The organism is Variovorax sp. ZS18.2.2, from assembly GCF_024701975.1.
Classification (GTDB): Bacteria; Pseudomonadota; Gammaproteobacteria; order Burkholderiales; family Burkholderiaceae_C; genus Variovorax.
In genome coordinates this window covers 1,463,453-1,519,052 of record NZ_JANLNM010000001.1, presented here as the reverse complement: position 1 = coordinate 1,519,052, position 55,600 = coordinate 1,463,453, and the positions used below count along the sequence as shown (strand labels likewise).

Annotated in this window: 55 protein-coding genes (2 of these 55 cut by a window edge); 23 read left to right on the top strand and 32 right to left on the bottom strand. The window is 66.9% G+C overall.

Features of this window, described 5'->3' with window-relative positions:
• The 5 genes from NU688_RS07155 to NU688_RS07135 all read left to right on the top strand — a co-directional run.
• Positions 1-248 carry the 3' end of a hypothetical protein gene (locus NU688_RS07155; protein WP_257859837.1) on the top strand. 268 nt of this gene lie to the left of the window's left edge, so the window shows 248 of its 516 coding nt (coding positions 269-516); its start codon lies off the left edge, out of view; its stop codon occupies positions 246-248.
• Positions 249-308: 60 nt separating this feature from the next.
• Complete coding sequence (locus NU688_RS07150) at positions 309-671, top strand: GIY-YIG nuclease family protein (protein WP_257859836.1); 363 nt, start codon at positions 309-311, stop codon at positions 669-671.
• Positions 668-1,111, top strand: a complete 444-nt coding sequence (locus NU688_RS07145) for an AsnC family transcriptional regulator (RefSeq protein ID WP_257859835.1) — start codon at positions 668-670, stop codon at positions 1,109-1,111. Before NU688_RS07150 ends, NU688_RS07145 begins: the two co-directional genes overlap by 4 nt.
• A gap of 65 nt (positions 1,112-1,176) precedes the next feature.
• On the top strand, positions 1,177-1,752 hold the full coding sequence (locus NU688_RS07140) for a DUF2239 family protein (RefSeq protein ID WP_257859834.1): 576 nt from the start codon (positions 1,177-1,179) through the stop codon (positions 1,750-1,752).
• Positions 1,753-1,802: 50 nt separating this feature from the next.
• Complete coding sequence (locus NU688_RS07135; RefSeq protein WP_257859833.1) at positions 1,803-3,203, top strand: MATE family efflux transporter; 1,401 nt, start codon at positions 1,803-1,805, stop codon at positions 3,201-3,203.
• A 19-nt stretch (positions 3,204-3,222) separates the two neighbouring features.
• Here the strand turns inward: NU688_RS07135 and NU688_RS07130 are convergent, their stop codons facing one another.
• The 9 genes from NU688_RS07130 to NU688_RS07090 form a co-directional block, all read right to left on the bottom strand.
• Positions 3,223-3,702 (bottom strand): VOC family protein, encoded by a 480-nt coding sequence (locus NU688_RS07130; RefSeq protein ID WP_257859832.1) that lies wholly within the window; start codon positions 3,700-3,702, stop codon positions 3,223-3,225.
• 127 nt (positions 3,703-3,829) lie between these two features.
• A complete protein-coding gene (locus NU688_RS07125; protein ID WP_257859831.1) occupies positions 3,830-6,247 on the bottom strand; it encodes a TonB-dependent siderophore receptor in 2,418 nt (805 codons plus the stop codon).
• A gap of 115 nt (positions 6,248-6,362) precedes the next feature.
• Positions 6,363-7,427, bottom strand: coding sequence for a FecR domain-containing protein (locus tag NU688_RS07120; protein WP_257859830.1), 1,065 nt, complete (start codon positions 7,425-7,427; stop codon positions 6,363-6,365).
• 124 nt (positions 7,428-7,551) lie between these two features.
• The gene (locus NU688_RS07115) at positions 7,552-8,064 is read right to left on the bottom strand and encodes a sigma-70 family RNA polymerase sigma factor (protein WP_257859829.1); all 513 of its coding nucleotides are present in this window, start codon (positions 8,062-8,064) and stop codon (positions 7,552-7,554) included.
• 284 nt (positions 8,065-8,348) lie between these two features.
• Positions 8,349-9,170: an amidohydrolase gene (locus tag NU688_RS07110; RefSeq protein WP_257859828.1), complete on the bottom strand. Its 822-nt coding sequence runs from the start codon at positions 9,168-9,170 to the stop codon at positions 8,349-8,351.
• Positions 9,171-9,209: 39 nt separating this feature from the next.
• Positions 9,210-10,202, bottom strand: a complete 993-nt coding sequence (locus NU688_RS07105; protein ID WP_257859827.1) for an NAD(P)-dependent oxidoreductase — start codon at positions 10,200-10,202, stop codon at positions 9,210-9,212.
• Positions 10,203-10,227: 25 nt separating this feature from the next.
• On the bottom strand, positions 10,228-11,268 hold the full coding sequence (locus tag NU688_RS07100) for a LacI family DNA-binding transcriptional regulator (RefSeq protein ID WP_257859826.1): 1,041 nt from the start codon (positions 11,266-11,268) through the stop codon (positions 10,228-10,230).
• Between the two features lie 25 nt (positions 11,269-11,293).
• Positions 11,294-13,168, bottom strand: a complete 1,875-nt coding sequence (locus tag NU688_RS07095; RefSeq protein WP_374684635.1) for a TRAP transporter large permease subunit — start codon at positions 13,166-13,168, stop codon at positions 11,294-11,296.
• A 42-nt stretch (positions 13,169-13,210) separates the two neighbouring features.
• Positions 13,211-14,245, bottom strand: a complete 1,035-nt coding sequence (locus tag NU688_RS07090) for a TRAP transporter substrate-binding protein (protein ID WP_257859825.1) — start codon at positions 14,243-14,245, stop codon at positions 13,211-13,213.
• 184 nt (positions 14,246-14,429) lie between these two features.
• Between NU688_RS07090 and NU688_RS07085 the strand changes: the two genes are divergently transcribed.
• A complete protein-coding gene (locus tag NU688_RS07085) occupies positions 14,430-14,942 on the top strand; it encodes an HD domain-containing protein (RefSeq protein WP_257859824.1) in 513 nt (170 codons plus the stop codon).
• 40 nt (positions 14,943-14,982) lie between these two features.
• Here NU688_RS07085 and NU688_RS07080 read toward each other — a convergent pair whose 3' ends face one another.
• The 13 genes from NU688_RS07080 to NU688_RS07020 form a co-directional block, all read right to left on the bottom strand.
• Positions 14,983-16,416 carry a PAN domain-containing protein gene (locus tag NU688_RS07080; protein ID WP_257859823.1) on the bottom strand — a complete coding sequence of 478 codons (1,434 nt, stop codon included), beginning with the start codon at positions 16,414-16,416 and terminating at the stop codon, positions 14,983-14,985.
• A gap of 204 nt (positions 16,417-16,620) precedes the next feature.
• The gene (locus tag NU688_RS07075; protein WP_257859822.1) at positions 16,621-17,598 is read right to left on the bottom strand and encodes a TraB/GumN family protein; all 978 of its coding nucleotides are present in this window, start codon (positions 17,596-17,598) and stop codon (positions 16,621-16,623) included.
• Between the two features lie 46 nt (positions 17,599-17,644).
• The gene (locus NU688_RS07070) at positions 17,645-19,117 is read right to left on the bottom strand and encodes an NAD(P)/FAD-dependent oxidoreductase (protein ID WP_257859821.1); all 1,473 of its coding nucleotides are present in this window, start codon (positions 19,115-19,117) and stop codon (positions 17,645-17,647) included.
• 11 nt (positions 19,118-19,128) lie between these two features.
• A complete protein-coding gene (locus NU688_RS07065; RefSeq protein WP_257859820.1) occupies positions 19,129-20,733 on the bottom strand; it encodes an MFS transporter in 1,605 nt (534 codons plus the stop codon).
• Between the two features lie 155 nt (positions 20,734-20,888).
• Positions 20,889-21,530, bottom strand: a complete 642-nt coding sequence (locus NU688_RS07060; protein WP_257859819.1) for a membrane integrity-associated transporter subunit PqiC — start codon at positions 21,528-21,530, stop codon at positions 20,889-20,891.
• Positions 21,527-23,194: an intermembrane transport protein PqiB gene (locus NU688_RS07055; protein ID WP_257859818.1), complete on the bottom strand. Its 1,668-nt coding sequence runs from the start codon at positions 23,192-23,194 to the stop codon at positions 21,527-21,529. The genes NU688_RS07060 and NU688_RS07055 overlap by 4 nt, the downstream gene beginning before the upstream one ends.
• Complete coding sequence (locus NU688_RS07050) at positions 23,191-23,919, bottom strand: paraquat-inducible protein A (RefSeq protein WP_257859817.1); 729 nt, start codon at positions 23,917-23,919, stop codon at positions 23,191-23,193. The genes NU688_RS07055 and NU688_RS07050 overlap by 4 nt, the downstream gene beginning before the upstream one ends.
• A complete protein-coding gene (locus tag NU688_RS07045; RefSeq protein WP_257859816.1) occupies positions 23,916-24,554 on the bottom strand; it encodes a paraquat-inducible protein A in 639 nt (212 codons plus the stop codon). The genes NU688_RS07050 and NU688_RS07045 overlap by 4 nt, the downstream gene beginning before the upstream one ends.
• 20 nt (positions 24,555-24,574) lie before the next feature.
• A complete protein-coding gene (locus NU688_RS07040; protein WP_374684634.1) occupies positions 24,575-25,930 on the bottom strand; it encodes an MFS transporter in 1,356 nt (451 codons plus the stop codon).
• Positions 25,931-26,022: 92 nt separating this feature from the next.
• Positions 26,023-27,237 (bottom strand): multidrug effflux MFS transporter, encoded by a 1,215-nt coding sequence (locus NU688_RS07035; protein WP_257859814.1) that lies wholly within the window; start codon positions 27,235-27,237, stop codon positions 26,023-26,025.
• Between the two features lie 71 nt (positions 27,238-27,308).
• Positions 27,309-28,640: an LLM class flavin-dependent oxidoreductase gene (locus NU688_RS07030; RefSeq protein WP_257859812.1), complete on the bottom strand. Its 1,332-nt coding sequence runs from the start codon at positions 28,638-28,640 to the stop codon at positions 27,309-27,311.
• Entirely contained in the window at positions 28,637-29,494 is an 858-nt protein-coding gene (locus NU688_RS07025; protein WP_257859811.1) for a CmcJ/NvfI family oxidoreductase, read from the bottom strand. Before NU688_RS07025 ends, NU688_RS07030 begins: the two co-directional genes overlap by 4 nt.
• A 13-nt stretch (positions 29,495-29,507) precedes the next feature.
• A complete protein-coding gene (locus NU688_RS07020) occupies positions 29,508-30,305 on the bottom strand; it encodes an SDR family NAD(P)-dependent oxidoreductase (RefSeq protein ID WP_257859809.1) in 798 nt (265 codons plus the stop codon).
• A gap of 199 nt (positions 30,306-30,504) precedes the next feature.
• Between NU688_RS07020 and NU688_RS07015 the strand changes: the two genes are divergently transcribed.
• The 6 genes from NU688_RS07015 (at position 30,505) to NU688_RS06990 (ending at position 36,296) form a co-directional block, all read left to right on the top strand.
• On the top strand, positions 30,505-32,382 hold the full coding sequence (locus NU688_RS07015; RefSeq protein ID WP_257859808.1) for a M48 family metallopeptidase: 1,878 nt from the start codon (positions 30,505-30,507) through the stop codon (positions 32,380-32,382).
• 68 nt (positions 32,383-32,450) lie between these two features.
• Entirely contained in the window at positions 32,451-33,746 is a 1,296-nt protein-coding gene (locus tag NU688_RS07010) for an MFS transporter (protein WP_257859807.1), read from the top strand.
• Positions 33,747-33,960: 214 nt separating this feature from the next.
• Positions 33,961-34,122 carry a hypothetical protein gene (locus NU688_RS07005; RefSeq protein WP_257859806.1) on the top strand — a complete coding sequence of 54 codons (162 nt, stop codon included), beginning with the start codon at positions 33,961-33,963 and terminating at the stop codon, positions 34,120-34,122.
• Positions 34,123-34,285: 163 nt separating this feature from the next.
• Complete coding sequence (locus NU688_RS07000) at positions 34,286-34,489, top strand: hypothetical protein (RefSeq protein ID WP_257859805.1); 204 nt, start codon at positions 34,286-34,288, stop codon at positions 34,487-34,489.
• A gap of 418 nt (positions 34,490-34,907) precedes the next feature.
• The gene (locus NU688_RS06995; protein WP_257859804.1) at positions 34,908-35,681 is read left to right on the top strand and encodes a hypothetical protein; all 774 of its coding nucleotides are present in this window, start codon (positions 34,908-34,910) and stop codon (positions 35,679-35,681) included.
• 252 nt (positions 35,682-35,933) lie between these two features.
• Positions 35,934-36,296, top strand: coding sequence for a hypothetical protein (locus NU688_RS06990; protein WP_257859803.1), 363 nt, complete (start codon positions 35,934-35,936; stop codon positions 36,294-36,296).
• Positions 36,297-36,318: 22 nt separating this feature from the next.
• Here the strand turns inward: NU688_RS06990 and NU688_RS06985 are convergent, their stop codons facing one another.
• The 7 genes from NU688_RS06985 to NU688_RS06955 form a co-directional block, all read right to left on the bottom strand.
• Entirely contained in the window at positions 36,319-36,897 is a 579-nt protein-coding gene (locus tag NU688_RS06985; RefSeq protein ID WP_257860533.1) for a DUF2894 domain-containing protein, read from the bottom strand.
• A 16-nt stretch (positions 36,898-36,913) separates the two neighbouring features.
• Positions 36,914-37,561 (bottom strand): OmpA family protein, encoded by a 648-nt coding sequence (locus NU688_RS06980; protein ID WP_206179211.1) that lies wholly within the window; start codon positions 37,559-37,561, stop codon positions 36,914-36,916.
• A complete protein-coding gene (locus tag NU688_RS06975) occupies positions 37,561-39,651 on the bottom strand; it encodes a DUF802 domain-containing protein (RefSeq protein WP_257859802.1) in 2,091 nt (696 codons plus the stop codon). The genes NU688_RS06980 and NU688_RS06975 overlap by 1 nt, the downstream gene beginning before the upstream one ends.
• A 10-nt stretch (positions 39,652-39,661) precedes the next feature.
• Positions 39,662-40,345: a DUF3348 domain-containing protein gene (locus NU688_RS06970; protein ID WP_257859801.1), complete on the bottom strand. Its 684-nt coding sequence runs from the start codon at positions 40,343-40,345 to the stop codon at positions 39,662-39,664.
• A gap of 136 nt (positions 40,346-40,481) precedes the next feature.
• Positions 40,482-40,946: a GNAT family N-acetyltransferase gene (locus tag NU688_RS06965; RefSeq protein WP_257859800.1), complete on the bottom strand. Its 465-nt coding sequence runs from the start codon at positions 40,944-40,946 to the stop codon at positions 40,482-40,484.
• A 6-nt stretch (positions 40,947-40,952) separates the two neighbouring features.
• Positions 40,953-41,573, bottom strand: coding sequence for a pyridoxamine 5'-phosphate oxidase family protein (locus NU688_RS06960; protein ID WP_257859799.1), 621 nt, complete (start codon positions 41,571-41,573; stop codon positions 40,953-40,955).
• The gene (locus tag NU688_RS06955; RefSeq protein WP_257859798.1) at positions 41,570-42,754 is read right to left on the bottom strand and encodes an MFS transporter; all 1,185 of its coding nucleotides are present in this window, start codon (positions 42,752-42,754) and stop codon (positions 41,570-41,572) included. The genes NU688_RS06960 and NU688_RS06955 overlap by 4 nt, the downstream gene beginning before the upstream one ends.
• A 78-nt stretch (positions 42,755-42,832) precedes the next feature.
• Here NU688_RS06955 and NU688_RS06950 point away from each other — a divergent pair, with 78 nt between their 5' ends.
• Positions 42,833-43,735 carry a LysR substrate-binding domain-containing protein gene (locus tag NU688_RS06950; protein ID WP_257859797.1) on the top strand — a complete coding sequence of 301 codons (903 nt, stop codon included), beginning with the start codon at positions 42,833-42,835 and terminating at the stop codon, positions 43,733-43,735.
• A gap of 79 nt (positions 43,736-43,814) precedes the next feature.
• Here the strand turns inward: NU688_RS06950 and NU688_RS06945 are convergent, their stop codons facing one another.
• Positions 43,815-44,267 carry an Lrp/AsnC family transcriptional regulator gene (locus NU688_RS06945; RefSeq protein WP_257859796.1) on the bottom strand — a complete coding sequence of 151 codons (453 nt, stop codon included), beginning with the start codon at positions 44,265-44,267 and terminating at the stop codon, positions 43,815-43,817.
• A 122-nt stretch (positions 44,268-44,389) separates the two neighbouring features.
• On the opposite strand from NU688_RS06945, the gene NU688_RS06940 reads away from it, so the two are divergent.
• Positions 44,390-44,917: an alpha/beta hydrolase gene (locus tag NU688_RS06940; protein ID WP_257859795.1), complete on the top strand. Its 528-nt coding sequence runs from the start codon at positions 44,390-44,392 to the stop codon at positions 44,915-44,917.
• Between the two features lie 18 nt (positions 44,918-44,935).
• Here NU688_RS06940 and NU688_RS06935 read toward each other — a convergent pair whose 3' ends face one another.
• The gene (locus NU688_RS06935) at positions 44,936-45,793 is read right to left on the bottom strand and encodes an NmrA family NAD(P)-binding protein (protein ID WP_257859794.1); all 858 of its coding nucleotides are present in this window, start codon (positions 45,791-45,793) and stop codon (positions 44,936-44,938) included.
• Positions 45,794-45,914: 121 nt separating this feature from the next.
• On the opposite strand from NU688_RS06935, the gene NU688_RS06930 reads away from it, so the two are divergent.
• Together NU688_RS06930 and NU688_RS06925 are read left to right on the top strand one after the other, a co-directional pair.
• Positions 45,915-46,841: a LysR family transcriptional regulator gene (locus tag NU688_RS06930; protein WP_257859793.1), complete on the top strand. Its 927-nt coding sequence runs from the start codon at positions 45,915-45,917 to the stop codon at positions 46,839-46,841.
• Positions 46,842-46,923: 82 nt separating this feature from the next.
• Positions 46,924-48,144 carry an MFS transporter gene (locus NU688_RS06925; protein WP_257859792.1) on the top strand — a complete coding sequence of 407 codons (1,221 nt, stop codon included), beginning with the start codon at positions 46,924-46,926 and terminating at the stop codon, positions 48,142-48,144.
• A 12-nt stretch (positions 48,145-48,156) separates the two neighbouring features.
• Here the strand turns inward: NU688_RS06925 and NU688_RS06920 are convergent, their stop codons facing one another.
• Positions 48,157-49,086 carry a LysR family transcriptional regulator gene (locus tag NU688_RS06920; RefSeq protein WP_257859791.1) on the bottom strand — a complete coding sequence of 310 codons (930 nt, stop codon included), beginning with the start codon at positions 49,084-49,086 and terminating at the stop codon, positions 48,157-48,159.
• 241 nt (positions 49,087-49,327) lie between these two features.
• Between NU688_RS06920 and NU688_RS06915 the strand changes: the two genes are divergently transcribed.
• The 7 genes in view from NU688_RS06915 to NU688_RS06885 are tightly spaced (at most 49 nt apart) and all read left to right on the top strand, a layout consistent with a single transcriptional unit that may run on beyond the window.
• On the top strand, positions 49,328-50,110 hold the full coding sequence (locus NU688_RS06915; protein ID WP_257859790.1) for a 5-oxoprolinase subunit PxpA: 783 nt from the start codon (positions 49,328-49,330) through the stop codon (positions 50,108-50,110).
• Between the two features lie 40 nt (positions 50,111-50,150).
• The gene (locus NU688_RS06910) at positions 50,151-50,399 is read left to right on the top strand and encodes an acetyl-CoA carboxylase (RefSeq protein WP_257859789.1); all 249 of its coding nucleotides are present in this window, start codon (positions 50,151-50,153) and stop codon (positions 50,397-50,399) included.
• Positions 50,400-50,410: 11 nt separating this feature from the next.
• Positions 50,411-51,823 carry an acetyl-CoA carboxylase biotin carboxylase subunit gene (locus NU688_RS06905; RefSeq protein ID WP_257859788.1) on the top strand — a complete coding sequence of 471 codons (1,413 nt, stop codon included), beginning with the start codon at positions 50,411-50,413 and terminating at the stop codon, positions 51,821-51,823.
• Entirely contained in the window at positions 51,820-52,731 is a 912-nt protein-coding gene (locus NU688_RS06900) for an allophanate hydrolase subunit 1 (RefSeq protein ID WP_257859787.1), read from the top strand. The genes NU688_RS06905 and NU688_RS06900 overlap by 4 nt, the downstream gene beginning before the upstream one ends.
• Entirely contained in the window at positions 52,721-53,698 is a 978-nt protein-coding gene (locus NU688_RS06895) for a biotin-dependent carboxyltransferase family protein (RefSeq protein ID WP_257859786.1), read from the top strand. The genes NU688_RS06900 and NU688_RS06895 overlap by 11 nt, the downstream gene beginning before the upstream one ends.
• 49 nt (positions 53,699-53,747) lie before the next feature.
• Positions 53,748-54,830, top strand: coding sequence for a TMAO reductase system periplasmic protein TorT (gene torT / locus NU688_RS06890; protein ID WP_257859785.1), 1,083 nt, complete (start codon positions 53,748-53,750; stop codon positions 54,828-54,830).
• Between the two features lie 7 nt (positions 54,831-54,837).
• Positions 54,838-55,600 carry the 5' portion of a sugar ABC transporter ATP-binding protein gene (locus NU688_RS06885; protein WP_257859784.1) on the top strand. It continues 743 nt past the right edge of the window, so only the first 763 of its 1,506 coding nucleotides appear in the window; its start codon is at positions 54,838-54,840; the stop codon falls past the right edge of the window.

The window sequence follows — 55,600 nt, the reverse complement described above, 5'->3', positions numbered from 1 at the left end:
GTCATGCCGCCACCGGCGTCACCGTGCTGGTGCTGGCCAAGCTGGCGGGCACGGCCGTCGTGGCGCGGATCTTCCAGCTGGTCGAAGGCCCGCTGATGCGCATTCCCTGGTTCGCCCGTTGGTATCCGCGCTGGAAAGCCTGGAAGGACCAGGTGCTGAACCTCGTTCGCCAGAGCCGCCCGTGGCGCGTGGTGCGGGTGTTCAACCGCGGCATCCACCGGGGATGGCGGCGTTTGCGGGAAAGCTGATTCGGCAGTTTTACCCGGGTTATATTGCGTTTTCAATTTCACCCGGGTAATATCTGCGACATGAACATGCCTCAAGAGACGCGGCGCGCCCTCGTCAGGAAATACAAGGAAACGGTGCTCCCCGCGGGCGTCTTCGTCATCCGCAACACGCTGAACGGCCGCGTCTACGTGGCCGGCAGCCTCGACGTCGAAGGCGCGATGAACCGGGCCCGCTTCGAGCTCGGCCTGCGCTCGCACCGCAACAAGGCGCTGTTGCGCGACTGGATCGCCCACGGTGCCGAGCACTTCAGCTTCGAGGTGATCGACCGCGTCAAGGAACGCGACGACCCGGCCTTCGACCGCGCCGCCGAGCTCGAGAAGCTGCTCGAACTCTGGCGCGAAGAACTCCAGTGCGTTGGCGACAAGGGCTACAACACGCCATGAGCAGCATCGACGCACTGGATTTCTGCCTCACCGTCAGCCGCGCCCATGCCAGCCTGAACCTCAAGCTCCGGGAACACCTGGGCGCATTCCACGGGCTGGACTACGAAGACTTCACGCTGCTCCATCTGCTGCTGCGCGCCGAGGGCGGCCGCATGGCGATGCCCGAGCTTTCATGCGCCCTGGGGTTGCCGATGTCGGCGCTGCTTCGCAAAATGGTCCTGCTCGAAAAAACAGGACTGGCCGAACGCACGGCCGGCGCCGACGAAGACAACCGCCGCCTTGCAGCCATCCGCCCCGGCGGTCGAAAACTGATGCAAGCTGCGGTCACGACCGTCGAAGCGATCTGCGCCGATGCGGTGAAATCGCTGGACCCCGAAAGCCTGCCGCAGATCCATGCCGCGCTCCTTGCGCTTTGCCCTGAAGACACACCGAACGCCTGAACCGTTCAGCAGGTAGATTACGCACCTCGTTCGAACGGACCGGAAGAAAGAGCAACCCATTCGACATGCCACCCGATACGCAACCCACCCACCTGATCGTTTTTGCCGGCTTCAAGCGCATCGCAGAGGGAAACACTGCCGAAGTGCTCGCGCAACTGCGCGAACGCAAGGACGACACGCCCTATCTCATCTTCGACGCGCAGACCGGCGAGTCGCTCGACTTCGACGTGCACAACCAGGCCGGTGTCGTGCCGCACGCAGCCAGCGCCGAAGCCCATGACGACACGCCGCGCGGCGTCGGCCGTCCGAAGCTGGGCGTGGTCGCGCGCGAAGTCACGCTGCTGCCGCGCCATTGGGACTGGCTCAACCGCCAGCCCGGTGGTGCCTCGGTCGCACTGCGGCGCCTGGTGCAGGAAGCAAGCCGCGTCAACGCCGACCGCGACGCCGTGCGCGCCTCGCGCGAAGCCACCTACCGCTTCATGACCGCGATCGCCGGCGCCCAGCCCGGCTTCGAGGAAGCCACGCGCGCGCTGTTCGCCGGCGAGCGCAACCGCTTCGAAGGCCTCATCGACGCCTGGCCCGCGGACCTGCGCACCCATCTCCAAAAACTGTCAGCCGCCGGCTGGAGCACCCCTGCATGAGCGCCACCCCAGCGACTTCGACGACTTCATCAACGACACCCGCGAATCCAATGCCCCCCGCAACCGGCCCGAGCGGCCTCAAGGGCGTGCCCGTGGCGCCGGTCGGCGCGGCGCGGCCGCTGTGGAAGGTGTTTCTCTTCTTCCTCGCGCCGATGTTGCTCAGCAACATCCTGCAGTCGCTCTCGGGCACGCTCAACAACGTCTATGTGGGGCAGATGCTCGGCGTGGGCGCGCTGGCGGCGGTGTCGAGTTTCTTTCCGGTGATGTTCTTCTTCATCGCCTTCATCATCGGCCTGGGCGCCGGCGCCTCGGTGCTGATCGGCCAGGCCTGGGGCGCGCGCGATGCGGCCAAGGCCAAGGCCGTGGCCGGCACCACGCTCACCGTCGGCGTGCTGATGGGTCTGGTGATCGCGGTGTTCGGCGGCGCCTTCACCACGCCGATGCTGGCCGCGCTGGGCACGCCGCACGACGTGCTGGCCGACTCGACGCGCTACGCCCGCATCATGCTGATCGCGATGCCGGGCGTGTTCGTGTTCCTGCTCGCGACCGCGATGCTGCGCGGCGTGGGCGACACCGTCACGCCGCTGCTCACGCTGGTGATCTCCACCTTGATCGGCCTGGTGGTCACGCCCGCGCTCATCCGCGGCTGGGGCGGCCTGCCGCAGATGGGCGTGGCGAGCGGCGCGTGGGCTTCGGTGCTGTCCTTCGTGGTGGCGACCACCTGGTTGGGCTTCAGGCTGCGCCAGAAAAAGAGCCCGCTCGCGCCCGATGCCGAGTTCTTCCGCTACTTGCGTATCCAGCCGCAACTGCTCAAGGCCGTGCTGCGCATCGGCGTGCCCACGGGCGTGCAGATGATCGTGGTGGCGCTGGCCGAAGTGGTGCTGCTGTCGATGGTCAACAGCTACGGCTCCAACGCCACGGCCGCCTATGGCGCGGTGAACCAGGTGGTGGCGTATGTGCAGTTCCCGGCCATCTCGATCGCCATTGCCGCGTCGATCCTCGGTGCGCAGGCCATCGGCGCGGGCCGGGCCGACCGGCTCGGCGCGATCACGAAGACGGCGCTCTTGATGAACCTCGTGCTGACCGGCGGCCTCGTGCTGCTGGGCTACCTGTTCTCGCGGCCGCTCATGGGCTTTTTCATCACGAGCCCACCGGTGATCGAGATCGCGCAGACGCTGCTGCACATCATGCTGTGGAGCCTGGTGATCTTCGGCATGGCCGCTGCCACATCGGGCGTCATGCGCGCGAGCGGCTCGGTGCTGGTGCCGACGCTGATCTCCATCGTCTGCATCCTGGGCGTCGAGGTGCCGGTGGCCTGGGTCATGAGCCACCGCATCGGGCTCGATGGCATCTGGATCGCCTACCCCGTGACCTTCGGAGCGATGTTGCTGCTGCAGACCGCGTACTACCAGCTGGTGTGGCGCAAGAAGGCCATCCACAAGCTGGTCTGATGCCGCGCGTCAGCGAGGGTCAGCGGCCCTCGTAGGCCTTCTGCACGGTGGCGATGTCGAGCTTGACCATCTCCATCATGGCCCGCATCGCGCGGCCGGCCTTCTCGGGGTCCTTGTCCTGGAACATGCGGATCATGACCATGGGTGCGATCTGCCACGAGACGCCGTAGCGGTCGGTGAGCCAGCCGCATTGCACGGGCTTGCCGCCGCCTTCGAGCAGCTTGTCCCAGTAGTGGTCGACCTCGGCCTGCGTCTCGCAGGGCACGAACAGCGAAAGCGCCGGGGTGAACTTGTAGTCGGGGCCGCCGTTGAGCACCATGAACTCCTGGCCGTCGAGCTCGAAGGTCGCGGTCAGCAGGCTGCCGTCCTTGGGGCCCGGGCCGTTGGCGGGCCAGTTCAGCCGGTCGGTCACGCGGGAGTTCGGGAAGACGCCGGTGTAGAAATCGAGCACCTCTTCGCCGTTGCCGTCAAACCAGAGGCAGGGAACGATCTTTTGCATGAGTCTCCTTTGCTTGAACGATGAACCTGAGAGTTCAGTATCAAAGCGGGAGCGGGCCGTTGTCAAGCCGCGCGGCTGCCATCAGCAGATGATCAGGAGATGGCCGGCCGCCGCGCGGCATGCAGTCCTACCAGCGGTAGGTCGCCGTGGCCGTCGCCGTGCGCGGATAGCCGTAGTAGCAGTTGCTGTAGCCGCAGTTGGCGATGTAGGTCTTGTTGGTGAGGTTGCGCAGGTTCAGCGCCAGGCTCCAGCGGTCGATGTCGTAGCCGAGCATGGCGTCGAGCACCGTGGATGCGGGCACCTTGCTCGGCCACGCGGCCTCGCCGTCGCCGTAGTTCGAGCCGGTGTAGCGCGCGCCCAGCCCGACCTTCACGCCGCTGGCGAAGCGGTAGTCCGCCCACACCGACAGCCGGTGGCGCGGCACGGCCGTGGCCTGCTTGCCGATCTCGCTCGGGTTGCTGCTGACCGTGACGATGGCCCGCGGCGTGTAGCTGTAGGAGGCTGTGAGGTTCATGCGCGAGGCGATCTCGGCCGTGGCCTCGAACTCCAGGCCCCGCACCGAGATCTCGCCCGTCTGCTTGGGCATGAACTCGCTGTCGTAGCTGATGTAGTTCTTGCGCCGCAGGTCGAAGATGGCCGCGCTGTACATCGCCTTGCTGCCCGTGGGCTGGTAGCGCACGCCGGCCTCGAACTGCTTGCCGCTTTCCGGCTTGAACGGATCGCCCGACACCGGGTCGATGGTGGCAGTCGGCGCGAACGACTCCGAGTAGCTCAGGTACGGCGCCCAGCCGCTCGGATGCAGGTAGACCAGGCCGGCCCGGCTGGTGAACTTGTGATCGCGGATGCGCTGGGTCGAGCCGTCCAGACGGCTGAAGACGGTGCTGTCGGCGGTGTCGTAGCGCCCGCCCAAGGTCAGCGTCCAGCGGTCGCCCCACTTGATCTGGTCCTGCAGGTAGACGCCGGTCTGCGTCAGCCGGGTGATGCCGTCGAAATACGGCGCGGGCTGCTCGATCGGTCCGCCGTACACCGGCGCGTAGATGTTCAGCGGCGCGGCGCTGCCCCCGCTGAAGGTGATCTGATCGATGCGCGTGCGCTGGTAGTCCAGCCCCACCAGCACCTTGTGCTGCGTCTCGCCCAGGCGGAAGTCGGCCTGCACCTGGTTGTCCAGCGCCACGGCGCCGATGTTCTCGCGGCTGCCGAACACGCTGCGCGCCATCTGCTGGAAGTTGACCGGGTCGTTCGGCACATCGGGGTTCAGCGCGGTGAAGCCCCGGAGCTGCGTGCCCGTGTAGTCGAGCTTCTGGTGCGCGTAGCGCGCGTTCTGCCGCACCGTCCAGGTGTCGTTGATGCGGTGCTCGAACTGGTAGCCGACCATCTCCTGGTCCTGATTGAAACGGTCGAAACCGGGCTCGCCGGCGAACAGTTTCGAAGGAATGTAGGTGCCGATCGCGGTCGCATCGAGCGAGCCGACCTGCGGCCGCGCGCGCGTGTAGACGCCGCCGCGCGTGCGGGTGAACTGGGACAGCAGCGTGAGCGTGGTGTCGCTCGACGGCTTCCAGGTGAGCGACGGTGCGATGTAGGTGCGGTCGTCGGCCTCCTTAGCGGCCGGCAGTTGCGCATCGCGCAGCAGCCCGGTGATGCGATAGAGCACCTTGCCGTCGGCATCCAGCGCGCCCGAGAAATCGCCTGCGACCTGCTTGCGGTTGTGGTCGCCCACCTGCAGCTGCAGTTCGCGCACGGGCTCCGCCGTCGGGCGCTTGCTGACCACGTTCACCACGCCGCCGGGGCCGCTCATGCCGTAGAGCACCGACGATGGGCCGCGCAGCAGCTCGATGCGCTCGGCACCGTAGTTCTCGGTGCGCCATACGCCCCAGGTGCTGTTGTTGCGCAGCGGCAGGCCGTCGAGGTAGAAGCCCGGCGAATAGGCGTCGAAGCCGCGCAGCGAGATCCAGTCATAGCGCGAGTCGGCGCCGTAGGTGGTGGTCGACACGCCCGGCGTGTAGCCCAGCGCGTCCTTGAGGTTGGTGGCGCCGATGGCCTCGATGCGGTCGGCGGTGATCACCGAGATCGACTGCGGCGTCTCGATGATCGGCGTGTCGGTCTTGGTGCCGGTGGCGCTGCGCCTGGCCACGTAGCCCTGCACGCGGCCCGTGGCGCTTTCTTCGCCGTCGGCCACCACCGTAACCGCCGGGAGCGTCGAGCTACCCGATGCGGCGGGCGCGGTCTTGACCACGGCCGCATTGCCTTCCATGGTGGCGGCCAGCCCGCTGCCGGCGAGCAGGCGGTCGAGCGCCGCGCGCGGCGTCAGGCTGCCGGAGATCGCAGGCGCCGTCTTGCCGGCCACGAGGCTTTGCTGCACGACCAGCTGGATGCGGGTCTGCCGCGCCCAGTCGTTCAGGGCCTCGGCCAGCGGCTGGGCTGCAATGCTGATCTGCTGCGGTGCGCCTTGGCCCCCTTGGGTCTGCGCGCGCAGCGGCGCACTCGCCAGGGCGAGTGCAACGGCCAGCGCCAGCGGTGCCGGCGTCATCTTCATCAAGCGGTTCATCAACATCTTCCAGGTAGTGAATACAAATGGTTCCTATCTGGCTGACGCACGAACTGCCGGAAATACCGTATTCCCGGCGAAATATTTTTTACTAGAAGGTTTCCGGGGCCGCCGGTCAAGGCGCGGCGACGATCTCGACGACCGGCCCATCGCCCTTGAGCCGCACGGGCAAGGCGCTCGGCAGCATCCGCCGCAGCATGCGCGCGTCCCGCGGGTCGAAGGTGCCGCTCAGGCGCAGCGCGGCCACAGCCGGGTCGCGCACCACGAGGCCGGTGCTGCCATAACGCTCCAGTTCGGCCAGCGCGCGCGCCAGTGGTATGTCGAGAAAGCTCAGCCGATGCTCGCGCCAGGGCGCGATGCCGTCACCCGGAACGGCCGACACCGCGGCCAGCACGCCCTGCACATCGCTTTGCACCTGCTGGCCGGCGGTGAGAAAGACAGCGCCCTGCGGCACTGCATCCGACACAGGTTCGACCCAACCGCCGCCCGGTGCCACATCCCTTCGCGTGACCCGCACCCTGCCCTGCTCCACCGACACGCGCGCGCCCTCGGCACCCACGACGGCCGGCGTGTACCGCACCGCGAACCGGGTGCCGACCACACGAACCTGCAACGGCCCCGCCAGCACATCGAACGGACGCTGCGCGTCCGACTGCACCAAGAAGACGGCCTGCCCATCGATCAGCCGGACCTCCCGGCGCTGGCGAAAGTAGCGCACCTCCAGCCGCGTGGTGGTGTCCAGCCGCAGCACGGTGCCATCGGGCAGCGGCACCTCGAGTTGCTGCCCACGCTGGGTGGCGAAGGCCTGCACGAACACGGGCTGGGCCTGCAGATGGCTCCATCCCAGGTAGCTGCCACCGGCAACCACGCCCGCCGCGGCCAGCGCGAACGCGGGCTTCAGGAAGCCGCGCCGCGTGGGGGCCGAAGCAGTGGCAACCCGGTTCCCCGCGAAGCCCTCGCGCCAGGCTGCGACCGTCTCCGGCGCAATCGCGTCGAAGGCCTGCCAACGCGACTCCCACTGGCGGTAGGCATCGGCGTGCCTCGGGTCCGCGTCGATCCAGTTCTGGAAAATGCGCTCGTCGCGCGCATTCCAATCCGGGCGTCGGCGATGGACGAACCAGTCGATCACCTCCTGGCGCAGGCGCGATGCTTCTTCGGACGGTGGCAGCGATGGGGTCATGGCTCGGGGAGCTCTCCTGGAGAAGTAGACGCGCGAGCGGTGCAAAACCCTGTAGTGGGCATCGCGAGTGCACCGCGTCGCTCGCGCGCTCGCTCCTCTTGTGTTCGTGGTTTGCTGCTTTTCATCACGGCCCTCCGTTCACCTCGTCCAGACATGTCCAGCAGGCCTGCATCGCGATGCGCAACTGCATCTCGACCGTCCGCACGGAAATGCCCATGCGCTCGGCGACCTCGGCATACGACAGCCCATCGAACTTGTAGAGCACAAAGGCTTCGCGGCAGCGCGGCGGCAGCCTGTCGATGGTGGCGACCATGGCCGCCAGCCCCTGGCCGGAAGACAGGATGGTGTCCGGTTCGAAGGTCGAAGGGCCGATGCAATCGTCGAGCTCAACCGCGCCCTCGTCCGAAGAACCGGCCCCGTCGAAGTCCGCACGCACGCCGGTGCGGCGATGGTGGTCGGTGACGAGGTTGCGGGCCGTGCGGTAGAGCAGCGCACGCGGATCGCGCACCACGCTGCCGGTGCGCTGCGCCTCGTACACGCGTGCGTAGCTTTCCTGCGCCAGGTCGGCCGCGGTGGCGCGGTCGGACACCTTTCGGGAAAGAAAGCTCAGCAGCTCGCGGTAATAGCGTTCGAACACAGGCACACCACAGCCAGAAACGGCGGGTCGAAGTCCAGGGGCAGGTTGGCTTCGACATGGCGTGGCTTACCTGATGAGATTCAGAAAACGGGAAGCGCCGATTATCACGCCTCGCCGTGGAGGTCCAGGCAGGAACGCACGCCGGCGGCCTCGGCAGCGCTGTTCGCAGGACAGCACACCGGCCCAAAGGGTAGGCATTCGGCTTGCCGGACGGGGCGCGCGCCGGCTACCCCTCCTCCAGCGCCTACGTCTGGAATCGCGAGCTCACGAAAGGACTTCTTGACCTAGAACCCGTACAGCGCGCCCGGGTTGTCCACCAGGATGCGGCGCCGCGTGTCATCGCTCGTGGCCCACGAAAACAGCAGGTCGTACAGCGGCACGGCGCTGGGCCGCGGATCGCGCCCCGGGTGCGGCCAGTTGCTGGCCCACAGGCACCGCTCGGGAAACTTCTCGGCCAGCGTGCGCGCGAGCAGGCTCACGTCGTCGTACCCGGGCGGGCCCAGCTTCGAGGTTTCGTAAGGCGCGGAGAGCTTGATCCACACACGCCCCGAGTCGAGCACGCGCAAGAGCGACTGGAACGACGGATGCTCCGGCGCCACCGGCTCCAGGAACTTGCCGTTGTGGTCGAGCACCAGCCGGCACGGCAGGCGCTTGAGCACTTCTTCATGCTCGGGGATCGTGCGGCCGTCCAGCTGCAGGTTGACCATCCACTCGACGTTCGCGAGCCGAGCGGCCATGGGCTCGAGCGAGGCCCAGCTCAGCACGCCGCCGATCATCATGTAGCGCACGCCGCGCATGCCGCCCGCGTGCAGGCGCGCGATCTCGGCGTCGCTCACCTCAGGTGCGACCAATGCGATGCCGCGCGCCGAATTCCCGAACTGCGCCAGCGCATCGAGCGTGCAGCTGTTGTCGAAGCCATAGCCGGTCGGCTGCACGACGATCGCGCGGTCGATGCCCAGCGGCTCCTGCACCTCGGCGCGGTAGGCCGACACCGGCGAATGCGGTGGCACCCAGGCCACGTTCGGGATCAGCGGGAATCGGTCTTCATAGATGTGGACGTGGCAGTCGCAAGCGCCGGGGTAGCGCGTGTTGCGGGTGGGTTCCATGGGGCGTCTCTTCGAGTGGTTGTGTGATGAACGGAACGATCAGCCGAAGGCTTTCCGCCAGCGCCAGGCCTCGGCCGCGTTGACGGCGCCCTTCGGCACCCGCCCCTGGAACAGCTCGCCCACTTGGGCCACCGTCTCCATCGCCTGATGTTCGACAGCCGGCGGCGTGAGCCCGCCGATGTGCGGCGTGGCGATCACGCGCGGATGCGCGGCCACGCGCGGCGATGGCATCTGGTCGGGTGCCCGGCCCACGTCGAGCGCGCAGCCGGCGATGGTGCCGGCGTCCAGCGCGGCGAGGAGCGCGTCTTCGTCCACGAGGTTGCCGCGCGAGGCATTGATGAAGAAAGCTTGCGGCCGCATCCCGGCGAAGGCGGCGGCGTTCATCAGGTTCTCGGTGGCCTCGGTGGCCGGTGCGAGGCAGACCACGAAGTCGGACTGCGCCAGCAGCGCATCGAGCGCGACCTGTTCGAGCCCGGCGCGCTCGACCGACGCATGCGGGTCGTGCACAACGACGCGCATGCCCAGCGCCAGCGCCACATCGCAGAGGTAGCGGCTGATCTGCCCGTAGCCGATCACGCCCAGCGTGCTGCCGCGCAGTTCGCGCCCCATCGCCGGCACGACCGGCTGGCCCGCGTGGTACAGCGCCGTCGATGCGCTGATGTGCCGCCCCAGGTCGATCATCACGCCCACGATCCACTCCGACACCGACGCGATGAACCCCGCACTCGCCTGCGTCACCATCACGCCGTGCCGGTTGGCCGAGGCCACGTCGATGTTGCGGATGTCGATGGCGCAGCGCACGAAGGCCTTCAGGTCGGGCAGCGCCGCGAACAGCACCTCGTCGCCCACCGTCTGACGGTACGAAACGATCGCGTCGCAGCCCTGCGCCAATTCGGCGAGTTCGGCGGACGAGAGGTCGCTGTCCGTCGGGTTGAAGCGCACCTCTGCGATGGCCCTCAAGGCCTCGGTGGCCCGGTCACCGAAATAGTGGGCGAGCTTGCTTTGCGGATGGCTGACGAAAACCGTGGTCATGAAGAAAGAAATTCCGGAAAGAAAACTAGGCGCGCGGCGGCGCCACCGAATCGCGCGCCACCAGCGTGGGCGCAAAGACGAACTCCTGCGTGGGCAGCGACGCATCGGCCAGCCGGCTCATCACCCGCTCGACCATCACCTGCGCCATCTCGGGCACCGGCACGCGCACCGAGGTCATCGCGGGGTACATGAGCGTGGAGAGAAACACGTTGTCGATGCCGATGACCGACACGTCCTGTGGCACCGAGAGCCCGGCATCGCGAAACCCCGCCATGAGGCCGAAGGCCAGCAGGTCGTTCACGCCGATCACGCCCGTGGGGTGATCCGGCGATTTCGCGAGCAGGCTCGCCTGCATGCGGCCCAGCTCGCTCATCATCGAATCGCCGTACTCGTCGACCGGCAGGCCCTCGACGACCTGCGCGCTGCCTTCGAGGCCGGCGCTTTTCGCGGCGGCAAGAAAGCCGTTGATCTTCTCGTTCCGGCTCATCGTGCGGCCCGAGGGCGTGACGAAGGCCAGGCGCCGGTGCCCCTGCTCGATGAGGTGCGCGGTGGCGATGCGCGACGACTCGAAGCTGTCGACCGTCACATGGTCGATGACCGACGGCATGCCCGGCGTGGCACGGCGGTCGTAGCTCACCACCACCAACCCGCGCTCGGCCGCGGCCTCCACGTGCTGCTCGTCGACCAGCGACGAGATGATGATCACGCCGCGCACGCCGTGCGCCATCAGGTCCTCGAAGAAGTGCTGTTCCTTCTCGGCATCGCGGTACGTGTTGCCGATCATGATGCGAAAGCCGTAGCGCTCCTGCGCCAGCGTCTCGACCTCGCGTGCGATGAAGCCGTACATCGGGTTCGCCATCGACGGCACCAGGAGGCCCAGCAAGGGCGTGTGCCCTGTCTTGAGCTGCCGCGCCGAGGTGTTGGGCCGGTATTTGAGATCGCGGATCGCGGCCTCCACGCGGGCCAGCGTCTCGGCGGCCATGCGGTCGCTGCGTCCGTTCAGCACGTTCGACACGGTGCTGGTCGACACGCCGGCCCGGTGGGCCACATCGGTGATTCTGCTCACGGAATCCTTCCTGTCTTCATCGTCGTCACAAGCCCATTCGCGTCGGCAGCCACGTGGAGAACGCCGGCACGAGCACCAGGACCACGAGGGTAACGAACAACACGGCCAGGTATTTCATCATCGGGCGCGCCACATCTTTCACCTGGGTGCCGGTGATCGCGCAGGTGGCGAAAAGGCCCAGGCCCACGGGCGGCGCGAACAGGCCGAAGCCCATCGCAATGACCATCACCGTGCCGAAGTGCAGCGGATTCACGCCCAGCTGCGACGCGATGGGCGTCAGCAGCGGCCCGAAGATGATGAGCGCCGGCGCGCCTTCCAGGATGGCGCCGAACACGATCATGATCAGCACCGACAGCATCACGAACATCGTGCTGCCGTACGAATGTGCAAAGCCGATCATGAACTCCGACAGGTACTGCGGAATCTGCTGGATCGTGAGCGCGAACGACAGGCTCGACGCCGCCGCCACGATGAAGAGAATGCCCCCGGCCATCGACGCCGAGCGCACGAAGAGGCGCGCCACCGACTTCACCGTGAGCTCCCTGAAGGCGAGCCATCCCACCACCAGCGCGTAGATCACCGCGAACGACGACACCTCGGTCGATGTCGCGATGCCCGAGGTCACGCCCTTGCCGATCATCGCCACCATCAGGAGCGCCACGAAGGCGCCGCCCAGCAGCCGGAACGTCGGCGTGCGCACGTCGAAGGCTTCGTCGGGGTTGATCTTGGTGCCCACGTAGATCGTGACCGCGGCGAGCGACAGCGCGAGCACCACCGCGGGCACCAGCCCCGCCATGAAGAGCCCGGCAATCGAGATGTTCGCCACGAAGCCCATGATGATCATGTTGATGCAGGGCGGAATCGTCTCGGCCATCACCGCGGTGCAGGCCAGCAGGCCCGCCGTCTCGTTCGGGTCCTGCTTCGTCTTGCGCACGGCCGGCATGATGATGCCGCCCACCGCCGCGATGTCCGCCAGCTTGGAGCCCGAGACACCCGAGAAGAACGCCGTCGCCGTGATGGTGATGAGCCCGAGCCCGCCGCGCAGCCGACCGAACATGCGCAGCAGCAACTCGATGAGCCGCGACGACATGCCGTTGGCCTCCATCAGCAACCCGGCCAGCACGAAGAACGGAATCGCCAGCAGCACGTAGTGGTCGGTGCCCGCCATCACCTGCTGCGAGTACACAAGCATCGGCAGCGACGGGTCGGCCATGAAGAACACCAGCGACGAGAGCGCCAGCACGAAGGCGATCGGCATGCCCAGCGCCATGCCGCCGAGAAAGCCCGCGGTGAGCAGCGCCCACGGCGGGATCGCGTGGTTGGGCATCAAGGTGTTCCATGCGACGACCGCCGCCGTCAGCGCGATGCCCACGCCCAGCGTCGACCACACCATGCGCGATGGTCCGTTGATGGCATTGGCCAGCCCGAACAGCGTCATGAACAGGCTGCCGATGGTCACCGGGTACACGTAGATCCACTGCGGCAGGCCGATCGGCGTCGTCATGTTGTACGAATCGAGCAGCAGCTCGCACGACGAGGCAAAAAGGCTCGCCGACACGCCGACGATGATCCAGCTCCCGAACTGGATCAGCGCAGGCTGCCAGCGCGCCGGCAGCAAGCCGCGGAACAGGTCCACGCCCACGTGCTGGCTGCGCGCGAGCACGGTGGCCGCGCCGAAGAACACCTGGATGATCATGAGCGCCCGCGCCACCTCCTCCGCCCAGTCGAACGGGTCGTGCAGGAAATAGCGGAACACCACCGAGATGAAGACCACGATCACGTCGACGGCCAGCACCACGCCGGCCACGTACTCGGTCATGCGCATCAGCCAGGCGAGCCAGCGGCCGGAGGCGTGGGTGACGTCGAAGCCCAGTGCGGGTTCCAGTGACAGCGGCTGCATCGGCAAAGCCCCCGGTGAGATCGGAATGCTCGACATGGCCGCTCAGGCGCGCGCGGCGGTGATGGCGGCGAACAGCGGCCCGGTCTCGGGGTACTGCTTGGCGAAGCCGGACCAGAGGCGCGTTTCCATCTCCTTGCGCACGAAATCGCGCTCGTTCTTCGCCATCGGCGTGAACACGATGCCCAGCTTCTTCAGCTCCTCGATGGCCTGCAGGCCCTTCTGCGTACCGATCTCGCGCTGCTGCAGCGTCGAATCGGCGGCGGCCTTCAGGAACGCGGGGCGCAGCGTGGCGGGGATCTTGTCCATTGCGCGCTTGCCGGCCACGCACACCATCGGGCTGAACAGGTGCTCGGTCATCCAGCAGTACTTGACCACCTCGTTGAGCTTGCTCGCGAGCACCGTGGCCGCGTCGTGCTCGAAGCCGTCGACCACGCCGGTCTGCGCCGCCATGTAGAGCTCGCCGAAGGAGATGGGCGTGGGGATGGCACCCATGATCTTGAAGGTCTCGATGAAGGCCGGCGTGGGCAGCACGCGCAGCTTGACGTTCTTCACGTCGGCGAGCGACTTCACCGGTTGCTTGGTGTACACGTTGCGCGCGCCGTAGTGCGCGCCCCAGGTGATGACCTGGCAGCCGGTGCTCTTCACGAGCATGTCGTTGAGCTTGGCACCCACGCCGCTGTCGAGTGCGCGGGCCGCGTGCTCGTAGCTGTCGAACACGTAGCCCAGGTCGAGCATGCCCAGCTGCGGCGTCACCGTGGCCCAGATCGAGGAGCCGGTGAGCATCATGTCGATGGAGCCGACCTTCACCTGCTGCACCACGTCGCTTTCCTTGCCGAGCTGGTTGTTGGGAAAGTAGTCGATGCGGATCTGTTCGCCCAACGCTTTCTTCAGGTTGGCCTGCATCAGCTGCGACCACGCGAAGTGCGACGAATTGAGGTCGGCCACGTGGGACGACGACAGGCGCAGCACCACGGTCTTGCCCTGTGCGAAGGCGCTTTGCGGAAGGCCCGCGGTCGCCATCGCGAGCGACAGCGCCGAGGAAGACTGGACGAACTGGCGGCGTGAAATCGAGGTCATGGTGTTGTCTCCTGTGGGTCGAATGCCCATTCGGTTGCTCGGTTTGGCTTCTTGGTGGAACGATTTACTGTATCGATACACAAGAATGGCGGCAATGCGGTTCCGATAGGTGTTTTCCTTCGTAAACGAGGTAAAGCCGCGGGCCCCAAAGGCAGAATGGAAAAACCAACGCACGGATGCCCATATGACCTCATCGACACCCGAAGCCGCGCGCAACTACGCCATCGCCATGCATGGCGACCAGAGATACGGCCCGCATCCCTACGTTCACCACCTGGACGCAGTGGTCGCCCTCCTCCAGCCCTACGGAGAGACGGCGCAGGTCGTCGGCTATCTGCATGACGTGGTGGAGGACACCGACGCCACGGTGTCGGACGTGCAGACGCGCTTCGGCGATCTGGTGGCCCGGTGCGTGTCGCTACTGACCGATGCGCCCGGCGCCAACCGCAAGGAGCGCAAGGCCAAGACCTATGCGGCGATGGCGCAGGTGACGGGCGATGAAGAACTCGCGCTCGTGGTCAAGGCGGCGGACCGGCTGGCCAATGTGCGGGCTTGCGTGGCCGACGGGCATCGGCAGCTTTGGGACACCTACAGAGGCGAGCACCCGACGTTCAGGGCTGCTGCGTTTCGCAAGGGGCAATGCGATCCGCTGTGGTCCGAGCTCGACTCGCTTCTGTTGGAGTGGCCTGCCTCCTGAGGCCTGTTGGGGGCTATCGGGCGATCAATCGGTGCTCTGATCACTGCCCGCAGCTCGAATGCTTGTGCCCTTCAGTGGCATTGGGCAGGCCCATGAAGTCCAGGATGTGCGGCGTCGTGCCATCCACCTGCAGCATCGCGGTCGCGCTCAGGTTGCCCTGGCAATAGCTGGTCTTCAGCGGGTTCGCGTAGTTGTTGTTCAGGATGAGCAACGTGTCGCGCTCCGCCGCGGTCTGCCCGCCATGGCCGCTGCCGATGCCACCGTGGTCGGAGGTCACGACGATCAGCCACTCTTCGTTCGCGTAGTTCGGCCGGGCGGTCAGTGCCGCGAGCACTTGCGCGATCTGCTGGTCTTCGCCGGCGATCTTGCTCTGGTAGTTGGCGTTCAGCGGGTCGTAGCTCGGCGCGTGGATGTCGACGTTGTGCAGGTAATAGAAGATGGCCGTCGGCGGGTTCTTCCAACTCAGCCAGCCCTTGACCGCGTCGGTCGCCTGCTGCGAATTCTTGGCCGCGTTGGCAACGACGAAGTCGGCCTTCGCGGGGCGCAGGTTGTGAGTGATGTTGAACCAGTCGCCCACCACCGCCGTCGTCGCCGTGGGCCAGGCCTGCTTGATGAGGTCGAACACGTGCGTCTTCTTCATCACCAGCCCGGTGTCGTTCGACGTCACGCCGTGCTTGTCGGCCCAGAAGCCGGTGAACACCGACGACCAGCCCGGCCCGCTCACGGTCGCCTGCTTGGTGCCGCCCGCCAACACGTTGCTGTGGAAGGCGCCGCCCGCGATCAGCGCCGACATCGCGGGCGTCTGCACGCAGCCCTGGCACTGGATCGCGTCGCCGCGCAGGCCGTCGATGCCGATCAGCAGCACGTGCTTGTTGCCCGGCACCGGGTTGGGAACGCCCTCACCCGCGATCAGCGCGTAGTGGTCGTAGGGGTTGCCGGGGTAGTCGGTCTTCAGGCCGCCGACGTCGCTGGCGCGCTTGTCGCTCAGGTCGCAGCGCTGCGGGGTCTTGTGATAGTCGAAGGACTTGCACCATGCGGCGCGGCTCGCGTCGGTGCAGGCGGCGGCGCAGTCCGCGGGCGTCACGGCCTGCAGGGTCTCGGTGTTGTGGCCGCTGATCGCCGCATCGGGCGTGCGTGTGAACGCCTTCAGCGGATCGGGCTTGAGGCTGTAGTGGTCGTAGGGATTGCCGGGGTAATCGGTCTTCAGTCCGCCCACGTCGCCGGCCTGCTTGTCGCTCAGGTCGCAGCTCTGGTTGGCTTTGTGGAAGTCGAACGAAACGCACCAGGTGGCGCGCGGTGCGGACAGGCAGGCCGTCGCGCACATCTCGGGCGTGGACTGCGTCAGGTTCTCGACGTTGTAGCCCGAGATCGCGGCGTTCGGCGAGAGCGTGAACGCGTCGAGCGATGCTGCGGCGGCATGGCCGGCGAGCGCTGTGAACAGGCACGCCAGGCCGGCGCGGATGGATGGCTTCATGTGATGTCTCCTCATCGCGTGATCGTTGGATGAATCCCGTGTTGCCCCGCGTCCTTCGCGTGGCTCCTGCAACTCCGGGCGGAGTAAATCACTGGCGCCTGCCATCGATCCAATTCAAAAATCTTCGGTGTCGTATAGAGCCGGGCTATACGTCATCTTGTCATCGACGCGTGCTTGGGTTGCGTGTGCCTGCACGGCGAGGCCTCACGGGTGCTCGGCAAAAGGAATCCTGGTGACCTGGAAGCCGCGCTCGGCGAGCAATGCGGGCAGGCCCTTGCTTCCGACCATGTGCATGGCACCCACGGCAGCAAAGACGCGTTTGCCTTCGGCGTGAAGGCGCTCGATGTTCCTGGCCATTCCCGCGTTTCGGCCCGCGGTCATGCGCTCGTACCTGGACCGGTCTTCGGGGGTATTCAGGCAATCGCACCAATCGGCGTAGTGCTCCAGTTTGTCCAGGTCGCCGCGGGCCCAGGCGGTCGTCGTAGTCACCACCAGCGTGCGCCCTTTGTCCGCCTCGATCTTGCCCAGCATCTCGTCGATTCTTTCGGCCAGCGTCTTGCTGCGGTCGCTGCCCATTGCATTCAGTTGATCGGCGGCAGCTTCAAGGCCGACCAGCGGCATCCCGGTTTGGCGCGCATGGCCGGCGAGATACCCGTCCACGCCGAACTCCAGATACAGCCCGTCGGCCTGCCTCTGCACAAGGCCCAACAACAACATCTGACGGAACAAACTCATCTGATCCGTCTGGGCCTTGATGCCCGCGGGAAGGCACGATGTCGCGACCAGGCGAGCAAGCCGTTCGCGCTGCGCCTTGCTGAACAGGTCTGCGCCCGCCTTGTTGGTCGAGTAGCCGGCCAGGGCCTTCTGCGCGGACGGGTCGGTCTCCATGTTGATCTCGAGTGCAATCACATCGCTTTGCTGCAATGCCTCTCGCACCTTGGGGCCCGGACGCATCCACTCGGGCCTGGCGATGTGCGCGGTGCCGTAGAGCCACGAGGTCTGGTCGTCCTTTTCGATGCGCCAGAGGAAACCGTGGTCCTCGGTCTGCGGCGGCGCCGACGCCCATCCGCCCTTGGGAACCAGTGATGCGGCGGATGGCGGGCAATCGGCCTTCGCGCTGCTGATTTGTTCGTCTTGTTTGCAGCCACTGACGACCACGAGTCCCAGGCCGCACACGAGCATGGCGAGACGATTGCCAGAAGACAGAGAAGCTCTTGTTGTCATGGATTTACCCCCTGGTTGCCGGATTCGAAAACTCCATCACCCCATCGTCCACCGCGCCGAAGCGCAGCATGACGAGGTCCCGCGCGTAGTTCTGGTACAGCCGCCACGGTGCCCGCGCACCCTGCTTCGGAAACTTGCCGGCCGCGCGCTGCACGTACCCCGACGAGAAATCGATCCAGGGTTCCGCGGCCAGGTGCGGGTCGGTGTTGCGCGGGGTGCATTGGCGCCAGCCGTGCTTTTGCATGTGGTTCAGCACGCGGCAGACGTACGCGCAGGTCAGGTCGCACTTGAGCGTCCACGAGGCATTCGTGTAGCCGAACGACGAGGCCAGGTTGGGCACGTCGCTGTACATCATTCCCTTGTAGTTGAAGGTTGCGGCGGGGTCCACGCGCCGGCCGTCGACGTCGAGTTCGACGCCGCCGAGCACCTGCAGGTCGAGGCCGGTGGCGGTCACGATGAGGTCGGCATCCAGCTCCGCGCCCGACTTCAGGCGGATGCCGCCCGGCGTGAAGGTGTCGATGTGGTCCGTGACCATCGAGGCGCGCCCCGCGTTGAGCGCGGCGAACAGGTCACCGTCGGGCACGAGGCACAGGCGCTGGTCCCACGGGTTGTAGCGCGGCGTGAAGTGCGTGGCGATGTCGTAGTCCGGGCCCAGGGCCTGCCGCACACCGCCCAGGATCATCCGCTTCGCGCGCTCGGGCTTGCGCCGCGAGAGGCGGAAGAACAGCATGCCGAGCGTCACGTTCTTCCAGCGCGTGAGGCCGTAGGCCCAGGTGGCGGGTAGATGGCGCCGCAGCCGGTTGGCGAGGCGGTCTTCGGCCGGCCGTGCGACCACGTAGGTGGGCGAGCGCTGCAGCAGCGTGACGTGCGCGGCGGTCTTCGCCATCTCGGGCACCAGCGTCATCGCGGTGGCGCCGCTGCCGATCACGATCACGCGCTGGCCCGTGTAGTCCAGGTCTTCGGGCCAGTGCTGCGGGTGGACGATGCGGCCCTTGAAATCCCCTGTGCCCGCGGACTCGGGCGTGTAGCCGGCGGCGTAGTTGTAGTAACCGCTGCACATGAAGAGGAAGTTGCAGCTGAACCGCACGGCCTCGCGCTCGGGTCCGCGCTCCACGTCCACGGTCCAGCGGGCTTCGGGCGTCGACCACGCGGCGCGCACCACGCGATGGTTGAAGCGGATCTTGCGGTCGATGCCGTGGTCGCTCGCCGTCTCGCGCACGTAGTTCAGGATCGATGGACCATCGGCAATCGCCTTGGCCTGCGTCCACGGGCGGAACGCATAGCCGAGCGTGTACATGTCGGAATCGGAGCGGATGCCCGGGTAGCGGAACAGGTCCCAGGTGCCGCCGCTGCGCTCGCGCCCTTCGAGGATCGCGTAGCTGCGGCCCGGGCAGTTGGCCTGCAGGTGCCAGGCAGCGCCGATGCCCGAGAGGCCGGCGCCGACGATCAGCACGTCGAAGTGTTTTTCTTCTTCCACGGTCGCACTCCCTATTGTTTTTCAGCGGCCGGCTGCGCGGCGGGTCCTCCTCCGATCATCAGCCAGGCGCTCAATGCACTCAGTACGGCCAGCCCAGCGCTCAGCAGCATCACCCAGCGGAAACCCGCCACGAACGATTCGGCCACGGCGCGCTTCACCGACGCCGCGGTGGCCGCATCCACGCCCGGCGGCATCACCGCGCCGGCCAGCTTGCTGCGCTCGCCTTCGAGAAATTTCGACACCTCGGCTGATGCGCCCATCTCGCGCAAGCCATCGGCCAGCGCGGCATCGAAGGCCCAGGCCATGACCGCGCCGAACACGGCGATCGCCAGCACCGCCGCCGCGCGCGACACCGCGTTGTTGACGCCCGAAGCCACGCCCGCGAGATCGGGGCCGACCGCGTTCATGACGGTGGTGGTGAGCGGCGCGACCGTCACCGTCATGCCAAAGCCCAGCACCACGACCGCGGGCAGAAAGCCGGTCCAGTAGCTCGCACCAACGCCCGGCACCGCGAACAGCACGAAGCCCACCGCCGCGATGGCCGGCCCGATGACCAGCGGCAGGCGCGGCCCGAAGCGATCGACCAGTTGCCCGGCCCAGCCCGAGAGCGCGAACATGATGAAGATGAACGGCAGCAGCGCCGCACCCGCCGCGGTGGCCGAGTAGCCCTGCACCTGGATCATGTTGAGCGGGAAGAAATACAGCCCGCCGCCCAGTGCCGCGTAGAGCAGCAGGGTCAGCAGGTTCGCGCCGCTGAAGTTGCCGATGCGCAGCAGGCCCAGCGGCAGCATCGGCGTGCGCGCCTTGCGCTCCACCGCGATGAAGCCCGCGCTCCCCACGATGCCGATGCCCAGTGCCGCGAGCACATACGGCGAATTCCAGCCCTGCGTGGGCGCCTCGATGAAGGCATAGACCACGCCGCCGAGCCCGGCGGTGGCGAGCAGCGCGCCCCAGACATCGAGCCCGCCGCCGGCCGATGCACCGTGGCTCTCGGGCACGTGGCGCCAGGTGATCCACAGCACCAGCAGCGCCATCGGCACGTTGATGTAGAAGGCCCAGGTCCAGGAGACGTGATCGACCAGGAAGCCGCCCAGCACCGGCCCCACGGCGGCCGTGATGCCGCTGAAACCCGACCAGGTGCCGATGGCCTTGCCCCGCTCTTTGGCAGGAAACGCCGCGCTGATCAGCGCCAGGCTGCCGGGCACCAGCAGCGCCCCGCCGATGCCCTGCACGGCGCGCGCGGCGATGAGTTGGTGCACGTTGGCGGCGAGCCCGCAGGCCACCGAGGAGAGCGCGAAGATGCCCACGCCGATGGCGAAGATGCGGCGCCGGCCATAGTGGTCGCCGAGCGCGCCGCCCACCAGCAGCAGCGCCGCCAGCAGCAAGGCGTAGGACTCGACCACCCACTGCGCCTGGAAGGCCGTGGCGTGCAGGTCGGCCTGGATGGCCGGCAGCGCGACGTTGACCACCGTGCCGTCGATGAAGGCCATGCTGGAGCCGACGATGGCCGCGGCGAGCACCCAGGGTTTCGAGGGCTCGGGGCAGGCGTTCTCCACCGCCCCAGCGCCATGCAGGATCAGCGTGTCGTCGCAGGGCGCCTTGCCGATCTGTGCCATGGGATCTCCGAGCTATCGGATTCCGGTCTTGCTCCTTCCCCCGCTGGGGGAAGGTTGGGATGGGGGCATCTTCCAACTGGACGCCCTGCTTGCACGAGCGCCGCCGTGCCCCCACCCCTGCCCTCCCCCAGCGGGGGAGGGAGAAAGAGAAAAGATCAGAGCGCGCATGCCGTGGAGGACGGGTTCGCACGCGCCGCGCTCACGCTGCGCGCCATCGCTGCAGCGGCCGCGGCCGTCACGCGTTGCGCGCCCTGCGCCACCGCGTCCATCCCGCCTCCGACCGCTTCGCCGACATTCAACTGGCACACCACCGTGCGCGCTTCGTCGGAGCGGCGCAGCGTCCAGCTGAAGCCCGCATCGACGCGCCCGCCATCCACCGCATCGAACTGCTGCAACTGCACCGCGACGCGCCAGACCGGCTGCGAGGTCTGGCGTCCACCCTTGGTCACGTCGAGCGCACCGAGCCGCGCAGAGATGTTGCTGGACAGCGCATCGCGCAGCTCGCTTTCGAACGACGAGGCCCAGCGGTGCTGCTCGAGCACCTCGACCTGCACGCTGCCGCCCGGCTGGCGCACCACCATCTGCGGGCGTGCGAAGCGCTCGGGCACCGCCACCGGTGCGAGCTCGATGTAGAGCGGCGCGGGGCTGCCCAATGTCGAAGGCGCCGCATCGGCGGCGGCGACCGGGCTGGCGAGCGTGTAGTAGTTGTCGGGCTTGCTCGCGCAGCCGGCGAGCGCGATCAAGGCAGCGCCAACGATCAGCGCGGGTTTTCCGAATGCGGCGTTCTTGTTCATCATTTCTTGTCGTCCGGTTTGCCGCGCAGCAGCGACTCGGGATGGCGCTCCAGGTAGTCGGTCAGCACGCGCACCGAGCCCGCGGCGCGGGTCAGCTCCTGCAGCGTCTGGCGCATGTCCTGCTGCAGCGGCGAATCGTCGGCCAAAGTGCGCTCGGCCGTGTTCACGGTCTTGCGCACGTCCTTCATGGCCGCGGCCAGCTCGGGCGTCACGTCGTTGTTGATGCGGGTCACGGTCTGCTCGGCGCTGGTGAGCGTCTTGTTGAGCGTGGCCAGCGTGGTGCGCAGGTCGGCCGCAATCTGCTCGTAGGGCACCTTGTTGAGCTTGCTCGCGATTTCCTGCACCTGCGACTGGATCTCGTCGAGGCTGTTGGCGATCGTGGGCAGCTCGATCGGGTTCTTCGCCAGGTCGATCTTGGCGGGCGGCGCCTTCGGGAAGAAGTCGAGCGCCACGTACACCGAGCCGGTCAGCAGGTTGCCGTTGCGCAGCTGGGCGCGCAGGCCCTTCTCGGCCAGGAAGCGCAGGCGCTCCTGCTGCGTGGCGCGCGACTCGGTGCCCTGCGGCTGCCCGGTCTCGCGGCGGCGCAGGCGGTCGGGGTAGATCTGCACCAGCACCGGCATGCGGAACTCGCGCTCGGCACGGTCGAATTCCACGCCGATCGACTTGACCTCGCCGATCACCACGCCGCGGAAATCGACCGCCGCGCCGGGCACGAGGCCGCGCAGCGACTGGTTGAAGTACATCAGGAGCGTCTGCGAGGGCCCGTCGGGCTCCTTCATCGCGGCGGTCTCGTCCTGCGCCAGCATGAAGGCGGTGTTCTCCTTGGCCAGCGGGCCCATTGCATCGTCGGGCGCCTGGAAGGCGATGCCGCCGAGCAGGATGGTCGCGAGCGACTGGGTGCGCAGCGTGAAGCCGCTCGCGCTCAGTTGCGCGTCGATGCCGCTCGCCTGCCAGAAGCGGGTGTTGACGCCCACGAACTTGTCGTAGGGCGCATTGACGAACACGCGCAGCGTGACGCCGCGGCCGTCGCCGTCGAGTTCGAAGGCGGCCACCTGGCCGACCTTGATGCGGCGGAAGTACACGGGCGAGCCCACGTCGAGCGAGCCGATGTCGGTGGCGCGCAGCAAAAACTGCTGGCCCGAGTCGTCGCGCGTGACGATGGGCGGCGCCTCCAGGCCCTTGAATTCGCCCGCGGTTTCCTTCGACACGCCGGCATCGGCGCCGATGTAGGCGCCCGACAGCAAGGTGCCCAGGCCCGAGATGCCCGAGGTATCGAGGCGCGGCCGCACGACCCAGAAGCGCGAATCGTCGGAGGTGAAGCTCTCGGCATCCTTGTTGAGTTGCACCAGCACGCGCACGTGCGAGCGGTCGCGCGCCAGGCGCAGGCTCTGCACGAGGCCGATCTGCACGTCCTTGTATTTGACGGCGGTCTTGCCGGCCTCCAGGCCTTCGGCGGTCTTGAAGGTGAGCACGATCTCGGGGCCGCGCTCCAGCAGGATGCGCGCCACCAGCGTCACGCCGACCAGCGCGGCCACGATGGGGATCAGCCAGATCAGCGAGGGCAGCCATTCGCGGCGGCGCTTGACCTGGGGTTTGGGTAATGGGGGCGCGGACGGGGGCGCGGACGGTGCCGGCCTGTCCTGAGGTTGCGGGTCTTCTTCACTCATGCTGTTTGTTCTTCCCTGTTCTCGAAACTCTCTTGCACCGCCTGCGCTTCCTTGCTGTCCCAGGTGAGCTTCGGATCGAAGCTCAGCGAGGCCAGCATGGTCAGCACCACCACCGAGCCGAAGGCCGCGATGCCCACGCCCGCGGTGATGACCGCGAAGCCCTGGATCTGCACCAGCCCGGTCAGGAGCGACACCACGAACACATCGAGCATCGACCAGCGGCCGATGATCTCGATGATGTGATAGAGCTTGGCCCGCTCGTGCTGCCGCCAGGTGCTTGCACGCTGGGCCATCACCGCAAGCAAGAAAAGCACCGCCAGCTTGAAGAGGGGCACCAGGAAGCTCGCGATGAAGACGATGGCCGCCAGCCCGTAGGCACCCGACACCCAGAAATAGATCACCCCGCTCAGGATGGTGTCGTACTGCGCGCCGAACAGCGTGCGCGTGATCATCACCGGCAGCAGGTTCGCCGGGATGTACATGATGCAGGCCGCGATCAAAAAGGCCCAGGTGCGCGTGAGGCTCTGGGGTTTGCGCGTGTGCAGGTGCGTGCCGCAGCGGCCGCAGGCGTCGCCCTCCTCCGCGCCGCGCCACACGGCCGCGCAGTGCGGGCAGGCCATGAGGCCCAGCGAGGCGGCGGTGGCGACAGGTGCGTCGTGATCGTGCACGGCCTCCTCATGCACCGGCTCCGGTTCGCGCGATCTGCGGAAGGGGAAGAGCTTCATGCGGAAGCCTCTTTCTTCTCTTCGTCACCGGCGGCGCGGAAAGTCATCTCCCAGAACGCGCCCGGGTTGAACGACAGCACCGCCGTCAGCATGACCGTCAGCGCCATGAAGGCCCAGAGCGCCGGCCCCGGCACCACGGTCGCCATGCTGGAGAGCTTGACGATCGCCACCAGCACCCCGAGCAGGAACACCTCGATCATTCCCCAGGGGCGCAGCGACTGCATCATGCGCACCAGGATCGCAAAGCCCAGCGGCCGGTGCTCGCGGCGCAGCGGAATCAGCAGGTAGACCAGGATGCACAGCTGCAGCAGCGGAAACAGGATGGTCGTGGCCAGCACCAGCAGCGCCACCACCGACATGCCCTCGCCCCCCAGCACCACCACCGCCCCGGCCAGCGTGGTCTGGCTGCGCAGGCCGCGCAGCTCGATCTCGACGATGGGAAACAGGTTGGCGATGGCGAACATGATCAGGCTCGCCACCGTCAGCGGCAGGATGCGCTGCTGCTGCGAGCCGGGGTGCCTGTCGAGCTCGGTGCCGCAGCGCGGGCAGCGGGCCACGTCGCGCGGCTGCAGGGGCGTGCGGGCGTAGACCGCGTCGCAACCCGGGCAGACCACGGTGTCAGGTACTTCCTTCATGGGGCCGTACCCTACCCTATTCAGTGCTGCGGACTTGTCGTCTTCAACCGCAGACTGCTGAAAACTGCCGCCACCGCCGCACAGCAGGCCGCCAGCACCAGCGCCACCACCGGACCATGCCCGCCGTGCGGGCTCCAGACGCTGAAGACCCCCGCCAGCACCACGGCGCCGAGGGTCTGGCCCGTGAGCCGGGCGGTGCCCAGCATGCCGCTGGCTGCACCGCTTCGGTGCGCGGGCGGGGAGCTGACGATGGTGTGGTTGTTGGGCGACTGGAACAACCCGAAACCCAGCCCGCACAGCGCCATGCGCCAGGCAATGTCGGCATTGCCTGGATGCGCCGGCAGTGCCGCCAGCAGCGCGAGGCCCGCGGCCAGCAGGCCGAGGCCGATGCCGCCGAGCAGCCCGTCCGGATACTTGCCGATCAGCTTCCCCGCAATCGGCGCCATCACCACGATGGCCAGCGGCCACGCGGTGATGAGCAGGCCCGCCTCGATGTGGCTGCGGCCGTACACGTCCAGCAGCAGGAACGGCAGCGCGATGTAGGCCAGCATCTGCGCGCAGAACGCGGCCACCGAGGTGCCCATCGACAGCGCGAACACCGGGATGCGCAGCAGGTCGATGGGGAAGAGCGGCACCGCCTGCGTGCGCTGGCGCCGCAGGTAGACGAAGCCCACCGCCAGCCCTGCCAGCAGGATGGCCCAGGCGGACCAGTGGGACCCGCCCCCTTCCACCCCGCCTTCGCGCACGCCCAACCGGTCCACGCCCAGAAACACCAGCGAGAACATCAGCACGTTGAGCGTCACATCGACGGGCGAGAACCGCAGCCCCGCCGCCGGCGCCACGCGGTTGAACGGCAGCGCCCTCATGCCCAGCGCGAAGGTCACGATGCCCAGCGGCACGTTGATGGCGAAGAGCCACGGCCACGAGGCCACCGAGAGAATCGCCGCCGCCACCGAGGGCCCGGCCACCGACGACGTGGCGACCACCAGCGAATTGATGGCCATGCCCTTGCCCAGTTGCGACGAGGGGTACACGAGCCGCACCAGCGCCGCGTTGACGCTCATGATCCCGGCCGCGCCCAGCCCCTGGAAGGCGCGCGCCGCGATCAGCGTGCCGAGCGAATTGGCGAAGGTGGCGGCCAGCGACGACAGCGCGAACACCGCCATGCCCACGAGGTACACGCGCCGGTAGCCCACGAGGTCGCCGAGCGAGGCGAGCGGCAGCAGCATGACCAGCGTGGCGATCTGGTAGGCGTTGACCACCCAGATCGCCTGCGAAGGGCTGGCCTGCAGTTCGCGCGCGATGCCCGGCAATGCGAGGTTGACGATGGTGCCGTCGAGCACCGCCACGATCAACCCGAGGATGATGACCAGCATGGCCCAGCCGCGCTCCGGCGAGGCCAGGCCGTCGATGGGCTTCAGGGTGTTTGCTTCGGCGCTTGCCAGTGCGGCGCCTGGATGTATCGAGCTCACGCTTCCTGCGTCCTTCGTGTGGGTTCCGAGCGCACGCCGCCCAGCGTGAGCCATGTCAACACCAGCGCGATGAGCGCGCCCGCGGCCATGCCGGCCACCATCGGCAGCGGCCGGCCGTCGGTGAAGAAGCCCACCACCGCCATCGCCAGCGCGCCCGTCAGCATCTGCAGCGTGCCGAGCAGCGCCGAGGCGGTGCCGGCGATGGCGCCGTGCATTTCGAGCGCGAGCACGCCGGTGGTCGGGATCACCAGGCCCATGAAGCCCGAGGCGATGAAGTACAGGACGATGAGCACCCAGATGCTGTCGCCGCCCATCGCGAAGTACACGAACATCGCGACCATCGCCGCGCCGCAGCACACCACGCCGAATTTCACGAGGTTGACCAGCCCGTAGCGCTCGCCGAGCGAACCGGTGAACTGCGAGGCGCCGATGAAGGCCGCCGCGTTCACGCCAAACGCCACGCTGTAGAGCGCGGGCGAGAGGCCGTAGTGGTCGATCATCACGAACGACGAATTGGCCAGATAGGTGAAGAAGCCCGCCATCGCGAAGCTGCCGATGAACACCAGCCCGAGGTAGTGCGAGTCGCGCAGCAGCAGCCAGTAGGCCGACAGCGCGCTGCCCAGGCTGCTCTCGACGCGCTCCGACGCCGGCCGGGTTTCGTCGAGCAGCTTGACCATCATCGCGAGGCCCGCCACGGCAGCGATGGTCACCGCCCAGAACACGCCGCGCCAGCCCGCCACGGCGATGACCGCGCTGCCCGCGAGCGGCGCGAGGATCGGCGACACGCTGAACACCAGCATCAAGAGCGACATCAGCCGCGCCGCGTCAGTGCCGGTGTGCAGGTCGCGCACGATGGCACGCGGAATCGCCATGCCGGCCGCGGCGCCCAGGCCCTGGACGAAGCGCAGCGCGATCAGCGTCTGGATGTCGGTGGCCAATGCGCAGCCCACGCTGGCCAATGCGAAGAGCACCAGCCCGGCATACAGCGGCGGCTTGCGCCCGACCATGTCGGAGATCGGTCCGTAGAGCAACTGGCCCGCGCCGAGCGAGAGGAAGAACGCCGTGAGGCTCATCTGCACCGCGCCGATGTCGGCGCGCAGGCTCTGCCCGATGGCGGGCAGCGCGGGCAGGTACATGTCGATGGCGAAGGGCCCGATGGCCGAAAGCAGGCCCAGCAAGAGGGCCATCTTGAAGAAGGGGGAAGAACGCATTGGCCCGATTGTCGCCAGACGCGGGAACCGGTGCAGGCGTGGGGTCGGTGGCCTGCCAGCCCCGGATGGCGCTAATTCGGGGAAAAGAATCGGTTGGCAGGCCGAGGCAAACCAAGGTTCTCGCGCAAGGTACGACCTTCGTATTCGCGCCGGAAGATGCCGCGGCGCTGCAGCTCGGGCACCACCTTGTCGACGAAGTCGTCGAGCCCGCCCGGCAGCCACGGGAACATCACGTTGAAGCCGTCGGAGCCCTCGGTCTCGAGCCACTCCTGCATTTCGTCGGCGATGGTCTTTGGCGTGCCGACGAAGGCCAGCCCGCCGTAGCCGCCCAGGCGCTGTGCGAGTTGGCGCACCGTGAGGTTCTCGCTGCGGGCCAGCTCGATCACGCGGGCGCGGCTGCTCTGGCTCGCGTTGGTCTCTGGCACCTCGGGCAGCGGCGCATCGGGATCGAACTTCGAGGCGTCGTGGCCGAGCTGGATCGAGAGCGAGGCGATGGCGCTGTCGTAGTGCACCAGGCTGTCGAGCTTCGCGCGGATGGCGCGGGCTTCTTCCACCGTGTCGCCGACCACCACGAAGGCCGCGGGCAGGATCTTGAGGTGGTCCGGCTCGCGCCCGAGCTTGCGCATGCGGCCCTTGATGTCGGCATAGAAACTTTGTGCCGCAGCCAGCGTGCCCGGCGCAGCGAAGATCGCCTCGGCCGTTTCCGCCGCGAGCTGTCGCCCGGCTTCCGACGCGCCCGCCTGCACGATCAGCGGCCAGCCCTGCACCGGCCGCGCGATGTGCAGCGGCCCGCGCACCGAGAGGTACTTGCCCTTGTGGTTCAGCACATGCAGCTTCGCGGGGTCGAAGAAGCGGCCGCTTTCGGCATCGCGCTCGAAGGCGTCGTCGGCCCAGCTGTCCCACAGGCCGGTGACCACGTCGTAGAACTCGCGGGCGCGGGCATAGCGCTCGTCGTGTTCCATGTGGTCGTCGCGGCCGAAGTTCAGCGCCGCGTCGGGGTTGGAGGTGGTCACGATGTTCCAGCCCGCGCGGCCTTCGCTCAGGTGGTCGAGCGAGGCGAAGCGGCGCGCGATGTGGAAGGGTTCGTCGAAGGTGGTCGATGCCGTGGCCACCAGCCCGATGTGTTTCGTGTGCTGCGCCAGCGCCGACAGCAGCGTGAACGGCTCGAACGAAGTGACCGTGTGGCTGCGCTGCAGCGCCTCGATGGGCATGTTGAGCACGGCCAGGTGGTCGGCCATGAAGAACGCGTCGAAGCGGCCACGCTCCAGCGTCTGTGCCAGTTGCTTCAAATGCGCGAAGTTGAAGTTGGCATCGCGCCAGGCGCCCGGGTAGCGCCACGCGCCGGTGTGGATGCTGACCGGGCGCATGAAGGCGCCGAGCCGCAATTGCTTTGTGCCACTCATGCGGCGGGCCAGAACACCAGCGCCCGCAGTTCGATGCTGCGCCGCGCAGGCGCCTCGCGCGCGCCGGTCGGGTCTTCGAAGGCGGTGTGCGCGGTGAAGCGCGCGGTGCCGTCCTCGCGCGAGTCGTAGATCTTCAGGAGCAGCGCCTCGTCGGGCCGCAGCCGCGGGAACCAGTACCACTGGTGCTTCGGGTTCCAGGTGAAGGAGTAGGTCTCGCCCACCTTGTCGGGGTAGACCAGGTCGCTCGGCACCATGTCCTCGAAGGCGATGGAGCGCGCATCGCACAGCGCGAGCGGCAGGCGCTCCACCGTGGCCAGCGGGCGCCACAGGTTGATGATGGCGAAGCGGTGCTTCAGGCGCTCTTCCGCTTCCTCGGGCGGCAGGTGGGCGCGCACGCGGCGCGGCGCGGAAACGAAGGTCTGGTCGTTGTGCACCCGGCGCACCGGCTCGCGCAATTCGGCCGTGCGGCGCGAGCCCTGCGCACTGTCGCGCAGCGTGTGGTCGAAGACGACGATCTTCTCGGCACCCGTCACGTCGCGCAGCAGCGCTTCTGCCTCGCGGTAGTAGATGTCGCGGATGGTCGCATCGTGCGAGAAGTCGGCCACCACGCTGCGGTGCGAGATCTGCGTGAAGCCGCTGCGGTCGAGCGAGAGTTCGCGCAGCGCCACGAGCGGCCGGCCATCGCGGATCGCCACGCGGCGCGGCTCCAGCTCGCCGGTCACCCAGGGCACGCCCGGCGGCGGCTCGAAGGTGTAGCTCACCGGCCTGCCCTGCCCCGCCTTCAGGTAATTCACCTCGCCTTCGACGAAAGGGAGATTGGCGGCCACCAGGTGGTCATTCGATGCGGTGCCCATGCGGCATGACTCCTCAGAAGGGTTCCTTGAACGGGCGCAGGTCGAGCTCCTGCGTCCACGCGCTGCGGTGCTGCACGTGCAGCTGCCAGTAGTTCTCTGCAATGGCGTCCAGCTGCAGCAGGCCGTCGTCGCCCGCCTGCGCCGCGCGCTGGGGCGCGTTGCTGCGCAGGCGCTCGCCGTCGATGCCGCCGTCGATGACCACGTGCGCCACATGAATGCCCTGCGGGCCGAACTCGCGCGCCAGGCTCTGGCTCAGCGAGCGCAGGCTGGCCTTGGCGGCCGCAAACGCTGCGAACGGCGGCTTGCCGCGCAGCGCTGCGGTGGCGCCGGTGAACAGCAGGCTGCCGCGCGCCTTGGGCGCAGTGGCCTCGAAACCGTTGGCCAGCAGGCCCTGCAAGGCTTCGCGCGCAAAGATGAAACCACCCAGCGCGCTGGTGCGCCAGGCCTGCGTGAACTGGTCGACCGAGATCTCCAGCGTCGGCGCGCGCACCGCGCTCGAGGCATTGAAGATCGCCACCGAGAGCGGACCCAGGGCCTTGACGCGTTGCGCGATACCGTGGATCTCGGCCTCGCTCGCGACATCGCCGGCGAACACCTGGGCACGCCCGCCGGCAGCTTCGATTTCGGCGGCCACCGCGGCGAGTTGCACCTGGGTGCGACCGGTCAACGCAACGAGGAATCCCTCGGCCGCGAAGCGCCGTGCGAGCGCAGCGCCCAGACCGGCGCTGGCGCCGACACCGGCAATCCAGGCCACCGGCGACGCGCCCGGACCGGAGGAAGAAACAGGGTTTGGTGCGGTGGTTGGAGGCATAGGTGAGGCCGAAGGCTATACCTGCGCTCCGGGGTGCGGAACGATGCAAAAGCGATAACCTTATTCGTTGGCTGGTCGGCGGTTGCACGCGCTTGACGCGCCGCGGAATTTCACAGCGACACGATCGGCGGCTACGCTATCGGCTTCCCGGACCGCTTCCATAACGACTCATAGCATTGCCTTCCAGGAGGAGTTACCCATGGCCTTCGCCCGCACGATCCATGCCGATCTGCTTCGCGTGTTTCTTCTGACCCTCGTGTCGCTCTTCGCCATCCCGGCGGCGACGCTGGTCTTCACCGAATACGCACTGCGCTCGCAAGACGCCGAGTTCCTGCAGTCGATCGAGAAACGCATCAGCACCGATGCCCGCCTCAACGCCGCCGACAAGGCGGAGGCCACCGCGTTCTATCGCAGCCACCCGCTCTCCAAGGCCTGCGATGCCACCGCGCCGGAGGACAAGAACTTCCACGACAAGGTGTGCAGCCCCTACTCGATGCAGTGGCAGTTCCACTGGGCCGACCGCGCCGCGCTCTGGACGCTGGCGCTCGGCGCGGCGCTGCTCGCTGCGGCGCTCGTGCTCGGCGCGCTGGCCTTCGCAAATCGGGGCCTGCGCTACGCGAGCTTCGTCGCGGGCTGGCGGCTCATGACGGTGTCGAGCGCCATCGAGGTCGTGCTGCAGAGCGCGATGCTGGTGTGGCTCTCGTTCTGGGTCACGGCCTTCTTCTGGCACAGCTACTACGTCAAGCTGATCATCATTGCCGGCGTCGCGGCCGCGGCGGCCGTGTTCTATGCGGTGTACACGCTCTTCAAGAAGCTGCCTTCGGTCAACGCGATCGACGGCGAGCTCATCGCAGAGGCCGATGCACCGCGCCTGTGGGAGCGCATTCGCCAGCTCGCGGGCCGCGTGAAGACGGCGCCACCCGATCAGATCGTGGCGGGCATCGACACCAACTTCTTCGTGACCGAAGCGCCCATCGAAGTCGCCGGCCGTGCCTTGAACGGCCGCACGCTGTTCGTGAGCCTTCCGCTCCTGCGCGTGCTCGACCAGTCCGAGGCCGATGCGGTGCTGGCCCACGAGCTGGCCCACCTGGGCGGCGGCGACACGCGCAGCAGCGCGGCGCTCGGCCCCAAGCTGCGGCAGTTCGACCAGTACACCTGGAAGATGCGCAGCGGCGGCCTCACCATCGTGGCGCACTACCTGCTGCGCCTCTACCGCATGATCTTCGAGTTCGCCCTGGCGCGCGACAGCCGCGAGCGCGAGTACAAGGCCGATCGCGTGTCCGCGAGCCTCACGGCGCCGAGCGCCATCGTGCAGTCGCTGATCAAGATCTCGGCCTACGCGAGCTACCGCAACGACGTCGAGCAGAAGCTCTTCGCGCAAAACCGCCAGCACGACGGCGCACTGGGCATCGCCCGCTTCGTGGCCGACGGGCTGCCGCCCTATGCGAGTTCCGAGGCGTTCATCGAGACGATGAAGACCGCCGACGTGCCCCATCCCTACGACAGTCATCCGCCCCTGCTCGAACGCATGCGCAATGTCGATCACCATGTGCCCGAGAACGTGTACGGCGCCATCGTCGCGACCGCACCGCAGGCCACCTGGGCCGACGAGATCGAGACGGCGCCGGCGATCGAGCAACGCCTGTGGAGCGAGTACGAGCAGCGCTTCGTGCAGAACCACGAACTGAGCCTCGCCTACCGCTACGAACCCGCCACCGAAGAAGAGCGCATCGTGGTGCTGCGCCACTTTCCGCCGCTCGAGTTCGCGCTGAAGGGCGGCGAGCGCATCGGGGTCGACTACGCGGGCCTGCATCCAAGCGCGGACGGCGGCTCGACCATCGCCTGGGACGAGGTGAAGGGCCTGACCTACAAGGACAGCAGCTTCGGCGACACGCTGATCGTCACGCACCACGACAAGGGCATGCTGGGCGCTCGCACCACCAAGGTCAAGGTGGCGGGCCTCGGCAAACAGAAAGACAACTTCAGGGGCGCCGTCGGCCACTACTGGCAGCGCCACCAGGTCATGAGGGCGCAGCAGAAAGAAGAAAAAGAAGAAGAAAAAGACCAGGCGTCCTGAGCATCCTTCCCTTCACCTGTCACCGGACAGGCTCCACAAAAACCTTCACATAACAGGAGACATATACCGTGAACCCCGTCGAACAAAGAACCATCTCGAAGATGAGCTGGCGGCTCTTGCCGCTGTTGATGATCAGCTACTTCATCGCCTACCTCGATCGCGTGAACCTCGGCTTTGCCGGCTCCGCAATGTCCAAGGACCTGGACTTCACCTCCACCGTGTTCGGCAACGCGGCCGGCATTTTCTTCCTCGCGTATTTCCTCTTCGAGGTGCCGAGCAACATGGCGCTGGAGCGCTTCGGCGCGCGCCGCTGGATCGCCCGCATCATGTTCAGCTGGGGCATTCTTTCCGCGGCCCAGGCCTGGGTGGGCGGCTCGACCAGCTTCAACGTCGTGCGCTTCCTGCTCGGCATTGCCGAAGCCGGTTTCTTTCCGGGCGTCATCTTCTACATCACGCTCTGGTTTCCGGCCGCCTACCGCGCGCGCATCGTGGGCTGGTTCATGTTCGCGATCCCGATCTCCACGGTGATCGGCTCACCGATCTCGGGCTTCATCCTCAACATGGACGGCTTTGGCGGCATGCACGGCTGGCAGTGGCTCTTCATCCTCGAGGCGATTCCCTCGCTGATCCTGACCTTCTTCATCCTGTTCTACCTGCCCGACGGCCCGAAGGATGCGAAGTGGCTCTCGAATGAAGAGCGCGACTGGCTGCAGCACACGCTCGACGGCGAGCGCCGCAGCCGCGAAGCGCTGCACACCATTTCGTGGAGGCAGGCGCTGCTGAATCCGCGCGTGATCGGCCTGGGGTTCGTCTACATGGGCATCACCGTGCCGCTGTATGGCCTGAGCTTTTTCCTGCCGCAGATCATCAAGGGCTTCGGCGGCCTGGGCAACGTGGAGATCGGCTTCATCAACGCCTTTCCGTACCTGATCGGTGCCATCGCGATGGTGTTCTGGACCCGCGCCTCCGATGCGAAGAAGGAGCGCAAGTGGTTCCTGTTGATCCCGCTCGCGTGCATCTTCGTGGGCCTCGTTGCGGCCGCAGAAACCAGCGCGCCCATCCCCAAGATGGCGGCCGTGACGCTCGCCGCGTTCGGCATCTTCAGCGCGCTGCCGATGTTCTGGACGCTGCCCACCGCGATCCTGAGCGGCACCGCGGCCGCGGCCGGCATCGCGTGGATCAACTCCATCGGCAACCTCGGCGGCTACATCGGCCCGACGATCTTCGGCGCGCTGAAGGACCGCATGGGCAACGACATCTACGCGGTGATCTTTCTCGCGCTGCTGTCGGCGGTGGCGTTCGTGCTGGTGCTGGTCATCGGGCACGATGCGCGGGCGGAACAGGCGGCGACGGGTCGAACCTGAGCGCAGCATCCCGAATGCCATGACCAGAAGCCGCACACTCCTGCTTCCCCTTCTGCTCCTTGCCTCGGCAAGTTGCTTGGCTTCGTGGCGCATCGAAACTGATCGCTCCACGGCCGAAAAACACGGTCTGTTCGAGATACGGTAAGAGGCACGCAGCTTTGTCGCGAAGGAGAACGCCATCACGCACAGCGGGTGGGTGGCGCTCGATCCGAACATGAAAGTTCTGGTCCCCAGGTGCAGTGTTCCGCTCGAAACGAAATGGACGCCCAAGAGCTACGGGTTGACGGGGCGCAACGTCATGGTCACCTGCACACGGGCCGTGGGCACCACCCTGCAGAAATGGCATGTGAACGTGCCGGTCACGCGAAACAAGTAGAACCTGACCAGCCTCGGGCATTTCAGCGCACTACGCCGAGTTCATCTGCGAGTCGCCGAATCTTCCGGCGTCGCTCACCAGCGCGAAGGTCTATGCGGCCTGGGCTGGCAGCACGTCGGTAAGGGTGCTCGGGCTCCTGTTCATTCGCAAGCGGTTCGTGAGGATGGGCCTTCTGCCTATCGCCGCCGATGCCCTGCTCGGCTTCGACGGACTCGGCCACTCCGCGCTGGCGCCGATGGCCTGGCACGCACACGCAGCGAGCATCACGATCCTCTCGGAAGTCGTTGCCGCGGAGCTGCTGCTTGCAGCCACGGTTAGCCTGCTGGTGTTGCGGTTGTGCGAGCGGCGCCGGGCATCGCTTCGCTGAACCTCTCCCCGCGGCTCAGCCGGATTTGCTGCGCGCAACCTTCTTGCCGCCCTCGGCGCGCGGCGCATCGTTGCGCGCAGGCGCATTCGCCTGATCGACCCACAGCAACGCGTCGACGTACGGCGTGAACAAAGTGAGTATTCCAACGACAGATTGCGCATCAGCGTAAATGGCATATCGATCGCAAAGATTTCGTGTATTAGAGAAACATTTCGGAAATTAATTACACACGAGTGTTTCACGAAAAATCCCGCACACTAGCTCTGCTTCCCATACTCAACGTTCATGTGAAGTTTTCAAGATTCTCAAATCAATCTACACATTGACACTCAAAGAAAATCCAATGTAGACTTGAAATTCACTCTTGTGACTCATAAAAATGACTCAGTGAATTATTGATCATTTCAAATGATCCAGAGTGGCTACTGCAATTTTTCAACAAGGGAGTTTTATTGTGTCTGTCAAAAATTTTACGCACACCCAGGGCGCTCCAAAAAAAAGAACAAGGCGAACGGCGGCTCAAATTTCTTTGGTACTCATGCTACATACCGCATTGCTTGCCTCGACCACCTCGGCAATGGCGGTCACCACATGCATTCCAGAGACTTACAACGCTTCAGTGAACGCTACACCGTATGCACCAGGGTTTAGTTTTTGGGGGTCACCCACTCCTACCGTTTTTTTGGCGACATTGACAAATTCGGGCGCCACTGTATCGAACGCTCAACCGTTGCCCGTCGGAACGCAGTTGCAATTTCAAATTGCCGTTGGCTATCATTCGGGGCACGTAGGTGGCGCTCCATCCCCACTCCTGACTAGCGCAACGTTTGTCATTAATTCGATTGATCCAGCACTCAGTTGCACTGGGTTTTATGAAAATCAAACCCTCACTAAAGTTGTGACGCCAATGAATACCAATAATATTGCAAACTTTACGGCATCACCGGATTACCCAGCAAGTGTGGCGTTCAACATTAATTGCAGCTTGCAAACCCCACTTGCAGTGGGTCAGCAAGCATTAATTAAACTGAGCGCAAACGGTCTTTCAGACGCTGCTGGAAATCCGCGGCCAAACAACTCTTGTGGCATGGGGTTTATTTCCGAAGCCAAAACACTTCTTCCGCCTAACTACGTAAATTCGGCCCCCAGTGCTCCTGATCGTATTGTTACTCCTTGGTCTCCGTGCCCCTGACGCAGGTTTCTGGATCCAAGCGGATCGCTTAAGGTTGTCCGAATTAAATATTTAAAAAATAAACTTCAGGTTTAATTATTTCATCGATGCAATCGGAGTGATTGATTTTTTCGAATCAATATTTCAATTGTGTCGACGTATTTTTATCTACCTGACCTTGAAAATAAAAAAAGCTTTTGCTGTTGCCATTGCATCTTTTCTGTCCCGATGACTGCACAACCTCAAGCCCGCCTATTTTTCGCGTTGGCAGCGATGTACTTCCTGACCAGCCTCGGGCACTTCAGTCACAACGCCGAGTTCATCTGCGAGTACCCGAACCTTCCCGCCTCGCTCACCAGCGCGAAGGTCTATGCGGCCTGGGTCGGCATCACGTCGGTGGGGGTGCTCGGGTTCCTGCTCATCCGCAAGCAGTTCGTCATGACGGGCCTGCTCCTTGTCGCCGTCTATGCCGTGCTGGGCTTCGACGGGCTCGCGCACTACACCTTGGCCCCCATGGAATTGCACAGCCCCGTCGCGAACATCACGATCCTGTCGGAAGTCGCTGCCGCAGCGCTGCTCCTTGCGGCCACGGTGTATCTGTTGGGGTCGCGATGGCGCCAGAGGCACCGGGGCTGACCCGCCCCCTGCCGTCCGCGGCTCAGCCGGATTTGCCGCGCGCAGCCTTCTTGCCACCCTCGGCGCGCGGCGCATCGTTGCCGGCCGGCGCATTCGCCTGATCGACCCACAGCAACGCATCGACATACGAGACGAACCGATTGAGGTATTCCGGCGAAAGCTCGCGCATCAGCGTGAGGGATTGATGCACGAGGTTGTGCGAATTGAGCGGGCCGGCGTTCTGCGGCAGCTTCGCCAGCGATTGCGTCAGCCGCCGTTCGGCGCTGAGCTTCGACCATGTGCTCCGGAAAAACGGGAGCACCTTCAATTCGTTGGTCGCCGGGTCCATCCGTTCGGACGATGCGTGACGCACGAGGTGGTCGGTCAGTTCCGCCAGCGGCCCGCGCGCAGATCGCTCGCCTGCGACGACTTCCGCATCCGGAATCTTTTCAAGATCCTCGCCGTAGGCTGCAAGCAGCGCGGTGACCTTCTCGTCCAGGATGCGCCGCGCCTCCCCGCCGTGGTCGGCCGCGCGCTTGGCCAATGTCTCGATGAAATGAAAGCGCACCGGATCGAGGCGATGCGCCCCGCGCTCGCGCCATGCGCCGAGCGTTGCCTCCATTCCGATGGCGTCCTCACTACTCACGAGGCTTTGTCTTCGCGTCCGAACGCTTCGGCGTGGGCGCCATCTCCACGCGACGGTTCCTGGAGCGTCCGTCGGCATCGGCATTCGACGCCACCGCCTGCTCGGCGCCGAACGCCGCGGCAAAGATCGCGGACGACGGAATGCCCTCCTCGATCAGCGTGCGGGTCACCGTCAGCGCGCGCTGGGCCGAGAGTTCCCAGTTGTCCGCGAACTGGCGGTTGCCGCCGCGCACCTGCCGGTCGTCGGTGAAGCCGCTCACCATCAGGATCTCGTCGCGGGCCTGGAGGTAGGCCGTGAGCGGCGCAGCCAGGCTCTTGAGCAGTTGCCGGCCCTCGGGCTGCAGTTCGGCGGAGTTCAACGCGAACAGCACGCTGCCGCTGATGCCGATGCGCCCGTTGTTCAGCGTCACGCGGCCCGCCGCGAGCGGCCCGGCCAGCGCCTGCTCGAGCGTCTGCAGCCGCTCGGCCTCGACCCTGCGCTGCTTGACCTCGGCTTCGAGCTTGGTCGCGAGCTCGAGCTGCATGCCGATCACGCACACCAGGATCAGCACGAAGGCGCCCAGCAGGCCGGACATCAGGTCGCCGAAGACGGCCCATACCGGGACCGATGCCTCGGTGCCGGCGTCGAGGTCCTCGGTCATCACGCTTCGCTGCCCGCGGTGGCTCGCTGAACCGCGAGTTGCTGCAGGTCTTCGACGATCTGCTTCTGCGACATGATGCTCAGGTCGATGACCTCGCGGGCCTGCGCCACGTAGTACGCCAGTTGCTCGTCGCTGCGCGCGATGGACTTGCCGAGCGCAGCTTCGATGCGCTGCAGGTGCGCGCTCATCTTGTCGTTCGATTCGGCAAAGAGCTTCACCGCGAAGCCGAAGGCCTCGCCCAGGCTCGCGACCTCGACGGCGCTGCCGGTGATCTGCGCGGCGACGTCGGCCATCTTTCCGGTTTCGGTGTCGACCTTGTCGGTGAAGCGCGAGCCCACGCGGTCCAGCAGGTCCGCCGAGGTGGCCACGAGCGCATCGATGGCGCTGCGCTGTTCAGTGGAGGCGTGGTTCACCGCGTCGAGCAGCGTCTCCAGCGTGCCGAGGATGCGGCTGCGCTCGTCGAGCATCGCGTTGTCGCGCGCCATGCTGTCCGAGAGTTTCTGGCGCAGCTCGGCGATCACTTCGGCCGCGGCGCGCGGCGCCTCGGAGGCGGCCTGCATGAGCTGGCCGATTTCGGCGATGGTGCTCTTCGCGTGCGCTTCGCTTTGGGCGGAGATGTCGCTGGCGGTCTGCGCGAGCGTCTTGCAGATTTCCTGCTGCTGGGTCTCGCTGCGCGCGCCGGCCTGCTGCCATTCCTGCTGGAGCGACACGGCCATCGCTTCGAGCGACTGGGTCCATGCGGCCAGCCGCTGCTGGTCGCGCGATGCCATCTCGGCCTGCAGGTCGGTGTGCGCCTGACCCACCGTGTTCAGCAGCGAAGCCGAGTGTTGTTCGAAAGTGGCTGCGGCGGCGGTCAGTGCGCGGTGCGTGTCGCCCGAGAGGGTTTCGCTCGCACGTTCGTGCTGCGCGAGCGCGCTGCGCCAGTTGTCGGACACGCGCTCGACCGTGGTTTCGAGGCGGGCGGAAACGCCGTCCACCAGCGAAGCCGAGCGCTGCTCGAAGGTCTGGGTGAACTGGTCGAGCGCGGTGCGCAGGTCCTTGGCTTGCGCCTCGCTCGTGCGTTGTTGCCCGGCGAGTGCGGTCTTCCAGATGTCCGCCACGGTGGTGGTGTTGGTCTCGAAGCGGGTGGAGAGGCCGTCGAGTTGCCGCTGCACGCCCTGCTCGACCGTGGCGTGCAGCGCGGCCGTCTCGCGTGCGATGCCGGCCATGGTGGCTTCGACCACCGGCTGGATCGTCGCGCCGGCGATGCGGGCGCTGTCGGCCAGGCCCTCTTTCAGCGACTGGCCGACGGATGAAGCCAGGCCCGCGTACACGGCCTCGGCCTTGCCGTGGAAGCTGTCCTGGCTGGAGATCAGGCGTTCGTTCAAGGCCTGGCTCTGACGCTCCATCGTCGCCATCATCAGTTGCAGGCGGTCGACCAGCACGGGCATCGCCTCGCCCTGGCGCTGCAGCAGCTTGAAGGACTCTTCGCGCTGATGGGCCTGCGAGAAGACGCGCAAGGTGGTGGCGATCCGCGCGTCGAGCAGTTGCCCGGCCTGCATCCTGTCGCGCCGGCTCAGGGCCGACAGAAGGCCCAGCGTCGCCGATGTCGCCACGCCCGCGAGCGAGGTGCCGAAGGCCACGCCCAGCCCCTTGACCGGCGCGGCCAGCGAGGCGCGCATGGCCTGCAGGTCCGACGCGCTCTCCAGCGCCGTGCCCGTGCCGTTCAGCGTGACCACCATGCCGAGGAAGGTGCCCAGCATGCCCAGCAGCACCAGCAAGCCCGCGAGGTACGGCGTGAGGCTCGGGCCGGGCAAGCCGACGCGCTCGCCTTCGATACGCAGGCGCACCGCATTGCGCAGCGACGGATGCAGCTTGTCGAGCCATTCGCCCAGGCTGGCGGGCGGCGCGGTCATGTCCGTGACTGCATGGGTCAGCGTGGTCGTGGCCTGCCCGAAGCGGTGCAGCTCCAGCGCACCCACCACATAGAACGCGCCGATGAGCACGGTGATCGCCAGCGCCAGCGGGTTCGAGCCGATGTACCCGATGCCGACCCAGCAGACTGCGGCCAGGCCGACGACGAAGACGATGCGATGAAGAAGTTGGGTCATGAAACTCTGGTTAGCTCGCGCGAAGGGCTTCGAGCAGCCCTTCGACCGGTTGAAATCGGACGTCCATCTCGGCGAGCAGCACGTCGTGCATGTCCTTGCGGAACACGGCCAGCCACACGCCGGGTTCGGCCTCGCTGTCGGCGTCGGCACTGGCGTTGGCATCGGCCCGGCCCAAGCGCTTGAAATGCTTCTCGAGCGTCGCCGGGATGCTCGCCAGCAGCCGATGCTCCTGCGCGCTCAACACCTGCTCCATGACCACGTCCACCGCCGCCAGCCGCGCCATGTCGGGCGAGCGCGTCGCCAGCGTCGAACGCAGGCGGCCGCGCAAGGGCGCGATGCTCGTCTCCATGGCCTGCTGCCTGGCGTGGTAGCGCCTGCGGTAGGCAGCGAAGTCGGTCGTGTTGTCCCGGGAAACGCTGTGCATGTCTTCCGCGATGGCGTTGGCCATCGCGGTCCGCACACGCTCGCATTCGCGTGCTTCGGGGTTGCCAGCCACGCGCGCGCCAGAAGACGCAGCAGTCAGGCCGCCGTTCAACGCTGCAGAAAGGGAGATGGCATCGGTCCAGCCGAGCCATTGACTCAATCGATCCGCAAAAGCCTGTTTGGGCTCGGGGACTTCGATGTCGGTCAGGCGAGCGAGCAAGCGAATCAGCGCCGAGCCGGTGAAGCCTGTGCGCCTTGACACTTGCACCATTACCGCCACTTGGAAAAACCTGGCAGTCTACACTGCCGACTCCCCCTGGATGGCCCTCGAACCACTGGCGGTTGCTTTGAGTGACATCTTGCTGAACATCGAAACACAGTGGCCTGTTCAGCCCCGAAAACAGGTGTCAAAGCCCGAGCTTGTAGCCCTCGTGGCTCGCAACGAAGCCGAGCTTTTCGTAGAAGCGATGCGCGTCCGGACGGCCCTTGTCCGTGGTCAGTTGCACCAGCGTGCAGCCGCGCGCCCTGCACTGCGCAATGGCCCACTCGAACATCTGCTGACCCACGCCCGAACCGCGCAACGTCTCCGCAATGCGGACCGCCTCGATCTGCCCACGCCACGCGCCCGTCCGCGCGATGCCCGGTATGAACGACAGCTGCAAGGTGCCGACCACGGCGCCCGCCTCGTCCACCGCGACTGCGAGTTGCTGATTCGCATCGGCCTCGATGGCGTTGAATGCCGCGAGGTACCGCGCATCCAGCGTCGGCCCCGTCACTTCGCGGCGGCGCCCCAGTTCGTCGTTCGCCAGCAGCTCGACGATGGCGGGAAGATCGGCCAGCGCCGCGGTGCGAAAAGCGATGTGGTTGTCCATGATCTTTCAGTACAAGGTCGACTGCTGCCTTGCCGGCAACTCACGGTCGTAGGTCACCCCATCGAATGCCGCATCGGTCAGCGCCGAAAGAATGGCCCCGGCCGTCGGCACTTCGCGCTTTGCATCCGCCGCCACGGGCGCCCAGAGCTTCGAGCGCTGGATCGCGCGAGCGCACTGGAAGTACACCGTTTCCACCTGCACCTCGATCACGCACTGCGGCAGCTTGCCTTCCATTGCGAAGCGCGCCATGACATCCGGCGCGACAGTGATACGCGCGCGTCCGTTCACGCGCAGCGTTTCGCCGACACCGGGAATCAGGAAGAGCAAGGCCACGCGCGGATCGGCCACGATGTTGCGCAGGCTGTCGATGCGGTTGTTGCCGCGGCGCTCGGCCATGAGCAATGTCTTCTCGTCCTGCACCACCACGAAGCCCGGCGGGTCGCCGCGCGGCGATGCATCGAGGCCACCGGGGCCGAGGGTGGCGAGCACCGCGAAGGGCGAAGCGGCAATCAGCGCCTGGTAGCTCGGGTGCAGGTACGGCACTTCTTTCTTGAGCGAGGCCTCGCCCGGCTGGCCGAACAGGGCTTCGAGCTGCTCGACGGTTTCGATGGCATGGGACCTTGTCATGACGTTCGCTCCTGCGAGTGAGATGGTGTCGATTGTGGCGATGGATTTCGCCCGCAGGCCAGCGCCATGATGGCCAGCAGCACGGCGGCAATGCCATAGAGCCACGGCGGCGATGCGACCGGCAGCAGCAGCCCCGCGATGAGCGGCCCGGCGCCGGCGCCGATGTCGCGCCACACGGAGCGCGCGGCCAGCGCCTGCACACGCTCGGGCCCCGGCGTGCGGCGCGCCACGATGGGCGACAGCAAGGGCAGCTGCAAGGCGCGCAGCACAACGATCAGCGCCGCGCAGCTCCACAGCCAGCCGAGGCCGAAGCCCACGAGCGCGATCGCCGTCACGAGCGAGAGGCTCACCAGCAGCCGCTCCGCGCCGAAGCGGTCCGCCAGGTGCCCGCCGACCGGGCTCAGGAAAATCTCCGCGAGGTAGCGCAGCGCCATCAGCAGGCCGGCCACGATCACCGCGCCGCCCGGCAGCAGGTCCTTGCCGAGGTACGAGAGGCCGACGATGAAAAGCCCGTCGAGCGCCAGCCCTTCCATGAACGACCAGCCATCGAGGCTGTTGGGCCACTGGAAGCGCCGCGTGGGTTTTTCCGTGCGATGCGGCGCCGAGGGCAGCCGCCGGGCCGCGAACACCGCCAGCAGCGAGAACACCGCGAGGATGCCGAAGATCGCGCGCGGCCCGACCCAGTGCGCCATCAACGCGCCCAGGGGCAGCGCCAGCACCGGCCCCATGGCGATGAACGCGCGCGAGCGGCCGTTGCGGCGCGCGGCGCCGACCGGGTCGGCCGTGGCCAGCGCCTGGGTCGACAGGTTGAGCGCCGCGAAGCACAGCCCCCACATCAGCCGCAGCGGCAAGAGCGCCCAGAAGCCCGAGAGCGTCGCGTAGCCCACCCCGCAGACGGCGGCGGCCACGACGGCGATGGTGCAGGTCGGCCGGTCGCCGTTGCGCGCATAGAAGCGCGCCACCCAGCGGTACCCGGCGATGCGCACCAGCCGGTTGGCCGCGAGCAGCATGCCGGCTTCGGCCAGCGTCACGCCGAACTGGTCGGCGTACATCGGCAGCAAGAGGTAGAGAACGACGTCGGCCGGCAGCGAAAGCCCGAGCGCGATGGCTGCGTGGCGGGAATTCAGGTCGGTGGCGCTGGGCGCGGGGGCGGGAGCAGGTGTGGGGGGCGTTGAAGGCATCGAGACCGCATGGTGCGCCGCGGCACCGCGGGCTGACAAACGAGATTAACGCCCCTCATGCGTGAGAAAATTGCACGCATGCCGCTTCGAGAACCGCCCCTCAACGCCGTGCGCGCCTTTGTCGCCGCGGCCCGCCACCAGAGCTTCACGCGTGCGGCAGAAGAGCTTCATGTCACGCACAGCGCGGTGAGCCGGCAGATCAAGAGCCTTGAAGAATGCCTGGGCGTCGCGCTGTTCGAGCGCCGTATCCGGCAGGTAGCGCTCACCGCGGAAGGCCAGCAGTTCTTCGCGGAGGCCGGACCGGCGCTGGCGCAGATCCATGCCGCGGCCCAGGCGCTGCAGACGCAAGGCCCGGCCCGCGCGGTGCGGATCAACGTGCGGCCCTCGTTTGCCGTGCGCTGGCTGATCCCGCGGCTGCCGTCGTTCGTCGAGCGCCATCCCGACATCGAGCCGCAGGTCGTCACCAGCACGGTGATGCCGGAGCAGGCCACAGGCAGCTTCGACATCGCGGTGCGCCGCGGGCTCGAGGGCTGGCCCTCCTCCGCCGACGTGCATCCCTTTCTCGAAGACGAGGTGCTGGTGGTCGGCGCGCCCGCCTTGTTTAAAACGCATCCGCTGGCCGACCTGCGCGCGCTGGCATCGCACGTGCAGCTCTCGGCCAAGACGCGCAAGGACGACTGGGACGCCTGGAAGAAGCAGGTCGGCGCGCCGCGCACGAGGCCGGCGGGCCGCCTGCAGTTCGACCACCTGCACTTCGTGCTGCAGGCCGCGGTCGATGGACTGGGCATCGCCCTCGCGCCAACCTCGCTCGTCGCGCACGACCTGGCCTCGGGCCGGCTGCAATCGCCACTGCCCGCACTGCGCATGACGCTCGATCGCTACTACTACGGCCTCGCCCCCGGCGCCGCGCCGGAAGCGCGGCATGTGGCGGCATGGCTCGAGGAGATGCTGCCTTCGTTCAGCCCGCCAGCGCCCGGATGACTTCGACCTGACCTTGCCCTTGCGAACGGCGGCGCCGCTTCGGCCTGAAACGGGCGAAGCAGACCCGCTCGATTCGGCGTTACGGTGCCCGGACTGTTTTTGAGGGATAGCTCTCCAGAACGACGGCAGTCGACACGGCGCCAAACTCGGAGAGCGCGTCGATCACGCTCTCCAGCTGCGACATCCGAGCGACGACCACACGCACAAGAAAGCAATCGTCACCGGTGATCCGATGCGCCTCGATGACTTCGGGCATTGCCTCGAAGGCATGCAGACACTGTTTGATCTGAGCATGCGTGGTTCGCAGTCGCATCAGCGCAGACGTGTGCAGGCCCGTCAACGCCAGATTGATCCTTGCTGCGTATCCCTCGATGACACCCGACTCTTCCAACCGCCTGATGCGGGCCGTGACAGCCGGTTGAGACAGACCCACTTTCTTGCCAAGCTCCGTGTTCGTGACGCGCGCGTTGGCCTGCAGCGCCTCCATGATTTTCCAGTCCAGCTTGTCAAGTGGTGTCTGCTTTGATTTCATTTGTATGGCATTCGAAATTCGAATGATCCGGGCGCTGCCGGGCGATGTTTTCGTTGGATTTCAGATGGTGTCCGACCTCCCGAATTTTTACACTGATGCCTTCGCACAAGGAGGTTACGCAAATGGACTGTCCCGTCTTGGTCATACCTGGCCACGGAAACTCCGGCCCTTCGCACTGGCAGAGCATCTGGCAGGCGAGCAGCCCGCGGTGGCACCGGCTGGAGGTTGAAGACTGGGACCATGCGATCTGCGACGACTGGGTGTCGGCCATCCATCGACAGGTCACGGAATTGGGCCGCGATACGTTGATCGTGGCTCACAGTCTGGGTTGCCTGGCACTGGTGCACTGGGCGGCCCGTCAAGCACTGCAGATCCGAGGCGCCTTGCTTGTCGCCGTACCGGACCCTTCCGCGCCGGCATTCCCCGCTTCCACGTCGATCGGATTCACGCCGCTGCCATTGCAGCCGCTACCGTTTCGCAGCACATTGGTCACCAGCACCGACGACCCCTATGGCAGCGCATCCTATGCGCGCGCATGCGCGGACGCCTGGGGCAGCAAGTTCGTCGAGGCAGGGGCGCGCGGGCACCTGAATTCAAGCAGCGGCCTGGGCGACTGGCCGGAAGGGTACAAGCTGCTGCAGGAACTGTGATCTGCCGGCTGCCGTCACTCAGTCCACCAACGACCGGATGACCTCGACGAGACCGACCTTGCCCTTGCGCACGTCTGCATCGCCGCCCTCGAAGGTGATCCATCCCTCGTTGAAGCCGTCGAGCATCTGGATGCGCGGCATCGGGTCCTTCATTCCCTGTGCGAGGAACAGTGACCCCCAGGTCTCGCGCGGCACCGCCTCGGCCTGAACCGGGCGTCCCAGCACCTGGGCCAACGCCGCGGCGATCGCGTGCTGGCTCACACGTTCGGGGCCTTCGAGTTCGACGATGCGTTCGACGGCGCCATCCTGCACCAGCAGTTCCGCCGCCACCCGGCCCACGTCGGCGGTGGCGACCATCGGCACGGCCCTGTCGAGCGGCTGCAGGAAGCTGGAGAGAACGCCCTTCTCACGCGCCGGCGCGATGTCCCAGGCCAGGTTCTCGAGAAACCATGCGGGCCGCAAAAAGGTGATTGGCAACGGCAGTGCGACCAGCGCTTCTTCCATCAGGCTGCGCTGGCTCAGCAGGTTCGGCTGCGCGGCCTGCGCGCCGACGGTCGAGAGGCAGATCACGCGGGCCGGCTGCGCTTCGGTGAGCGCCTGACGCACGGCGGCGATGACCGCCCTGGCCTCCGGAAACCCCGGCGCGGGATCGAAGTTCGGCGGCGGCAGGATGAACACGCCCCGGACACCCGCGAAGGCGCGCGCCAGAGCCTCTGCATCGTTCATGTCGGCGAGGGCGACTTCGCAGCCCAGGTCGGACCAGGCCTTGCCCTTGGACGCGTCGCGAACGACCGCGCGAACGGACTGCCCCTGGGCCAGCAAGGTGCGCGCGACGGCGCCGCCGACGTTGCCTGTGATACCGGTGATTGCGTACATGAGACTTTCCTTCTTTCTTCCAGTGAATCGATTGCGATGGAAGGAATGTAGGAATCTGGCGTCTTTGAGTAAAGCGATCCAGAGGCATATCATTCATGACACCCGATCACGAATTGAAAAGATGGCACTCGACGGACGACTCCTCTCCAACGTGGGCGTGCTCGCCGCTGTCGTCGAAGGCGGCAGCTTCGCGAGTGCGGCCAATGCCCTGGGCCTCACGCCCTCGGGCGTCAGCCGCGCCATCGCACGGCTGGAGGCGCGCATCGGCGTGCGCCTGTTCGACCGCACGACGCGCTCGCTCAACCTCACGGACGAAGGCCGGCTGCTCTATGCCAACGTCAATCCGCTGGTGCTGGGCATCGAGGACGCGGTGACCATCGCGGCCGGATCGTCCGGTGCGGTGCGCGGGCGCTTGCGTGTCAACACCGACGCCTTTACCTCGCGCCTCCTGCTCGCGCCGCACCTCCCGCGCTTTCTCGACCAATACCCGGAGCTGTCGCTCGATCTTGTCGCGCGCGACCAGCTCGGCGACCTCGTGGCCGAAGGATTCGATATCGCAGTGCGCTTCGGCGAACCACCCTCCTCGTCGCTGGTCGCGCGCAAGCTCATGGACACGCGCATCGTCACCGTGGCCACGCCGGGCTATCTGAAGCGGCACGGCCGCCCAGCCAAACCGGCGGACCTCGTGAACCACGCATGCCTGCAGGTGCGCAACCCGGTCACGGGGCAGCCCTACACATGGGAGTTCCAGCGCGGCCGCAGGCTCGTCAAGGTGCCCACCACCGGCCGGCTGCTGCTGACCGATGCGGGCACCATCCTCGCCTCCGCGCTCGCGGGCGTCGGCGTTGCGCAGATCAAGGCGGTGGGCATCCAGCAGCAGTTGGACAGCGGCGAGTTCGTCGACCTGTTTCCCGACTGGCCCGACGAGCGCTTTCCGCTCTATGCGCTGTATCCGTCGCGCCACCTGCCAGCGGCGAAGGTGCGGGCCTTCATCGATTTCGTGATGGCGGCGATTGCTCCCGAAGCGAAGGCGAAGACCTCACGCTGACACGCTGCTCGCAGGTCCGTAAACGGCCAGCGCCGGAGAGGGCTCGCGCGGAGGATCGGACTTTTCTTTCGAGCCTTGTCGCATGCCTTCCACCCTTCCCCGCTCTTTCCGCAATCTCGCGTGGTCCAACCTCGCGGCCCAATCGGCCGAGCAACTGAGCCTCGCGGCCGTGCCGCTGGTCGCGGTGCTGATGCTCGGCGCGGGGCCGGGCGAGATCGGCTTTCTCGCGGCGGTCCAGACCCTGCCTTTCCTGCTGGTCTCGATGCCGCTCGGGCTGCTGGCCGATCGCATGTCGCGCCAGCGGCTGATGGTGTGGGCGGAAGGCTTGCGCGCGGTGTCGCTGCTGGTGCTCCTTGCGATGGTGTTCGCGTCGAAGCTCAGCATCGCGTGGCTGGCCGTGCTCGGGTTTCTCGGCGCGGTGGGCACCGTGGGTTTCAGCGTCGCGGCACCGGCCCTGGTGCCTGCGCTCGTGCCCCGCGAAGCGCTGGCACTGGCCAACGGAAGGCTCGAGCTCGCACGCAGCGCGGCGTTCACCGCCGGGCCCGCGCTTGCGGGCGCGCTGGTCGCATGGGCGGGGGCTTCGGCCGCCTTTGTGCTGGCAGCGGTGCTGTCCGTCGCCGCCGTGGCCTTGCTGCTGCGGCTGACCGAAGCACCGCGCTCTTGCATCGCGCCGCGCCATCCGCTGCTCGAAGTGCGGGACGGCGCCCGCTTCGTCTGGCAGCACGAATTGCTGCGGCCGATGGCGATCACCGGCGCGGTCTTCAACATCTCATGGTTCGTGCTGCAGGCCGGCTATGTGCCCTATGCGGTGCGGGTGCTCGGGCTCGGCGCGCAGGCGGTGGGCTTCACGCTGGCGATGTACGGCGCGGGCATGGTGGCCGGTGCGCTATTGACGTCGCGCGTCGTGGCGCGGCTGCCCTTCGGCCGCGCCATCCAGGTCGGCCCCGCCGTCGCGGTGATCGCCGCGGGCGTGATGGCGGCCACGCTGGTCTTTCCTCTCGCATCGCTCGCCGCGCTGTCGTTCTTTCTCTTCGGCGCGGGCCCGATGGTCTGGGTGATCACCTCGACCACGCTGCGGCAAAGCGTCGTGCCTTCGACGATGCTGGGTCGCGTGTCGGCGGTGTTCCTCACGATCAACGCGGGCGCGCGGCCCATCGGCGCCGCGCTGGGTGGCGCCGTGGGCGCCGCATGGGGCGAGCCGGCCTGCCTGCTGCTCGCGCTCGCGGGCTTTGCGCTGCAGGCGCTGATCATCTTCGCGTCGCGCATCGCGACGCTGCATCGGCTGCCCGTGGCTGCGGCCTGACGGCGCCGCGCCTCAACTCCGGCTGCGCCCCTGCTGGCGCGCCGACGCCGGCTCCAGGAAGAGCTGGCGGAAGTACTCGCGAAAGGCAGTCATGGCCGGCGAGAACTCGATGCCCTGCTTCCAACCCAGCCCGATGTTCATCGTGGGCACGGCATCGCGCAGGTTGATGGTCTCGATGCGCTTGCCCTCCAGCGACCACGGGCGATAGACCATGTCCGACAGCACCGTCACGCCCAGCCCGTTGGCCACTGTGCTGCGCACCGCCTCCACCGAACTCGTGCGCAGCCGCACCTTGGGCTGGTGCGGCGTCTTGCTCCAGTACTTGAGCGCGGTGGCCGCGGCCTCGTCCACGGTAAGCATGATGTAGGGCTCGGCCGCCACGTCGGCCAGCGTCACCTCGGCCTTGTCCAGCAGCGGATGCTTGGCGGGGACCCACAGCCGGCGCTGCGAACCGAAGAAGGTCTCCAGTGAAAGTTCGCGCAGCACCACGTTCGAGGTGAGCACCACGCCGATGTCGTAGCGCTGCGTGATGAGGCCTTCCTCGATGGCCTCGCGCGCCACCTCGTGCACCTTCACCGTGACCTGCGGATGCAACTGCTCGAAGCGCTGCAGGTGGTGCGGCAGGAAGTAGCCCAGCACCGTGTAGCTCGCGGCAATGGTCAGCGAGCCCTCGACGTTCTCGCCCTCGTGCGGCATGCGGATCGCTTCGTCCGCGGCCGAGAGCACCGCGTAGGCATGGCTCAGGAAGCGCCGGCCCGCCTTGGTGAGTTCCACGCCGTGGGGATGCCGCTCGAACAGCTGCTGCCCCAGCATCTCTTCCAGCTCCCGGATCGCGGTGGTCACGGCCGACTGCGAGATGTTGAGCTGCAGCGCCGCATGCGAGATGCGCCCCACCTCGGCCACGGCCGAAAAATACTTGAGCTGGCGAAGGGTCAGGGACATGGTGCAGCCTTCCTAGGGTATTTCCGGATGCGCTGCCGGTGGCCACCGTTGCGCGCAAACCCGATATCGAAGAATCGCATCCCTACAGCGTAGCGCCCATTCCGCGGCATCGCAGCATCTGTTTTTCAGATACCGCGTCGCCTGAAAACAATGCTTTTCAGTCTTTTGGCCGCTCACTAATCTTCGCTCCGTCCTGCATTGCCGGCTTCCGGCGATCCCAACCAAACAAAGGCTGCGCGACGTGAAGAAAACGCTGATCGATCTGAACTCCGACATGGGCGAAGGCTTCGGCCCGTGGACCATCGGCGATGGCGTCGACGAAGAACTGATGCCGCTCATCAGCTCGGCCAACATCGCGACCGGCTTCCATGCAGGCGATCCGAACATCATGCAGAAGATGGTGCTGCTGGCCCAGAAGCACGGCGTGGGCATCGGCGCGCACCCCGGCTTTCGCGACCTCGTGGGCTTCGGGCGCCGGCACATCAACGCACCGGCCGACGAGTTGGTGAACGACATGGTCTACCAGCTGGGCGCGCTGCGCGAGTTCGCGCGCCTCGCGGGCATGACGCTGCAGCACATCAAGCCGCACGGCGCGCTCTACATGCATGCGGCGCGCGACGAAGCGCTGTCGCGTGCGCTGGTCACCGCCCTGCAGCGGATCGAGCCCACGCTGCGCCTGTTCTGCATGGAGTCGTCCGTCACATTCCGGGTGGCGCGCGAGCTCGGCCAGCCGGTGGTGCGCGAGTTCTATGCGGATCGCGATTACGACCTGAGCGGCTCCATCGTCTTCACCCGCCGCGTCGGCGCACTCGAACCCGATGCGGTGGCCGCCAAGGTGCTGCGCGCCTGCACCGAGGGCGTGGTGCGCACGGTCGAGGGCAAGGATATTGCTATCGGATTCGACTCGGTCTGCATCCACAGCGACACGCCCGGCGCACTTGCGCTGGTGCAGGCCACGCGGCGCGCCCTTGCCGAGCACGACATCCACGTCACCGGTCCTGCCGGTCTTGCCACGCCAGCCTGAGTCTTCCCCCGTTTCCCGTTCTTGTTCCAGGAGTGCATCGATGTCCGCTACCCATGAAGTCCTGAGCCCGCTGCCGGGCACCTTCTACCGCCGCTCGGCGCCCGACGCGCCGCCTTTCAAGGCCGAGGGCGACACGGTGGCCGTGGGCGACGTGCTGGGCCTGGTCGAGGTGATGAAGCAGTTCAGCGAAGTGACGGCCGATGCGGCCGGGCGCATCGTGCGCTTTGCGGTCGAGAACGCCGAGCCGGTCGATCCGGGCCAGGTGCTGGCCGTCATCGAAGCGGTGTGAGGCCGGAGCCCATGAAGAACGCTGCATTCGACAAACTGCTCGTCGCCAACCGCGGCGAGATCGCGGTGCGCATCATCCGCGCCGCCAAGGAACTGGGGCTCAAGACCGTCGCCGTCTACAGCGACGCCGATGCGCAGAGCCTGGCTGTTCGCATGGCCGACGAGGCCGTGCGCATCGGCCCGGCGCATGCCACCAAAAGTTACCTGAGCGCGGACGCGATCCTGCAGGCCGCGGCCGACAGCGGCGCGGGCGCCGTGCATCCGGGCTACGGATTCCTCTCGGAAAACGCCGACTTCGCCGAGCGCATCGAGGCGGCCGGCCTGGTGTTCGTCGGCCCGACGCCGCACGCGATCCGCACCATGGGCGACAAGGCCGCCGCACGCGCCGCCGCCATGAAGGCCGGCGTGCCCACCGTGCCCGGCAGCGCCGGCGTCGTGACCGACTCGGACACCGCCGTCGAAGTGGCAAGAGACATCGGCTACCCGATCATGATCAAGGCCTCGGCCGGCGGCGGCGGGCGCGGCATCCGCGTGGCGCACGACGAGGCCGAGCTGCGCCAGCAGTTCGCCACCGCCACGGCCGAGGCACTGGCCGCCTTCGGCAACGGCGAGGTGTACCTGGAGCGCTTCATCCGCCAGGCCCGCCACATCGAGGTGCAGATCCTGGGCGACGGGCAGCGCGTGGTGCACTGCTTCGAGCGCGAATGCTCGCTGCAGCGCCGCCGCCAGAAGGTCTGGGAAGAAGCGCCTTCGGCCGCCATCAACGAGGCCACGCGCGCCGCGCTCTGCGAATCGGCATTGCGGCTCGCCAACGCGGTGGCCTACCGTGGCGCGGGCACGCTCGAATACCTGTACGACGACGACACGCGCGAGTTCTTCTTCATCGAGATGAACACCCGCATCCAGGTCGAGCACCCGATCACCGAGATGATCACGGGCATCGACCTGGTGAAGGAAATGCTGCGCATCGCGCTGGGCCAGCCGCTGCGGTTGAAGCAGGAAGACATCCGCCTGACCGGCGCCGCCATCGAGGTGCGCATCAACGCGGAAAACGCGGCGAAGAACTTCATGCCGAGCCCGGGGCTGGTCTCGCAGCTCGTGGTGCCGGGCGGCCCGGGCGTGCGCTTCGACACCATGCTGTTCCCCGGCTACACCGTGCCCGCGTATTACGACTCGCTGCTCGGCAAGCTGATCGTGCACGACACCGACCGCGCCGGCGCGCTGGCCCGCATGCGGCGCGCACTCGACGAGCTGCAGGTCGAAGGCATCCACACCACGATCCCGCTGCACCGCGCGCTGTGCGAAGACGCCAACGTGGCCAGGGCCGCGTTCCACACCGGCTTTCTCGAAACCTGGCTCGCGGCGAATCCGCTGGCCGACGCTGCGCCACTTGTCCCTGTCTCGAAAGCGAAGGTGCCTGCATGACTGCCGCAACCACCCTCCCCGCCCAGGCCCGCTACAGCTTCGGCGGCGACGAGCACCTGTTCGTCGAGATCAGCGAAGAGATGTCGCTGCCGGCCTTCTTCAAGGGCATGGCCATCTGCAACGAACTGCGGCACCGTGCAGAGGCCGGCGAGATCGCGGGCGTCACCGAGATCTGCCCCGCCAACGCCGCGTACCTCGTGCGCTTCGACCCCGACGTGATCGCGCCCGACGCATTGCTCGCCACGCTGAAAGAGATCGAAGCAGGCCTGGGTGAAGCCGATCTGCAGATGCAGACCCGCATCATCGAAGTGCCGGTGCTCTACAACGACCCGTGGACGCACGAGACGCTGATGCGCTTTCGCGAGCGCCACCAGGACCCGTCGAGCACCGACATCGAGTACGCCGCGCGCATCAACGGCCACGCCTCGGTCGATGCCTTCATCGAGGCACATTCGTCGGCGCCTTGGTTCGTGTCGATGGTCGGCTTCGTGGCCGGGCTGCCCTTTCTCTTCCAGATGGTCGAGCGCGAGCGCCAGATCCAGGTGCCCAAGTACCTGAGCCCGCGCACCGACACGCCCAAACTCACGCTCGGCCACGGCGGCTGCTTCAGCTGCATCTACTCGGTGCGCGGCGCGGGCGGCTACCAGATGTTCGGCGTCACGCCCGCGCCGATCTTCGATCCGGCCCAGCGGCTGTCCTACCTGAAGGACCTGATGGTGTTCTTCCGGCCCGGCGACATCGTCAAGTGGAAGCCCATCGACCGCGCCGAATACGACCGGCAGATCACCGAGGTCGAGGCCGGCACCTACACGCTGCGCATCGCACCGGTGTCGTTCTCGCTCAAGGAATTCCTGGCCAACCCCGACGGCTACAACCAACAGCTCCTGAAGGTGCTCCATGGCGATTGAAGTGCGCAAACCCGGCCTTGCGACCAGCGTGCAGGACGCGGGCCGCCCCGGCTACTACAACCTGGGCATTCCGCTGTCGGGCGCGCTCGACCAGCAGAGCCTGGTGCTCGCGAATCTGCTGGTCGGCAACGACGAGGGCGCGGCCGTCATCGAAAGCACGCTGCTCGGGCCCGAGTTGCAATTCGATGCGCCCGCGCTCGTGGCCGTGACCGGTGCCGAGGCGAAGATCAAGCTCAACGGCAACGAGATGCCGCGCAACGAATCCTTCGCGGTGCAGGCCGGCGACACGCTGGGCTTCGATTTCATGAAGCTCGGCGCGCGCATGTGCATCGCGGTGGCCGGCGGCATCGACGTGCCGGTGGTGCTGGGCAGCCGCTCGACCTATGGGCTCGGCGCCTTTGGTGGCTTCAACGGCCGCAAGCTGCTGGCCGGCGACAGGCTGCCCGTCGGCACGCCCTCTTCCAGCGCCCGGCCGGGCCGCAAGGTCGATGCGGCGTTGCTGCCGGTGCTTGCCAAGGAGGTCGCGTTGCGCGTGCTGCCCGGCATCTACTTCCATCGGCTGCAGGATGTGTCGGTAGAGAGCTTCTTCGCCGACACCTGGACCGTCGGCTCCGAGGCCGACCGCATCGGCTACCGCTACAAGAACGGCACGGCGCTGAAGTTCCTCGACCGCGAGCCGCCGTTCGGCGCGGGTGACGACCCTTCGAACATCGTCGATGCGGGCTACCCCTACGGCTCCATCCAGGTGCCGGGCGGGCGCGAGCCGATCATCCTGCACCGCGATGCGGTCTCGGGCGGCGGCTACGCGATGGTCGGCACGGTGATCAGCGCCGACATGGATCTGATCGCCCAGATGCAACCGAACCACAAGGCCCGCTTCGTCGAGGTCGACATGGCCGAGGCCTTGGAAGCCCGGACCGAGCGACGACGACGGCTCGATCGCCTGCGGGCCGCGCTCGCGGCCTGAGCAGAGTCCCCTCCCTTCTTTTTTTTCGCTGTCACCCAAGGAGTTCTTCATGAACAGTTCGCCCCTGCGCGTTTCATTGATCGTCGCCTCGCTCTCTGCCGCCATGCTGTGGCACGGCAGCGCCTCCGCGGCCGACTGGTTCCCCTACAAGGCCGAGGCCACCGAGCCCGCCTTCTCGGCCGAGGGCAAGAAGTCGCCCATCGACTACACCCCGCTCGCCAAGGCCTCGAAGAAGTGGGACATCTGCGTGTCGTTCCCGCACATGAAGGACGCCTACTGGCTCGGCGTGGACTACGGCGTGATCGAGGAAGCCCGGCGCCAGGGCGTGAAGCTGCAGGTGGCCGACGCGGGCGGCTACACCAACCTGGCCAAGCAGGTCTCGCAGATCGAGGACTGCGTGGCGCGCGGCGCCAACGCAGTCATCATCGGCGCGATCTCGGGCGACGGGCTCAACAACGTCATCAAGGCCACGGCCGCCAAGAAGGTGCCGGTGATCGACCTGGTCAACGGCATCAGCTCGCCCGACCTGTCGGCCAAGTCGCTCGTCTCGTTCTACACGATGGGCCATTCGACCGGCGAGTACCTCGCGAAGAAGCACCCGGCCGGCTCGCCGCCGGTGAAGGTGGGCTGGTTCCCCGGGCCGGCCGGCGCCGGCTGGGTCGAGGCCGCGCACAAGGGCTTCATGGAAGCGGTCAAGGGCAGCGCGGTGGTGGTGCTCGATCCGAAGTACGGCGACACCGGCAAGGAGGCGCAGAGCAAGCTGGTCGAGGACGTGCTGCAGGGCAACCCCGACCTCGCCTACGTCGCCGGCACGGCGGTGACCGCCGAAGCCGCCACCGGCATCCTGCGTTCGCGCAACCTCGACAAGAAGGTGCAGGTGCTTTCGTTCTACATGACGCCGGGCGTCTACGAGGGCATCCAGAAGGGCCGCATCGTGGCCTCGCCGGCCGACTCGATGGTGATCCAGGGCCGCATCGCGGTCGACCAGGCGGTGCGCCTGCTGGAGAACAAGGACGTGGTCAAGCACGTCGGCCCGAAGATCTTCGTGGTCGACAGCGGCAACATCAAGAGCGTGAAGCTCGATGACATCCTGCCGCCGCCGGGCTTCAAGCCGGTGTTCGAGGTCAAGTAAGCCCGTCATGGCGCCTGTGTTGCTGCAGACCATCGGCCTTGGGAAACGCTATCCGGGCGTGCTGGCGCTCGATGCGATGGATTTCGAACTGCGCGCCGGCGAGGTCCACGTGCTGTTCGGCGAGAACGGGGCCGGCAAGTCCACCCTGATCTCATTGCTGGCCGGTGCCAACACGCCCTCGGCCGGCGAAATCCGCATGCATGGCGAGCCCGTTCGGTTCTCGAATGTGCACGACGCCCGGCGCCACGGCATCAGCGCGGTGTTCCAGGAGTTCTCGCTGATTCCCACGCTCTCGGTGGCGCAGAACCTGAGCCTGGGCGAAGAGCCCTGCAAAGGCGGCCTGCTCGACCGCGGCGCGGTGCGCGAACGTGCCCGCGCGATGCTCGCCGACCTGGGCTTCGACATCGACGTCGATGCGCCTGTCTCGGGCCTCACGCGCGCGCAGCAGCAGATGGTGGAAATCGCCAAGGGCCTGCGCGGCGAGGTGTCGGTACTGATCCTGGACGAACCGACCGCCTCGCTGACCGGCACCGAGACGCAGCGCCTGTTCGAACTCGTCGCGCGGCTCAAGGCGCGCGGCGTGGGCATCGTCTACATCTCGCACCGCATGCAGGAGATCGCGCAGATCGCCGACCGCATCACGGTGCTGCGCGACGGTCGCAAGGTCACGACCGTGGAGGCCCATGCGACGAGCGCCGACCGGCTGATCGAGCTGATGAGCGGCCGCGCCATCGAGCAGATTTACCCGCGTATCGCGGCCAATCCCGGCG

Bases quoted from the DNA above. Each gene is read 5' to 3' on its own strand.
- NU688_RS06985 (WP_257860533.1), bottom strand. From the start codon at position 36,897: ATGGAGGCAACGCTCGGCGCATGGCGCGAGCGCGGGGCGCATCGCCTC.
- NU688_RS07015 (WP_257859808.1), top strand. From the start codon at position 30,505: ATGGCCTTCGCCCGCACGATCCATGCCGATCTGCTTCGCGTGTTTCTT.
- NU688_RS06950 (WP_257859797.1), top strand. From the start codon at position 42,833: ATGCCGCTTCGAGAACCGCCCCTCAACGCCGTGCGCGCCTTTGTCGCC.
- NU688_RS06925 (WP_257859792.1), top strand. From the start codon at position 46,924: ATGCCTTCCACCCTTCCCCGCTCTTTCCGCAATCTCGCGTGGTCCAAC.
- NU688_RS07050 (WP_257859817.1), bottom strand. From the start codon at position 23,919: ATGAAGCTCTTCCCCTTCCGCAGATCGCGCGAACCGGAGCCGGTGCAT.
- NU688_RS06935 (WP_257859794.1), bottom strand. From the start codon at position 45,793: ATGTACGCAATCACCGGTATCACAGGCAACGTCGGCGGCGCCGTCGCG.
- NU688_RS07045 (WP_257859816.1), bottom strand. From the start codon at position 24,554: ATGAAGGAAGTACCTGACACCGTGGTCTGCCCGGGTTGCGACGCGGTC.
- NU688_RS07040 (WP_374684634.1), bottom strand. From the start codon at position 25,930: ATGCTGGTCATCATCCTCGGGTTGATCGTGGCGGTGCTCGACGGCACC.
- NU688_RS06980 (WP_206179211.1), bottom strand. From the start codon at position 37,561: ATGACCGAGGACCTCGACGCCGGCACCGAGGCATCGGTCCCGGTATGG.
- NU688_RS07120 (WP_257859830.1), bottom strand. From the start codon at position 7,427: ATGACCCCATCGCTGCCACCGTCCGAAGAAGCATCGCGCCTGCGCCAG.
- NU688_RS07065 (WP_257859820.1), bottom strand. From the start codon at position 20,733: ATGGCACAGATCGGCAAGGCGCCCTGCGACGACACGCTGATCCTGCAT.
- NU688_RS06920 (WP_257859791.1), bottom strand. From the start codon at position 49,086: ATGTCCCTGACCCTTCGCCAGCTCAAGTATTTTTCGGCCGTGGCCGAG.
- NU688_RS07030 (WP_257859812.1), bottom strand. From the start codon at position 28,640: ATGAGTGGCACAAAGCAATTGCGGCTCGGCGCCTTCATGCGCCCGGTC.
- NU688_RS07135 (WP_257859833.1), top strand. From the start codon at position 1,803: ATGCCCCCCGCAACCGGCCCGAGCGGCCTCAAGGGCGTGCCCGTGGCG.
- NU688_RS06945 (WP_257859796.1), bottom strand. From the start codon at position 44,267: ATGAAATCAAAGCAGACACCACTTGACAAGCTGGACTGGAAAATCATG.
- NU688_RS07095 (WP_374684635.1), bottom strand. From the start codon at position 13,168: ATGCAGCCGCTGTCACTGGAACCCGCACTGGGCTTCGACGTCACCCAC.
- NU688_RS07055 (WP_257859818.1), bottom strand. From the start codon at position 23,194: ATGAGTGAAGAAGACCCGCAACCTCAGGACAGGCCGGCACCGTCCGCG.
- NU688_RS06960 (WP_257859799.1), bottom strand. From the start codon at position 41,573: ATGACAAGGTCCCATGCCATCGAAACCGTCGAGCAGCTCGAAGCCCTG.
- NU688_RS07125 (WP_257859831.1), bottom strand. From the start codon at position 6,247: ATGAACCGCTTGATGAAGATGACGCCGGCACCGCTGGCGCTGGCCGTT.
- torT (WP_257859785.1), top strand. From the start codon at position 53,748: ATGAACAGTTCGCCCCTGCGCGTTTCATTGATCGTCGCCTCGCTCTCT.
- NU688_RS07060 (WP_257859819.1), bottom strand. From the start codon at position 21,530: ATGATGAACAAGAACGCCGCATTCGGAAAACCCGCGCTGATCGTTGGC.
- NU688_RS07005 (WP_257859806.1), top strand. From the start codon at position 33,961: ATGAAAGTTCTGGTCCCCAGGTGCAGTGTTCCGCTCGAAACGAAATGG.
- NU688_RS06910 (WP_257859789.1), top strand. From the start codon at position 50,151: ATGTCCGCTACCCATGAAGTCCTGAGCCCGCTGCCGGGCACCTTCTAC.
- NU688_RS06970 (WP_257859801.1), bottom strand. From the start codon at position 40,345: ATGGTGCAAGTGTCAAGGCGCACAGGCTTCACCGGCTCGGCGCTGATT.
- NU688_RS06965 (WP_257859800.1), bottom strand. From the start codon at position 40,946: ATGGACAACCACATCGCTTTTCGCACCGCGGCGCTGGCCGATCTTCCC.
- NU688_RS06905 (WP_257859788.1), top strand. From the start codon at position 50,411: ATGAAGAACGCTGCATTCGACAAACTGCTCGTCGCCAACCGCGGCGAG.
- NU688_RS07150 (WP_257859836.1), top strand. From the start codon at position 309: ATGAACATGCCTCAAGAGACGCGGCGCGCCCTCGTCAGGAAATACAAG.
- NU688_RS06900 (WP_257859787.1), top strand. From the start codon at position 51,820: ATGACTGCCGCAACCACCCTCCCCGCCCAGGCCCGCTACAGCTTCGGC.
- NU688_RS06940 (WP_257859795.1), top strand. From the start codon at position 44,390: ATGGACTGTCCCGTCTTGGTCATACCTGGCCACGGAAACTCCGGCCCT.
- NU688_RS06955 (WP_257859798.1), bottom strand. From the start codon at position 42,754: ATGCCTTCAACGCCCCCCACACCTGCTCCCGCCCCCGCGCCCAGCGCC.
- NU688_RS07080 (WP_257859823.1), bottom strand. From the start codon at position 16,416: ATGAAGCCATCCATCCGCGCCGGCCTGGCGTGCCTGTTCACAGCGCTC.
- NU688_RS07025 (WP_257859811.1), bottom strand. From the start codon at position 29,494: ATGGGCACCGCATCGAATGACCACCTGGTGGCCGCCAATCTCCCTTTC.
- NU688_RS07075 (WP_257859822.1), bottom strand. From the start codon at position 17,598: ATGCTCGTGTGCGGCCTGGGACTCGTGGTCGTCAGTGGCTGCAAACAA.
- NU688_RS07020 (WP_257859809.1), bottom strand. From the start codon at position 30,305: ATGCCTCCAACCACCGCACCAAACCCTGTTTCTTCCTCCGGTCCGGGC.
- NU688_RS06930 (WP_257859793.1), top strand. From the start codon at position 45,915: ATGGCACTCGACGGACGACTCCTCTCCAACGTGGGCGTGCTCGCCGCT.
- NU688_RS07105 (WP_257859827.1), bottom strand. From the start codon at position 10,202: ATGACCACGGTTTTCGTCAGCCATCCGCAAAGCAAGCTCGCCCACTAT.
- NU688_RS07145 (WP_257859835.1), top strand. From the start codon at position 668: ATGAGCAGCATCGACGCACTGGATTTCTGCCTCACCGTCAGCCGCGCC.
- NU688_RS07035 (WP_257859814.1), bottom strand. From the start codon at position 27,237: ATGCGTTCTTCCCCCTTCTTCAAGATGGCCCTCTTGCTGGGCCTGCTT.
- NU688_RS07140 (WP_257859834.1), top strand. From the start codon at position 1,177: ATGCCACCCGATACGCAACCCACCCACCTGATCGTTTTTGCCGGCTTC.
- NU688_RS07110 (WP_257859828.1), bottom strand. From the start codon at position 9,170: ATGGAACCCACCCGCAACACGCGCTACCCCGGCGCTTGCGACTGCCAC.
- NU688_RS07000 (WP_257859805.1), top strand. From the start codon at position 34,286: ATGGGCCTTCTGCCTATCGCCGCCGATGCCCTGCTCGGCTTCGACGGA.
- NU688_RS06975 (WP_257859802.1), bottom strand. From the start codon at position 39,651: ATGACCCAACTTCTTCATCGCATCGTCTTCGTCGTCGGCCTGGCCGCA.
- NU688_RS07090 (WP_257859825.1), bottom strand. From the start codon at position 14,245: ATGACCTCGATTTCACGCCGCCAGTTCGTCCAGTCTTCCTCGGCGCTG.
- NU688_RS07085 (WP_257859824.1), top strand. From the start codon at position 14,430: ATGACCTCATCGACACCCGAAGCCGCGCGCAACTACGCCATCGCCATG.
- NU688_RS06990 (WP_257859803.1), top strand. From the start codon at position 35,934: ATGTACTTCCTGACCAGCCTCGGGCACTTCAGTCACAACGCCGAGTTC.
- NU688_RS07130 (WP_257859832.1), bottom strand. From the start codon at position 3,702: ATGCAAAAGATCGTTCCCTGCCTCTGGTTTGACGGCAACGGCGAAGAG.
- NU688_RS06895 (WP_257859786.1), top strand. From the start codon at position 52,721: ATGGCGATTGAAGTGCGCAAACCCGGCCTTGCGACCAGCGTGCAGGAC.